General features: G+C 43.2%; 32 protein-coding genes (1 of these 32 cut by a window edge). 2 read left to right on the plus strand and 30 right to left on the minus strand.

The features are described 5' to 3' along the window. From E2R51_RS10650 to E2R51_RS10670, 5 genes are all read right to left on the minus strand, one after another. On the minus strand, positions 1–252 hold the beginning of the coding sequence (locus E2R51_RS10650; RefSeq protein WP_240733039.1) for a threonine/serine exporter family protein. 540 nt of this gene lie to the left of the window's left edge; only the first 252 of its 792 coding nucleotides appear in the window; the start codon lies at positions 250–252; its stop codon lies beyond the left edge, outside the window. A gap of 124 nt (positions 253–376) precedes the next feature. Continuing rightward, positions 377–907, minus strand: a complete 531-nt coding sequence (locus tag E2R51_RS10655) for an isoprenylcysteine carboxyl methyltransferase family protein (RefSeq protein ID WP_133377018.1) — start codon at positions 905–907, stop codon at positions 377–379. A 12-nt stretch (positions 908–919) separates the two neighbouring features. After that, entirely contained in the window at positions 920–1,999 is a 1,080-nt protein-coding gene (locus E2R51_RS10660) for a type III polyketide synthase (protein WP_133377019.1), read from the minus strand. 230 nt (positions 2,000–2,229) lie between these two features. Beyond that, positions 2,230–3,222 carry an NADPH:quinone oxidoreductase family protein gene (locus E2R51_RS10665; RefSeq protein ID WP_133377020.1) on the minus strand — a complete coding sequence of 331 codons (993 nt, stop codon included), beginning with the start codon at positions 3,220–3,222 and terminating at the stop codon, positions 2,230–2,232. Positions 3,223–3,241: 19 nt separating this feature from the next. Next, positions 3,242–3,853: a DNA-3-methyladenine glycosylase gene (locus E2R51_RS10670; protein WP_133377096.1), complete on the minus strand. Its 612-nt coding sequence runs from the start codon at positions 3,851–3,853 to the stop codon at positions 3,242–3,244. 194 nt (positions 3,854–4,047) lie between these two features. Here E2R51_RS10670 and E2R51_RS10675 point away from each other — a divergent pair, with 194 nt between their 5' ends. Continuing rightward, positions 4,048–4,770, plus strand: coding sequence for a DUF421 domain-containing protein (locus tag E2R51_RS10675; protein WP_133377021.1), 723 nt, complete (start codon positions 4,048–4,050; stop codon positions 4,768–4,770). 326 nt (positions 4,771–5,096) lie between these two features. Here E2R51_RS10675 and E2R51_RS10680 read toward each other — a convergent pair whose 3' ends face one another. The 25 genes from E2R51_RS10680 to E2R51_RS10800 all read right to left on the minus strand — a co-directional run bounded on the left by E2R51_RS10680 (position 5,097) and on the right by E2R51_RS10800 (position 37,764). Further along, on the minus strand, positions 5,097–5,297 hold the full coding sequence (locus tag E2R51_RS10680; RefSeq protein ID WP_041053681.1) for a cold-shock protein: 201 nt from the start codon (positions 5,295–5,297) through the stop codon (positions 5,097–5,099). Between the two features lie 513 nt (positions 5,298–5,810). Beyond that, positions 5,811–6,770, minus strand: coding sequence for an ABC transporter ATP-binding protein (locus E2R51_RS10685; RefSeq protein ID WP_133377022.1), 960 nt, complete (start codon positions 6,768–6,770; stop codon positions 5,811–5,813). Positions 6,771–6,814: 44 nt separating this feature from the next. Further along, positions 6,815–7,738 (minus strand): C40 family peptidase, encoded by a 924-nt coding sequence (locus E2R51_RS10690; protein ID WP_133377023.1) that lies wholly within the window; start codon positions 7,736–7,738, stop codon positions 6,815–6,817. 13 nt (positions 7,739–7,751) lie between these two features. Next, positions 7,752–8,837, minus strand: coding sequence for a mandelate racemase/muconate lactonizing enzyme family protein (locus E2R51_RS10695; RefSeq protein ID WP_133377024.1), 1,086 nt, complete (start codon positions 8,835–8,837; stop codon positions 7,752–7,754). Positions 8,838–8,858: 21 nt separating this feature from the next. Beyond that, entirely contained in the window at positions 8,859–9,779 is a 921-nt protein-coding gene (locus E2R51_RS10700; RefSeq protein WP_133377025.1) for a S66 peptidase family protein, read from the minus strand. A 121-nt stretch (positions 9,780–9,900) separates the two neighbouring features. Continuing rightward, positions 9,901–11,514, minus strand: a complete 1,614-nt coding sequence (locus tag E2R51_RS10705; RefSeq protein ID WP_133377026.1) for a peptide ABC transporter substrate-binding protein — start codon at positions 11,512–11,514, stop codon at positions 9,901–9,903. An 80-nt stretch (positions 11,515–11,594) separates the two neighbouring features. Continuing rightward, entirely contained in the window at positions 11,595–12,626 is a 1,032-nt protein-coding gene (locus E2R51_RS10710) for an ABC transporter ATP-binding protein (RefSeq protein ID WP_133377027.1), read from the minus strand. Positions 12,627–12,639: 13 nt separating this feature from the next. Then, positions 12,640–13,593: an ABC transporter permease gene (locus E2R51_RS10715; protein ID WP_133377028.1), complete on the minus strand. Its 954-nt coding sequence runs from the start codon at positions 13,591–13,593 to the stop codon at positions 12,640–12,642. Positions 13,594–13,595: 2 nt separating this feature from the next. After that, the gene (locus E2R51_RS10720) at positions 13,596–14,528 is read right to left on the minus strand and encodes an ABC transporter permease (protein ID WP_133377029.1); all 933 of its coding nucleotides are present in this window, start codon (positions 14,526–14,528) and stop codon (positions 13,596–13,598) included. Between the two features lie 12 nt (positions 14,529–14,540). Beyond that, positions 14,541–15,365 carry a M55 family metallopeptidase gene (locus E2R51_RS10725; protein ID WP_133377030.1) on the minus strand — a complete coding sequence of 275 codons (825 nt, stop codon included), beginning with the start codon at positions 15,363–15,365 and terminating at the stop codon, positions 14,541–14,543. A gap of 317 nt (positions 15,366–15,682) precedes the next feature. Further along, positions 15,683–18,100 (minus strand): alpha-amylase family protein, encoded by a 2,418-nt coding sequence (locus E2R51_RS10730; protein ID WP_133377031.1) that lies wholly within the window; start codon positions 18,098–18,100, stop codon positions 15,683–15,685. Further along, a complete protein-coding gene (locus E2R51_RS10735) occupies positions 18,097–19,335 on the minus strand; it encodes a glucoamylase family protein (RefSeq protein WP_133377032.1) in 1,239 nt (412 codons plus the stop codon). The genes E2R51_RS10730 and E2R51_RS10735 overlap by 4 nt, the downstream gene beginning before the upstream one ends. A gap of 19 nt (positions 19,336–19,354) precedes the next feature. Further along, positions 19,355–20,305: a carbohydrate ABC transporter permease gene (locus E2R51_RS10740; protein ID WP_240733040.1), complete on the minus strand. Its 951-nt coding sequence runs from the start codon at positions 20,303–20,305 to the stop codon at positions 19,355–19,357. 16 nt (positions 20,306–20,321) lie between these two features. Continuing rightward, a complete protein-coding gene (locus tag E2R51_RS10745) occupies positions 20,322–21,185 on the minus strand; it encodes a carbohydrate ABC transporter permease (protein WP_133377033.1) in 864 nt (287 codons plus the stop codon). Between the two features lie 6 nt (positions 21,186–21,191). Then, positions 21,192–23,447 carry a DUF5696 domain-containing protein gene (locus tag E2R51_RS10750; protein ID WP_133377034.1) on the minus strand — a complete coding sequence of 752 codons (2,256 nt, stop codon included), beginning with the start codon at positions 23,445–23,447 and terminating at the stop codon, positions 21,192–21,194. Continuing rightward, on the minus strand, positions 23,440–25,437 hold the full coding sequence (locus E2R51_RS10755; protein ID WP_133377035.1) for a YIP1 family protein: 1,998 nt from the start codon (positions 25,435–25,437) through the stop codon (positions 23,440–23,442). Before E2R51_RS10755 ends, E2R51_RS10750 begins: the two co-directional genes overlap by 8 nt. Positions 25,438–25,453: 16 nt before the next feature. Next, on the minus strand, positions 25,454–26,338 hold the full coding sequence (locus tag E2R51_RS10760) for a carbohydrate ABC transporter permease (RefSeq protein WP_133377036.1): 885 nt from the start codon (positions 26,336–26,338) through the stop codon (positions 25,454–25,456). Between the two features lie 3 nt (positions 26,339–26,341). After that, positions 26,342–27,247 carry a carbohydrate ABC transporter permease gene (locus E2R51_RS10765; protein WP_133377037.1) on the minus strand — a complete coding sequence of 302 codons (906 nt, stop codon included), beginning with the start codon at positions 27,245–27,247 and terminating at the stop codon, positions 26,342–26,344. Then, entirely contained in the window at positions 27,244–30,180 is a 2,937-nt protein-coding gene (locus E2R51_RS10770) for an extracellular solute-binding protein (protein WP_133377038.1), read from the minus strand. Before E2R51_RS10770 ends, E2R51_RS10765 begins: the two co-directional genes overlap by 4 nt. A 32-nt stretch (positions 30,181–30,212) precedes the next feature. Further along, a complete protein-coding gene (locus E2R51_RS10775; RefSeq protein WP_133377039.1) occupies positions 30,213–31,574 on the minus strand; it encodes an ABC transporter substrate-binding protein in 1,362 nt (453 codons plus the stop codon). Between the two features lie 778 nt (positions 31,575–32,352). Continuing rightward, positions 32,353–33,393, minus strand: coding sequence for a zinc-binding dehydrogenase (locus tag E2R51_RS10780; RefSeq protein ID WP_133377040.1), 1,041 nt, complete (start codon positions 33,391–33,393; stop codon positions 32,353–32,355). 446 nt (positions 33,394–33,839) lie between these two features. Continuing rightward, positions 33,840–34,835: a LacI family DNA-binding transcriptional regulator gene (locus E2R51_RS10785; protein WP_133377041.1), complete on the minus strand. Its 996-nt coding sequence runs from the start codon at positions 34,833–34,835 to the stop codon at positions 33,840–33,842. A 48-nt stretch (positions 34,836–34,883) separates the two neighbouring features. Then, positions 34,884–35,963, minus strand: coding sequence for a Gfo/Idh/MocA family protein (locus E2R51_RS10790; RefSeq protein ID WP_133377042.1), 1,080 nt, complete (start codon positions 35,961–35,963; stop codon positions 34,884–34,886). Between the two features lie 3 nt (positions 35,964–35,966). Next, on the minus strand, positions 35,967–36,719 hold the full coding sequence (locus tag E2R51_RS10795) for a sugar phosphate isomerase/epimerase family protein (protein WP_133377043.1): 753 nt from the start codon (positions 36,717–36,719) through the stop codon (positions 35,967–35,969). Positions 36,720–36,738: 19 nt separating this feature from the next. After that, on the minus strand, positions 36,739–37,764 hold the full coding sequence (locus E2R51_RS10800; protein ID WP_133377044.1) for a Gfo/Idh/MocA family protein: 1,026 nt from the start codon (positions 37,762–37,764) through the stop codon (positions 36,739–36,741). A gap of 260 nt (positions 37,765–38,024) precedes the next feature. Here E2R51_RS10800 and E2R51_RS10805 point away from each other — a divergent pair, with 260 nt between their 5' ends. Continuing rightward, positions 38,025–40,184, plus strand: a complete 2,160-nt coding sequence (locus E2R51_RS10805; RefSeq protein WP_133377045.1) for a beta-propeller domain-containing protein — start codon at positions 38,025–38,027, stop codon at positions 40,182–40,184. The last annotated feature ends 398 nt before the right edge of the window (positions 40,185–40,582 follow it).

The raw sequence follows: 40,582 nt of genomic DNA on the forward strand, positions 1-40,582 counted from the left end.
GATCCGCATAAGCTTCGTTTTCGTCGGTTCCTCTGTTTCAATGGAAAACATGATTCCTGTCGGGGTAACATAGCTGTGGGATTCCTTAATTCCATAGGAAGCAGCAATCCGCATCATGGTATCTTCCACTCGATAGGTTTCCGCTCCGCTTTCAAGCATGATTTTCCCCGCTAAGAGACTGACATCCATAATATCGTATTGTTCTTCTAAATACTGTTCAATGTCAATATCCATATAATTCGCTTCGAACATCTAGTCTCCCCACCCGCAACGCTTATAATGAGTGGCTATAGTGTATCATTATTTTGGCGGGTGTTCATTAAATGACTACTAAAATGGCTGCCATTCTCAGCACCTGTCAAAACAGCTATACTATTCACTGTTTTTGAAATGCTTCTGTGTAGTTTGTTAACCTTTTTAAAGCCTTTTCCTCAGCAGGAATTCGAACCGACAGCATGGCAGCATTTAAGAATGTGAAAACAACAGCTGTGACATAAGCTTGAAATAACAGAGGCAGCAGCAGAATTTCAATTGTCACAATCACATAGTTTGGATGCTTTATATATTTATAAGGGCCCCTTCTTACAACCTTTGCGCCTGGCAAGATCAAAATTTTCGTATTCCAATACCGTCCAAGTGACAACAAACACCATATGCGAACGATCTGAGTCAGCCCAAATAGCACAAGCAGAGGCGCCCAGAAAGCTGAAACAGGCCGGCCGGCGGCAAGTACTTCAAAAAGCAGGCTTATGAAAAAACCCGCATGCAGCGCAATCATAACGGGGTAATGAGAGGAACCTGCTTCATATGCACCTTTATTCTTTATCCATTTCTCATTTCTTTTTGCAGCCATTAATTCCACGAGCCGCTGAATAATGACGAATCCGAAGATAATCAAGAAAAGCATGGCAAGTCCTCCTCAATCCCATTTAAGCAATAGCAATTCCCCGCTGAAACCAGGTCCCAGCGCAGTCATCAATCCATAGTCCCCTTTCTTGCACGGTTGTTTCATGAATTCCTCCAGAACATACAAAACCGTCGGAGATGACATATTGCCGTTATTAATTAACACTTCTCTGGAATTATTTGTTTGATCCCGGCTGTAGCCCAACGCTTTTTCGTATGCATCCAGCACTTTTTTACCGCCGGGATGGGCGACGAAATGTGTAATTTCATCCGATTGAAGCTGATTTTGAGCTAAAAATTCGTGCACAAAGGGTCCCAGCCAGCCGCGGATAATCGTTGGAATGTCTTTAGAAAATACGACATGCAAACCATTATTTTTCACATCCCACCCCATTACATCCTCAGAGTCGGGCATCCACTTGGAAGCGGTGGATAAAATGGATGGCATTGGCTTTTTCGTTGTCGTCTTTACTTCATCCCCACATATAAGTGCGCAGGCTACCCCGTCTGCAAAAAGCGAGGCTCCAATCAGGTTGCTTTTGGACCGGTCGTCACGCTGAAAGGTCAGGCTGCAGAGCTCAACGCACACAACAAGCACCTTTGAATCCGGGTGGCCTAAACAGTAATCAAAAGCCCTGCTTACACCTGATGCTCCGCCGGCACAGCCAAGTCCCCATATCGGGATTCTTTTCGTACGATCTGAGAATGGAAGATGGTTCATAATTCTTGCATCGATGCTGGGAGTTGAAATGCCTGAACTGGAAACAAAAAAGATTGCATCAATGTCAGAGCATCCTGCTTCCTCCGTTAGAAACAGCTGATTTTGCAAGCATGCATTAATCGCCTCAACACCGTAACGAGTGGCGAGATCAATATATAGTTCATTACGCTCTTCAAAGCTATGAGGCTTTTCAAACCACTCCATTGGAACACAAAAATGCCTTGTATGGATTTCACCGTTTTGAAATACTCGCATTAATCTCTCAATTTCAGTAAAGCTGTCTTTGAATAATTCTTTAGTCAGCCGGGCAGTTTCTTCCTGCCTGATGGTATAAGGGGGTTTATAGGAACTTACAGAAAGAATTTTTGGCATGCAGCGTGCCCTCCAGAAATATATTATAGCTATCTTCCCCATTATCTCCTAAGTACTGCCATTTAAAACGGTGGTTAGCTGCATAAAAAGCAGATCAGAATAAAACAAGAATGCCTACATGAACGTATTCATGAAGGCATTCTTTATTTTGTACAGAATTATTTAGCTTTTTGATTGCTCTATAACGCTTAGGTCATTGAAGCGGATAAGTAAAGTAGCCAAAAATTTTCTTACACTCTCACCAGCACTCTTCCACGTATTTTACTCTGAAGAATATCACGCATTGCTGCCGGGGTGTCCTCCAGTGAAACCTCACGATCGACCAGTGCCTCTAACCCTTCTGGCTTAAGATCATCCGCAAGGCGGTTCCAGATCTTTTCACGAAGCGGCATTGGACAGTAGGCCGAATCAACACCAAGCAGGCTGACCCCTCTTAAAATAAAGGGGTGCACAGTTGTTGGTATATCGCTTCCACCAGTCAAACCGCTGACTGCCACAGCACCGCCTCTTTTTATACGGCTGAGGACAGCCGCTAAGCTTTTTCCGCCTACGGGATCTACAGCGGCCTGCCAGGTCCCTTTTTGCAGAGGCTTTAACTCTCCGTTATAGACATCCGATCTGGAAATAACAGAATCAGCACCAAGCTTTTTCATAAAGTCGTGCTCTTCTTCTTTCCCTGTACTCGCCACCACTTTATAGCCCCGCTTTGCCAGCATCGCAACTGCCATGCTGCCAACTCCGCCAGTTGAACCTGTGACCAGCACATCTCCCTGATCAGGTGTCAGTCCATTCGCCTCCAGACGATGAATCGATAAAGCAGCAGTGAAGCCCGCTGTCCCAATGATCATCGCTTCCTTCAGGGTCATATTTTTCGGAAGCGGCACGATCCACTCAGCGGGAATTTTCGCGTATTCACTATAGCCGCCATAATGGGAGACTCCAATCTCATAGCTAGTGGCTATGACTTCATCTCCTTCTTTAAAACGATTGTTTTTTGAAGAAACCACGGTGCCTGATAAGTCAATTCCGGGAACAAACGGATACGACTGAACAATGTTTCCATTAGGCAGCCCTGCCATTCCATCTTTAAAATTCACACTGGAATAAGCTACTTTTATTAAAACGTCACCTTGTGACAACTGATCTTTATCAATCGACTTCACCTGAACCGACACATCTTCTCCCATTTTATCTACAACAACTGCTTGAAAATTTGATGACATACTGTTTTCATCTCCCTTTTTAAATTAGTGGTGATCGAAATTTCGAAACATATGGACTGCTGGTTATCCAGAACCGCCAGGGGTAATCGCGTGCTTCACCTGTATTATCAATGCCAATGCGCGGTCCTGCTGATATTGTGAATTGTTCCTTTGGCCAGCCCCTGCAAATCATTAAGGGTGGCTTGGAGAAATGAAGACCGTAGTCAGCCATGGTAATCCCCATCGCTTTTGTGAGCTTCCCCGGCCCATTCGTCCATTCTTTTTTTGGCCGTCCAAGACGCCGGCTTTCCATAAGGTCCTGTCCTCCAAGCGGTTCAACCGCCCGAATTAAAATGGCTTCCGGCCGGCCTGTCTGCGCACTGACGACATTAACCAGTGTGTGCGTATGCATGGTGTACGTATAGACGGAGCCAGCCTGACCAAACATAATTTCTGTTCTTTTCGTACGCCGGTTTCCAAAGCTGTGAGCCGCACGATCATCCGGTCCCATATAGGCTTCTGTTTCAACTATGTATCCTGATGCTGTTCCCTCCTCTGTTTCTTTTACTAAAAGGCAGCCCAATAACTGCTTGGCAAGCTCCAGGGTTGGCTGATCATAAAAGCTTTGTTCTAACGGTTTAAAGGGTTCCATTCCATACGGCTCCAATCTATCTTTCATCTTTTGCTTACTTCTTCATTTCCCTGTCATTGTCCTGGTTAAAACGTTAAATTCCAAAAGAATCTTTTGATACAGAAAATGAAATCAGGGGAACAGTATTTTGAAAAATGATTATGGCGAAAATAAACATATGAATAATAATTGGTAAATTTATTGGAGGTCTTTCCATGTTTGAAACTGCAAATGAAATACCCCTTATTCTCGGTCGTGTAGTAACAATTTTACCTTTATTGCTGCTCGTCACAATCTTCATGGGAAAGCGGGCAATTGGGGAACTGCCCATATTTGATTTTCTGGTTATCCTTACGCTTGGTTCTGTGGTAGGAGCGGAACTTGCTAATCCGGAGGTCCATCAGCTGCCGACTGCAGCTGCCATTATACTCATCGCTCTATTGCAGCGACTGGTTGCAAAATGGAAATTATCCAGCAGGTTATTTGGCCGATACATAACATTCGAACCAACAGTGGTTGTCCAGAATGGGAAATTACTAAATCAAAATATGAAAAAAATCGGTTACTCCATTGATAATATTCTTCAAATGCTTAGAGAAAAGGATGTATTTGATCTTCTGGATGTAGAAACGGCTATTATTGAATCCAGCGGATCTTTGAGTGTATTAAAAAAACCACAGAAAAGCGGTATTACTGCAGAGGATTTACAAATTGTAAAAAGCTCCTCATTAGCGATTCCGGTTATTTTGGAGGGGACGATTTCAGAAGAGGTACTGGAGCAATTTAATTTGAATGAGGAATGGATCGATGAACAGCTGAGATCTCAAGGTATTTCTGACAGAAGCTATGTATTTTTTGCTTCACTGAATAAAGATCATCAGCTCCATATTTCCTTAAAGAATGAAGAAAATCTTATTATTCCGAAGATCAAGCATTAGGTTTCAAAAGGGACCAGTTTACCTAAGCTTAATTAGTTTCTGCTCAAAGTTTGAAGTCTAAAAGAATGAGGCTGGAACCGGTTCACTGCGCTTCAGGCGGCGCTTTCCGCAGGGACTTCGCTTGAGCCTCCTCAGGCTTCGCCTTGCGGGGTCTCAGCTTGCCGTCAATTCCTGCAGGAGTCGCCACCTTCCGCTCCGTTCACCTCATCGTTGCAATTAAAATAACCTCAAATAATATAATTTTTGGGCTTTGCACCAGCCCTTTTACTGGCTGAAACAGAAAAAAACGACTGACACAGATGTGTCAGTCGTTTCTATTTGTAAAATTATAATTTTACAACGTTAGCAGCTTGGTCTCCACGGTTACCTTGAGTGATATCAAAGCTAACTTTTTGACCTTCTTCAAGTGATTTGAAACCTTCGCCAGTGATAGCTGAGAAATGTACGAATACATCTTCGCCGCCTTCAACCTCGATGAAGCCAAATCCTTTTTCTGCATTAAACCATTTTACTGTACCTTCGTTCATGGTAAAACCTCCAACATTTTGTTAAATTTTACTTAATAACGATGTAAAAATAAGCAATTCACATGTTACCACAGACTACATGTCGGAAGATATATAATCCCTGCTAACATGTGAATTAAAAGATTGTTACTTATTAAGCATAGACTAATATTAGCATGGATTAATTTAAATAGCAACCCCTTGAGAAATAACTTATTTTTATTGTAGTGTCAATGGGTTTTGCAGAGGATTTTCTGAACATTATTTGAAAATAGCAAATTCCATTATTTCCTATCAGCAAAGGCTTTCTGTGCCCTAATGATCGTTTTTTCATATAAAAAAAGGCTCGTCCAATTACGAGCCTTTTTGAAATTAATATTTTTTGGCTTTGCGTTTATTTATAAATTTTCGGATAATCGGATAAATAATTGGTCCATATTTTATTGCTCTTCGAATCAATTTTCCCATAGAAGTAATCCCTCCCGTTTTTAAGAATATTCCCCATAGGAGAGACCCACAAACATGGAAATATTATTAAACTAAGTGGCAGGCGACAAAATGCCCCTTCTCCGCTTCACGCCATGCCGGCTTTTCCAGGGCACAACGCTCTTCTGCTAAAGGACACCGGGTCCTGAATACACAGCCGCTTGGCGGGTCAATTGGACTTGGCAGTTCACCTTTCAGTAAAATGCGCTCTCTTTTTTCCTCCACAACGGGATCAGGAATCGGGATCGCCGAAAGAAGTGCCTGTGTGTAGGGATGAAGAGGGTTCTCATAAAGTTTTTCACTGGATGTTAACTCCACCATATGACCAAGATACATGACACCTATTCTGTCTGAAATATGCTTAACCATTGATAAATCATGTGCGATAAATAAATAAGTCAGGCCTTTCTCTATTTGAAGAGCTTTAAGTAAATTTACGACCTGTGCCTGTACAGAAACGTCGAGTGCAGAGATGGGCTCGTCTGCAATAATAAAGTCCGGATCTAATGCAAGGGCCCGGGCGATCCCGATTCGCTGCCTCTGCCCTCCGCTGAATTCATGCGGGTATCGGTTTGCATGATCCCGGTTTAGTCCAACATCCTCCAGAAGCTGATACACCTTTTTTTTCATTTCATTTTTATTTTTATATAAGCCGTGAATATCCATCGGTTCTGAAATGATTTCAAGTACCGTTGACCTGGGGTTCAGTGAGGCGTAAGGATCCTGAAAAATCATCTGCATATTGCGAAGGAAAGAAAAGCGGTCTTTTTCATTCATGCTGTGAACATCTTTTCCATTATAAAATACGTTTCCTTCTGTATTCTTATACATACCCATAACTGTGCGTCCGGTTGTGGATTTCCCGCAGCCGGACTCTCCCACTAAACCCAGCGTTTCTCCTTTATGAACTTCAAAGCTTACACCGTCAACAGCTTTTAATAATTGATTTTTACCTAAATCAAAATGCTTCTTCAGTTCTTTAACCTCTAGTAATGCTCTGTTTGCCATGCCCGTATGCCCCCATTGTTGATTCAATCTTTATCTGCATCTCATTACTCCTGCCAATAACGCCTTGTTTCACACCATTCTTTTTCATAAAAGCTTCCTTCAATTGTTTGAATCAGTATTTTTTTTCCTGGTGTCGGAGAATGTATCATTTTTCCTTCTCCATAATAAATGCCGACATGGTGGAGCCGCCCTTTGCCTTCCTCATAGGCAAAAAAGAGCAGGTCTCCCGGTTGAACGTCTTTCTTATCGATCCACTTGCCTTTTTTCGCCTGGTCTCCTGCATCTCTTGGAATGATATAGCCGCAGGCTTTTAAGATCGTATAGGTAAAGCCTGAGCAGTCATAGCCATAATCGCTTAATCCTCCCCACAAATAGTCGAGATTCAGAAAGCGTTCAGCTTTATGGATAATCGATTCTCCATTTTTTTTCGCAATGGCTTCAACGGATTCATATGTAAGCACATCAGTTTTTTTCACATAAGCAGGACCATGAGGCGTTAACACTTCAAACGCTTCTCCCGCTTCCGTTAGTACAGGCAGAACCGTATTGAAGCTTAACGGAATGATCTCTTTCCCATCCTGATTTACTAAGCTGGTGTGTTTCGTTATTACAGCGATCGGCATCTCAAGAAGTGACTCCGCATCTTCCTGTTCAAGCTTCGTCAGCTGCACAAGCGGAATCCAGCCCGGATAACCGCGTTCATCTTTTTTCGTGGATTGGTTAGGGATGACTACTTTTGCCCAGCTGTCTTTTTCCTCTATTATGTAAACCAGCTCGTTATATAAAATTTGTGACTGGATTCTATTTTCATCTAAAAGAGCTTTTCGTTCCTCACCGGATAACCCGTCCAGCCATTTTTGCAGGTTAACGGGATGCTGAATCGCCGCTTCGTCAATGGAGCGGGGCGATGAGGCTTCTGTCCATAGGGTTGCGGCTGTTACATTTATTTGTGCTGCACAGATTTCCATTCCATTCCCTCCTTTAACTGACTCCTTCAATACCAGTGATGCCAAGCCCCGGTGTTTGAGGAAGTGTCATCCTTTCACCCGCATACTCCACACCGCCTGCTGCGATATCTCTCGCCAGCAAAAGCGGCGCATCAAAGTCAAAACGGGTGATGTTTCGCTGGCTTGCGGCAAAATGGGCTGCGGCGGTGATGCCAACCTTGGTTTCGATCATGCTGCCCACCATACAGGGAACCCCGAATGCTTCAGCCAGCTTATTGATTGCGATCGCCTGATGGATTCCGCCCGCTTTCATTAATTTTATATTGATTAAATCAGCACTTCTTGTCTGCAGAACATTGATAGCATCCTGCGTGGTAAAGACACTTTCATCTGCCATAATCGGCGTAAACGTATGATCCGTTACCTGTTTAAGACCGCGGATATCATGGGCCTGAACCGGCTGCTCCACCAGTTCTATATCAAAGCCCGCGTCCTCCATTTTGCTGATCGCATAAATGGCCTCTTTAGGCGTCCAGCCCTGATTGGCATCTAAACGAAGCTTGCAGCCTGGTCCTGCTTTTTCCCGGATCGCCTTAATTCGCTCCAAGTCGAGCTGAATAGAACCAGTCCCCACTTTTATTTTCAGTGTATGAAAACCATCCTGAACGAATTGACTGGCGTCTTCTGCCATTTCTGCAGGGTCATTCACACTGACTGTATAATCCGTTGTGAATTCCGATTGATATCCCCCTAAGAATTGAAAAAGAGGCATACCTGCGTGCTGAGCCAGCAAGTCGTGAATGGCACAATCCACAGCTGCTTTCGCGCTTGAGTTTCTCACCATTGATCTGTCTACAGCATGCAGGAGTCCTTCCCTCTCCAGGATGGACTGGTTAAGAATAAGCGGGGCAATCACGTCGTTTACAGCCGTTTCAATACCCGCTAATGAATCGCCTGTTATGACGTGAGTAGGAGGTGCTTCCCCATATCCCGTTTTGCCGTCCTCTGACGTGATCTTCACCATAATCGATTGGGCAACAGCCAGCGTTCTCAGCGCTGTTTTAAATGGTTTCTTTAAAGGTACGGATACCCGAAATGTTTCAACTGCGTGTATTTTCATACCAAGACTCCTTTATTCCATTCATTGAACACCGGGCATAATGGTGAGCGATTTCGTTTTAGATGAAAGTCTTGCTTTTACGCCAAAAGGTATAGCAAAATGCGGCTCGCAATGTCCGATTTTAAACCCTTTAATAACCGGTGTCTCAAGATCCTTTAAGTAATGATTCAGTACTTCATCCAGCGTTTGGGAGGGCTTATTGTTGGTCGGAACCGCGTTTTTAAAATCTCCTACGACAATACCTGCTGCAGTTTCAAGCTTGCCTGCCAGTAATAGCTGATTTAGCATTCCATCAATGCGGTAAGGCTCCTCATCGATATCTTCGATAAACAGTATTTTTCCTTTCGTGTTCAACTCAAACGGAGTGCCAATCGAGCTGAGGATTAAGGAGAGATTTCCACCCACAAGCTCTCCTACACGCTCTCCTTCTGAAATGATCTCAAGCGGAGATACATCTTCTGTGTAATGAAGCTCCTTCGGCTCAAATAACTGCCAGAACATTTTTTTGGACAGATCCTGAAACTCTTCTTTCCCTACATCTGAAGCAAGCATTGGTCCATGAAAGGTAACCAGCCCTGTTTCCTGACGAATGGCTGTATGCAGGAAAGTAATATCACTGTAGCCCCAGAAGATTTTCGGGTTTTGTTTGATTAGTTCATAATCTATTTTGGAGGCGATCCTTGCCGTACCATAGCCCCCTCCGGCGCAGATGATGCCGTCAACAGATGGATCCTCAAACATGGCATGCAGATCCTCTAACCGTTCTTCATCACTTCCTGCCAAATAGCCATTCACTTTATGCACGTAATTTCCAAGGCGCACTTTCAGACCCAGCTGAGTTAAAAATGAATAGGATTTCTCTAAATTTTGAATGTTAGGAGGACTGGCCGGTGCAATGACACCGACTGTATCTCCTCTTTTTAAACGTTTCGGTATAAGCATCTTCATTCTCCTTTCTTTGCTCTGAAAAAGCTGCGAAACCTCACAGCCTTTTCACATCAAAGAATGTAAGCCTTCATATAGAAGGAAACGCGAATCACGTTTCCTTCTGAAGGCATACCCATTATTCCGTTTTATCCGCCCATTTCAATTCCACATAACCAACTGGGTGACGGACGATGTTTTGTACATCATCAGCATACAGGTAAACCTGGTTATAGAAATAAAGCGGGAAAATCGGCATTTCATCCATTAGAATCTTTTCTGCTTCGTACAAGAGGTCAAAACGGGCTTTTTCATCCGCTTCCTCTTTCGCTTGTGCAATCAGCTGATCGTATTCTGCATTGGACCAGCCTGTTCGATTCATCGTTGAATCCGTTGTGAAGCTTTCAAGAGCATTAATTGGATCAGCATAGTCATGCAGGAATGAGCTGGTGGAGAATTGATGCTTCAGTCCGCGCTGCTCATCCAGGAACACAGTCGCTTCAACACTTGACAGCTTAATATCAATATCCAGTGATTGATTAATCATTTGCTGAATACTTTCTGCTCTTACACGATTTGATTCTGTGTTGCTGTAAGACAGCGTGATTTCAGGAAGCTCATCGTACCCTTCCTCTTCCATTCCTTCTTCAAGAAGCTTTTTGGCTTCTTCAGGATTATATTCAATCAAATCGCCATTCGTTTCACGGAAATCATTGCCTTCTGCATCTTCAAATCCCGGAGCGACAAAACCATAAGCAGGCTTTTCTTCCATTTTAGTTACAAATTCAACAATTTCCTGCTGATTGACAGACATTGCTATAGCTTTTCTTATTTTTTGATTTTGGAAGGGTTCCTCGTTCACATTAAAGCGGTAGAATGCGAGTCCTGCCTGATCATCAATGTTCACATTGTCTCCATCAATTAATTCTTCAGCTGATTCTGCAGGAATTTCAGAAATGTCCATATCCCCGCTTTCAAACATCTGGTACTCAGTACTTATATTACTGACCATCGCCCAGTGAACTTTGTCCAATTTAACCGTGTCTTTATCCCAGTACTCTTCATTTTTGGCCATTACAAGCTCGCTGTCATGCTTCCACGATTCAAGCATAAACGGACCATTGGAAACAAACGAATCGGCTTCTGCAAACCATGAAGGGTTTTCCTCCGCCACTTTTGCATTCACCGGGAAAAATGATGGATTAGAAATGATATTTAGGAAAGATCCAGTTGGTGCATTTAACGTTACTTCAAATGTCTTTTCGTCCACAGCATTAAGACCTAGAGATTCCGCATCACCAGAACCGCTATTAAAATCTTCGGCGCCTTCAATGAAGTAGCCTAAAAAGGCTGCAGATGAAGCGGTATCCGGATCAAGCATATAAGTCCAGCCATACACAAAGTCTTCGGCTGTAACCGGGTCCCCATTCGACCAGTTCGCGTCTTCTCTAATATGGAATGTATATGTCAATCCATCTTCTGAGATGTCCCATGACTCCGCGATTGCCTCTTTCGGCTGGTGGTCTTCACCAAGGCGTGTTAATCCTTCCATCAAATTATTAAGTATATTCCAGGATGGTGCGTCAAAACCAATGGATGGATCCAAAGAGGTTGGTTCTGTTCCATTATTCATGCGCAGAACTTTTTCACCCCCGGAATCACCTTCTGATTCATTCCCTGCTTCTTCATTTGCTGTGCAGGCTGCCAAAACGAGCATCAACATAGCCAGCAGCAGCATTCCCCACTTTTTCATTCTGTTTCCCCCTTTTTATGTAACTATGTCCCGGCTTAAAAGCTGTCCATTCTGTGGCGCGTCCCTTTTAAGCCAAGACCTTACTTCTTTGCTCTTTCATCAAGCAGCCAGCAGTCTGCATCATGTGTTTCTGTCAGCCTTGTGGTTTCCGGCATGATTTTTTCGCAGACAGTCATCGCATGCGGGCATCTGGCTGTAAAGGGACATCCGGCTGGAGGTGCAAATAAATCCGGTGGTGTGCCCTCAATCGGTTCAAGCGGTTTACCCTTTAAATCAAGCCGCGGAACCGAATGCAGCAGTCCCTTTGTGTACGGATGATTTGGCTGATAGAAAATCTCACGCTTTGTTCCCACTTCAATAATTTTCCCGGCGTACATAACAGCGATTCGATTGGCGATTTTCGCTACCACACCTAAATCATGTGTGATTAAGATAATGGATACACCCGTTTTTTGCTGAATTTCCTCAAACAGCTCCAGTATCTGCGCTTGAATCGTTACGTCAAGTGCTGTGGTCGGTTCATCTGCGATCAGAAGCTCCGGTTCGCACATCAGCGCAATCGCGATGACAATCCGCTGCCTCATCCCTCCGCTGAATTGATGCGGATATTGCTTTAAGCGTTCCGTCGGGTTTGGGATGCCAACAAGCTTCATCATTTCAACCGCTTTTTTTGTGGCATCCTCTGACGAAATGGATGTATGCTGTCTAATTCCTTCAGTCAGCTGTTCACCTATCTTTAATGTTGGATTGAGCGCGGTCATCGGATCCTGAAAGATCATAGAAATGTCTGCGCCTCGTATTTCTCTTAATTGGTTCTTTGAAAGGGACGTTAACTCTTTTCCCTTAAAAAGGACCCGGCCATTTGTTATTTCGCCAGGCGGTGAAGGAATCAGACCCATAATTGCGCTGGATGTTACGCTTTTGCCGCAGCCTGATTCACCGACAATCGCCAGCGTTTCACCTTTAAAGACATCAAAGCTGACGCCGCGAACAGCCTGGACCGTTCCTCCATACGTTTTGAATGTTACTTCCAGATCCTTTACATGAAGAACCGGTTCTTCCTGCTTTACCGAATTCTTTACTTCCGTTTTTTCGTAGTTTGCCAGCTTCATATTCTCTCTCCTATCACTTTCGCAGCTTCGGATCCAGGGCATCCTGCAGTCCGTCTCCCAGTACATTAAAGGCAAACATGGTCAAGGAAATAAAAAGTGCCGGGAAAAATAATCTCCACCAATGACCGGATATGATCGTGCCCAATGCATCATTTGCCATTACTCCCCAGCTTGCATGCGGAGCCTGAATTCCAAGACCCAAAAAGCTTAAAAATGCTTCAGCAAATATAGCTGTCGGAACGGTTAAGGTCATTTGGACAATAATTGGACCCATTGTATTCGGCAGTAAATTTTTCCGGATGATGCGGGAGGTTTTTGCTCCAAATGATTGGGAGGCAGAAACAAATTCATAGTTTTTAATTTGCAGCACCTGCCCCCTGACGATCCTTGCCATGCCAATCCAGCCAGTAACAGTCAGCGCGACAATAATTGTTGTCAGACTTGGACCCATTACCACAAGCAGCAAAATGACAACAAGCAAATAAGGAAGACCGTAGAGGATCTCCACAATTCGCATCATGACCGTATCCGTGCGGCCCCCTTTATAGCCGGCTACTCCGCCATAAATAATGCCAATAAAAAAATCAATTAGCGCTGCCATTAACCCTACAAAAAGGGAGATTCGTGCTCCGTACCAAGTCCGTGTAAAAACATCGCGCCCGAGATTATCCGTACCGAATAAATGTGTCATGCTTGGCGCTTGGTTTTGATTGGGCAGATTTTGAAAGGTAGCGGAATGCGGTGAAAAAACAGGACCGAAAATCGCCATTAATGCTAATAAAATTAAAAAGATAAAACCGCTCATTGCGAGCTTGTTTGTCAGTAGTCTTCTCCACGCATCCTGCCAATAGGATAAAGAAGGCCTTACCACCTCTTCTGCTTTTTTTCGATTTTTCTCAACCGGTTTGAACCAATCCTGCGGTATCTCATGATTGGCCGGCGAAAGCTCTTCATGCGGCTTTTTCATTTTTACTCTCCCCCTTTTGCATTCAGTTTGATGCGAGGGTCCAGTAAACTGTAGGCAACATCAACCAGGAACAGCATGAACACGAGAATCGAACTGTAGAAGACGGTTGTGCCCATGATGACGGGATAGTCTCTTCCATTTATGCTTTCAACAAAATATTTGCCCATGCCCGGGATCGCAAATATTTTTTCGATGACAAATGTGCCCGTTAAAATGGCTGCAACCAGCGTTCCGAGAATGGTGACCACCGGCATCATGGCATTCTTCAAGGCATGCTTAAGAATAATTTTCATTGGGGTCAGGCCCTTTGCTCTTGCCATCTTTATGTAATCCTGCGTCAGGACTTCTAGCATACTGGAGCGTGTCAGCCTTGCAATAATTGCCATTGGCCCCGTGGCGAGCGCCAATGTTGGCAGCACCATATGAGCGGAACTTGACCAGGTTGCGGCCGGCAAAATGCTCCAGTTTACCGCAAACTGTTGAATAACCAGTGTGGCAAGGACAAAGTTTGGTACGGAAATACCCAGCACAGCAAATGTCATTGCCAGATAATCAATGACTCCATTGTGGCGAAGCGCGGCGATGATCCCAAGCGTCACACCGGATATTAGCGCCACCAGAATCGTGATGATTCCGAGTTCAAAGGAGATGGGAAACCCTCTTGATAATAAGTCGTTGACGGTTTGATTCGGATTTTTAATAGAAGGGCCAAAATCGAAAGTAACGATACTTTTTAAATACATTCCGTATTGAACATATAAAGGCTCATCCAGCCCGTAAAAAGCTTCCAGATTTGCCTGCACCGCTTCACTTGTCCCGCGCTCCTGATTAAATGGGGAGCCCGGGATTGAATGCATAAGGAAAAACGTCAGTGTGGCAATAACAAGAACAGTAATAATCATGATGAAAAATCGTTTAACGATATATCTGGCCAAGCAGCTTTCCCCCTAACAAAATGTTGTACGCATTGCCAGCTCTGTCATGACCAGCATGGCCTGGTATGCTTCTAAGATGTCTTTTGCCTGATAGGCGACAATGCAGGTCCCTGGAATAATCGATGTACCCGGCATTAAATTTGCCCATTCGGCTTGTCCATAGTTCGTAAATTCAACCTTTAATACAGGCTGATCGGGCGGCGCAAGCGGGGCAATGTTTTCTATGTCCTGCAGAGCAATCGCTGTTTTCTGCTTTAATAGCGTCCCTGCCCGAGCCGGAGTAAGACTTTTCACGGATGATCTTGAGATGGTTTTTTTCACTGCAACTGTATGTACCCCTTGAATCAGTGCAGCTGCTTCTTCAGATACACAGTCGTCCCCCGCCACCATCACGACCGGTACACCATAATAGCCTGCAACATAAGAATTAAATCCCAGCTCGCCGATCGGTGTATCATTTATGTACATATTTCTAGCACCCCAGGTCATGGAATGGGCCATTACCCCTCTTTGACCGGCCCTCGCATGATAGCCCAGCAGGATAACTGCATCCATATTTCCATCCAGCCCCTGTACCATTGAATACGGCTTAACGTCTCCAGTAATAAGAGAAGCGTCCGGATGCAGTTCTTCAATCATTAAATTGTTCATTTTTGAATGAGAATCATTTACTACTACTTCCGTTGCTCCCTGCTGAAACGCAGCCTCAATGACAACATTTGCTTCCTGTGTCATAATCCTTCTTCCGCGTTCATAATTTTTTTCGTTTGAGCTTACATATGTATAATCTCCTAAACCCGTAATGCCTTCCATATCCACTGATATGTAAACCTTCATAAGCAGCATGACCCCTTTTCTCTCTCTTAATCTCTAATAATACTAAAATATTTCAATTTTCACACTATTATATCAAAATATGATAAATGCTTCAAATGCAGGAAAGACTGTTTTATGGTGGAATAAATGGGTAAAAGGGTGATCCAATGGATTGGAAACCCATATCTTAAGCATTTTCAAGGGGTAAACATAACTCCATTACAAGGTGAATTTTTTTTCACCTTCCTTCTGCTTCGTTTATTAAAGAAGAAAAGCATCATTCAAATTGAACGATGCCTGGTCAATATAGAGACGTATTATTTGGTTACAATAATGTTTTATCTAAAAAAAACGGTAACGTCTTCCCCTCTGCAATCATACATGTTCATGGTGATTGTATAGGTGGAGCCATTCTTTCTTACCGAAACGTTTGATGGTTCACAATGAATTTCATTCGCTGTTTGAATTACTGCCACCTGTTCCTCTGCATGCAGAGCAAATGTCACCAGGTCCTTTTCCTTGTGTTTAATTTCTGCAGTAGCATAAGAAATGACCGCTTTTTCAAGCTCGACATTCACCGGCAGCATAAGCCCTCTTCTGGAAGAAAGTGTTACCTTATGTGACCCAAATAATTTTTTGCCGTCCTGAAAAATCGTAAAGTTTTTATCCAAGCCATCAAGATTCAAAACATGAACAAAACGTTCCTCATCAACGTTTGCCACAGAGGTCATAAAAATTCCATGATGCGGGTAATCATGATAAAGAGATGGCGTTACATCAAGCCTCATGAACAGTTCATTAAAAAAAGTGAGGTCACAGCTGTAATGAGTGAAAATACCAAGCAGTTTTCCTTTTCCTACAGGAGAATCAAACCCGCACACCTCTTTGGTATCATAGGTATTTAATAGCGGAGTCACCTTTTCTTCCGCTGTGACTGTGTGAGCTATATGCGTTCTGACTTCAGGGTAGCGTTTGCTGAGATTAGAGGATTCAAGTGATAAAAAATATTCCCCTGAATCGCGATAAGAGTTCTTATAAGAGACACCTGCCGCCTCTGCAAGAATTGTGCACGGGCTGCCTTCCAGATCATATTGCGGAAGATCTCCGTACAGGAGAACATTCCCTCCCTCATTCATATAGGCCACAAGCTTTTCCTGAATCTGTTTATGCATATATCTGGCAGAGGGAACCACGATTGTTTTAATGGCTACCAGATCAATTTTTTGATGCTGAATATCAATTGAACCAAATCTCAGTCCTTGCAGAAGCATTGCCCGTGCAACAACTTCCCAGGAGCTTCCCCCGCGGTTTTGTTCAATGTTTTGAATGATCTCCTTCATTTTTTCACTCTTTGGATAGCTGTATTCTGTCATATAATAGTCAGGGATAAACGCAAACGCTACCTTGTCTTTTTCTTCGTTCATCGCTGCTAACTTATCAGAAACCGCCATAACACGATGGATGGATTCCGTCATTCTCGGGAAAGTAAAATTCAATTCGCCTTCCGGGCTGATGGGAGCTGCAAAACCATGGCGCTCTCCCGTGAAAGCGATGCGGTCATTGCCGTCATTCAGCGTTTGATCCATGCGGTAATTGTAGCCGCCTGTCATGAGATAATAGTTAATCAGCCGGTTCCCCTGTGCAATGCACATACGCATTTTCAGATCTGTCGAGGAAGGATCTTTTCTGCCGCCAAACGTGCTTCCAAAGTTTCCATCACCGCAATTAAATTCCACGGATGTTAACGGCTGGTCAGGCAAATGCACAGCATCCATAAACCCATTGATCAGGTACAGATCCTGAAACATATCCATATTAAAATCACCGAAATAAATATCCGATCCAGATAAGTATCCATCATCCTGCGTGTAGCTTTCATAAAGCTGACTGATGCCGATTGGAAACGTGAATCCCCGCCCGCTGCTTGTTCCGTGAATATTGACGACAAACGGGATGTCCTTAATGCCCTCTTCTTCACAGTATTCTCTTAAGGTACTAATATAGCGCGCAAAGCGGCTGCGCATATAATAGCCCAGATCCTTTAGCAGCAAGGGTGCAATCTCTTCTGAAGGAGAACGCAGCAGCTGGTTTCGTTCGTTTTCCTCCAACATAAACATATGCGGATAACGGCTGCCCAAAGCAGAACCGTACTGCTTTTCTGTCCAGGCGGCAAAGTCATTTAGTACAAGGTCTGTCATATCAGGCGTGTTGCTAACCCAGGACAACATCCCCACTTCATTGTCGAGCTGAATGGCAATGATTTTTCCGCCATTTGTATGCAGACGCTTTTCAATAGGAGGCAGAATGATGCTGTACCACTGACGGACCGCCTTTAAAAACCCAGGATGAAGGTAATCAAGCGTTTTCGTGCCCGCTTCATTTCCGTCCCATCCAACCGGAATCGCCTCAGGGTGTTCAGTATAAACCCAATGAGGGATACCTTCGTTTTTCATTTCCGCCATCACAAATGGACCGGGGCGGACAAATATGTACAAATCATTTTCCTGGCACAGGTCTAAAAATCCGACAATATCCAGCTGGGGTTTTGTTTCCCCTGTAAGATCAATGACGTCTTTTTCAGGCTGATGACACAGCCACGGAATATAAGTCGCTACCGCATTGCAGCCGGAAAGCTTTAATTGATCAATTCTTGACTGCCAATCCTTGCGTTCAAGTCTGTAGTAATGCACTTCTCCACACATAACCAAAACCGGTTTGCCGTCGATGACAATCTGCTTTTCCTTTATTTCAATCAATTATTTTCCCTCCTTCTGCTTCTGCTGTGCTTTTTTGTAAAGCCCAATTTCTCTGCCGCATGCTGAATTTGTTCATTTTTAAGATACAGGTTCCAGATAAGTCCGGAATGATCGTTTTCAATCATAAGGAGTGTGACACCTTTATTAATGCCAATGACTTTATCTGAATACCAGGGTTCTGCTTTTTCAAGATTATAGCTGTCCTGCAATCCATATGGTCCCCACAGTTCATCAACTGTCGCAAAATATTCAAGTGACTCCATCACTTCATCTTTTGCAAATACAACAGATCCTGCAGGTCCGCTCGGAGATACAGTTCCGTCATTTTGGACTGTAACAGCAGGATAATAAGGGGGTGCTCCGGCAAGTGTGTAGCCGGTAGGGCCGTCGCAGGCTGTTAATCCCCATGACTCACTGCTGTATGTTTTAAAATCGTTCTGGTGGTCGATGCAGTACTGACGGTTAACCAGTGTAGCTTTTACGGAATTTTCAAACCAGTCAATGCCATCAGGATCCAGCCAGTTTTCAAAATCAAACCAGGCATGGCTGTACTGATGGGTAAAAAGCTGTCCGCCAGGAGAAGGGTAAAATGTAAAATCGCCATACGTACCTTCGAATCGTTCAAAATCGCGATACAAATCAGGAGAAACCGGGTAGGTGCGGGAACCGGCTGCCAGAAAATAAAGCATCAACTGTTCAGCATACATATCCCAGGCCCCAAACCCTTTTCCATCGTCATCTAATCCCATGTAAAATTGATTGGTGTCTTCATTAACATAGACATGCCAATTTACACGGTCATAGATGCTGTCAGCCAGTTCTGCAATTTCTCCGCCAAAATATTCACGGGCAACAATCGCCCCATTGAGTAAAATTGCCGTATCGATAATGGATGGACAGTCATAAAAACCTTCATTTTTTTGCGCAGTTTCCATGTTCAAAAAGTGGTAAAAGAAGCCGTCGCGGTGCTCAACTTGATGATAAAAGGTTTTTAAGGTTCCAAGCGTCCGTTCTTTTCCTTCTTCATACGTGATCCATCCCCGCTCAATTCCGATCGGGATGGCAGAAAGACCAAATCCATTGGAAGCGATGCTCGCTACATGTTCTCCGCCCTTCCCTGAATGGTCACGAATCAGCCCATATCCATCGCTTGCCGGATCATCATTTACTTCTTTCCAGAAAAAATCAAATGAGCCTTTGGCTTCTCTTTCCAGCAGTTTCTGTCCCTTTGTCATTCGTTCCACATCCCCTTTTTTATTCGCCTGTAATTCCTGAACGATCGACGCCTTCAACAAACCATTTTTGAGTGATAAAATAAACCAGCAATAACGGCAGGATACTCAATACCGTGCCTGCCAAACGAATGCCTTCATTCAGCTTACTTGCTGATTCATCCATCCCTGCAGGAAACATCTTCTGATAACTGGCTGCGAATTTCTGCAGCTCCAATGGCAGCGTAGTCAGCTGATCACCAAAGAATATAGCTGCAAGATACGTTTCGTTCCAATACCATACAAACGAGAATAGGAACGAAATAATAATTGCTGGAACGGCCATGGGGATAGCAATTGTGAAAAAGATACGCAGATGCCCCGCACCATCAAGCAGCGCCGCTTCTTCCAGCGCTTTAGGAATCGCACGGAAAAATTGATAGAAAATCAAGATAAAAATAGCACTGTTCAGCCCTTGTCCAAATGTTGCGGGAAGAAGAAACGCCTGAATATTACCCAGCAAATTCAATTCGCTATACACCAGGTAACGGGGTATTAACGTTACTTGAGGCGGAATAATGAATGTCATCATGACCAGGATAAACAAAAAGTTTTTTAAGCGGAATGTAAATCGGGCAAATCCATATCCAACAAACGCCGCTACCGCAGTCTGAGCAAGCGCGGGGAGTATCGTTACATACAGGGTTTCAAGCAGGGTAGGAAAAAAATTCAGCACCTGATAGGCCTGTTTAAAGTTCTCCATATATAAGGTGCTTGGTATCCAGTTCACCAGCGGATTTAATAAGTCTTCCAGGCTTTTAAAGCTGAATGAGGCCATAAAGATCACCGGATAGATATAAACAAAGCCAATTCCAATTAACAAACTGTAAATAAGCGTTCGGATGAGAATCCCGTCATTCCCCTTTACACCAACCAGCCATCTTTTCAACTTGATGTTGGCATTCTTTCCCCTTTTCACCATTGAATGATTCACTTTTACCACCTCCTCTTTACGCATAACGTCTTTTACTTTGACTGTTCATTATCACAAAAACCAGGACTAAAATAAGGGCAATAATCACAAAGTAGATCCAGCTGAGCGCTGAAGCGTAGCCGAATCCCGTCTCCAATTCAAACATCTGAATCTTTATATGCTCAATAATCGGATTTAACGAGAAGATGGAGTAAGCCACAATCGTGTAGATCGTGTTTACCACAATCATAGGAAAAATACTTGGCAATGTAACCTTCCAAAAAATCTCCCAGGTGGAGGCTCCATCAATCATCGCCGCCTCATAAATCTGGCGATCTATCTTTTGGAGAGCTGCCAGAAAGATTAAAATTTGCACCCCTGAGTACCAAAGAATCATGATGATATTATCTAGTACGTACAGGAGAATGCCCGATAAAAATTGATCTGCATTGCGGCTTGCCAAATTATAAATGAAGACCTCTTCGATCGAGGGAATCGTTGTGACGCCCATGTCCTGAAGTTCCTTTAATACCGGACCGCTTGCAATAATGACGGGCAAAAAGAAGATCGTCCGGAACAATCCCCGAAACCTTATCTTCTGGTTAAGCAGCAAAGCGATAATCAGTGAAAAAACAATAATAATCGGAACCGAGAGCAATAATTCCCTGAAAAAGACGGTGAGATAACCGATAAACACACCATCAACCGTGAAAGCGTATTGAAAATTTTCCAATGACACAAAGCTTGTACGAATTCCTTCCGTCGTTAAGCTCACTTGATGAAAACTTAAGTAAAAGGAATAGACCAAGGGAAAGGCAGTAAATGCTAAAAAGCCGATGATCCAGGGAGCAAGAAAGAAATAGGCAAAGGATGGCTTCATCTTAAATTGACGTTTTTTCATGCTTCCCTACGCTCCTTCCCATTGATCGAAAATCTCAAATTCCATTGGTTCGACCTGTGCATTTTCATCCTCATATTTCTCCATCGTATAATTAACAATGATCGTCTTGCCATTCGAATACGTAACTGCGGCAACGCCTGGCGACACGACTTCATGCTGTTCGATTGTTTCGTTTTCAACCTGCTTCAGCACTTCTGACAATCGGTTGTTTTTAGAAAGGATGTCTTCTTTCCAAACACTGAACTGCGTTGTAAACAAATCGTATGACGCAGTATCGGCAAGGACTTCCGGTGATTCCCCAGTAACGTAATAGGATGGATATACTCCGTATTCAGCCAAACGTAGCAAATCCTGCTGCTGATTAGACTGGAAATTAATGTAGCCGGAATAGTACGGTATAAATCCTTTTAATACGATTTGGAGAAATGGAACCGTATCAGTTGTCATCATGTAATTAGAAGAATACATTGGAATGTTCAGATAATGATAGGTGCCTGACCATGCATAGGGATTCGGATTATAAACAGCAGGCGCATCGGTATTTTCCCCGAGTGAGGCAAACAGTTCTTTATATTCTGCCTCTGCCTCTTCCCTGGTGCTTTCCTTGTCTTTTTCAAAATCCGAATACAGCAGATAGCCTGTGGAATCCACAGCCATTCGGCTAAGGCCCCGCTTTGAAAACTCCTCTGCCGAATCAGCTGCATGCTCCTTTGAAACACCGGGCTTCAGGAAATACATTTCATTAAAATATTTGGTTTCATTCCATAAAATAAGCTGAGAGTTCGCTTTTCGGGCAACATCTTTACTTCCGTCATACCCTTTTGCCCCTTTATTGGCAGAAGTAAAATCGCTGTATAAGTAGAGAGGAATGCCATCATCCTTTAACTCATCATGAAGATCTGTCAGCGCTTTCTCTCCGCCTATATCCTTTTCAACAGGGAATGTGGCAGGAAGTGTATTGGATTGTCCTCCTTTGGTCCAGCCCCTGTAAACCAGGAACAGATCACTTAGGCCGCTTGCTTGAAGCTCATCAACATGAGACTTTACCTGATCAGCAGTTGTGACCGGCACGACGGAATTCCACAGCAGGCCCGATTTCATCTCTGACCCAAGATATTCAAGACGGACTTTATATTGATCCTCACGATCGATCAAATCTCCATCAGCCAGCAGCTTTTCCCGATAGGTTTTAGCCATTCCTGTGTAGTCAGCCATCTCGTTTTCCAATACGTGAACCTGCATGTTAATGTCAAATTCATTGCGTTTATCCTGATAAACGTTCACTCCGCTCATATCTCTGCTTGTTGGCTGAAAATAGTTATAGCGATAATGAAATTTAGGTGTGATCCAATAGAAATCAGTGGAAACCCCAGGGGTATAGGCACTGAGATCAGCATAATGCTCTCCGCTTTCGATTACGGTTAACAGGCCATTTTGGTTGGTGCCGTGCACGACCCCATAAACCGGCAGCGAAACCGGCTGATTCATTGATCCTGAAGGGTTAGAAAAGCTTAAATCCCTGCCATACATTGAAGCGCTGAAAGGGGCATCAGCAAATTGGCTTTTTTCCCCATACCGGATTAAGGCACCCGATCCATCAGGAATCATCATGTACCCTTCCTGCCCTGTTTTAAAGGAAGCACCAAGAAATGGATACAGCTGAATGGAGGTAAGCAAATTGCGTTTTCCTTCATCTATTTTTTCGTTTGGAATATGAAAGCTGAGCCCTTCTTCAGTCAGGTCAACCTCCAGTGTCATTTCAATATTTGAACCGATAAACAGGATGAAAGCACGAAAGCCGGTTTCTGTTGGCGTAACCATCGTTTGCGAGCTGTTCGTCTGAATGCTCTCTGTCTTGCTATTCCCGCGCTGGTCAATATAATCAATCGTCACGGCAGACTGCACAAATTGCTGCCAGGTATTATTAAGACGGTAATCATCGATATTGTCCAAACCCGAATTCCAAACATATCCCGTTTTTTTATTAAGCGTCTTAATGGCGAGGGTCTTCGGATCAGCATATAAAGCCAGGCGGTCATTCTCTGCCATTAATTCATAGGGCTCTCCAATCTTCTCTTGATCTGCCTGCTCGGTTTGATCTGGTGTCGTTTGCGTGAATTGATTTGATTCATAAAAAATTGACTGAGGGACCTCTGCAATGATTTCTTCAACCGCCTGCTCCTTCGTCCCTTCTGTTGCCCCTGCCACAGAACTGGACAGGACAAGCGGAATCATTAAAAGTAAGCACCACTTTTTATACACGAACCATCACCTCGCTTATCAATGAGAATAAGAAGTCTATTACCTGGTTTAATAGAATGTAGAGAATAAATCCGACTAATACGAGCATAATCATGCCAAAGATTGTTAGCAAAATGTTTCGCACTGTCTCTGAAATCATATAGTTGTGAATTTCCTTGACCATAAAATACAGGATCATCAGACACCAGCCGTAAATTAATACCACGGAATATTGATAAAGGAAGGCTTCATTAAGCGTAATAACATTTGAAAGCAGCGTGATCGGAACCATGAAGATCAGATAGGGGGCCAAGGCATAAATCGTTCCAATATAAATATCTTTAAAGCGGCCCTGTCCGTCATTGATTGTACTGACCAAATAATTCGAGATGATGAAAAGCACAACAGGCCCCAGGACAATCAGCAGCTCTCTGCTCAATACAAAATCTGACCCGCCTGCTCCTGAAAAGATAAAGCCCGTCTGTAGTCTGGAATAAAAATAAATGATCACCAGCAGGAGATATAAAATACTTGCGGATAAGACAGAACCGCGCTGCTGCTTTCGTATGTAGTAAAACCCGTCAACCGGGTGTTTTATAAAGTATCCGACGAAAGCAAGGTCCTTTAGTAAACGCGGAACCGGCACCTTCTTTCTCACCCCCGCGACAATGCCTGTTTTTCGATTTGCATATTTCAAAGAAGACCAGGCAATCAGCAGGCCAATCAGAATTAAAAGAGAAAGTCCCAAGTAGTTTTGCAGCCACGCGTGGCGTCTTTCCCAAAACGCTTCTGAGTAACCGGAGCGATCATTCGCTAATGTAAACTGTTCAAGCGCTTCCTCGTAGCGCTGCTCCTTAAAGTACGCACGGCCCATCGCGGTATGCGCCAGTCCAAATGAGGTATTAAGATCCAATACATTTTCCCAATACTCTCTGCTTTCTACATATAAACCTTCTTTAAATAAAGCAATGCCAGCATGCACTTCATTCATAAAAGCAGTTGGACCAAAACGCTGAATGAGCCCTCTTTCACGATCTGCAACATACAAGAAACCGTTTGAATCGACCGCTATACTGCTTGCCTGCTGGGACAGCCCCCATTGATTGTATCCTTCGTCAGGTCCTGAAAACAGAAACAGCAGATTTCCAAAACTGTCAAACTCATGAATGATTCCATCTGTGTCAATGACGAACATATTTCCATGCTTGTCTACCGTAATATCAACGTATGAAATATCGCTGGCAATATCTAATGGCAGCATATTATCTCCCGCGACATTTAGTTTTTTAATGAGCTCGATTTCTGCTCCCTGTGTAATCGAATACAGAAGCCCCTGTTCATCGATGGCGATGTTTTGCGGAGCAGGAGGATTTTTAGAAAACAGATTTGTATCAAGCGAAAGCATTTCCTGAATAACAGAACTAAAAGCATTTTGCGTTCGATTTACTCCATAAAAACCTAAAAACTCTCCGTCTTCGCTCAGCTGAATAATGCCATTCGTTGATCCTTCACTGATGACATACAGGTTCCCCCTTCGGTCAATGACAACATTTGTCGGCTTAAAGTTCGAGCGTGATCCAAACAGCGGAGAATCAGGTTTCTCAAATTCTTTTACAATTTCATTCTTCTGATTAAATTGTACGATCTTGGATGCGCCATAGTCTGCGACAAAAAGATCTCCTTCTTCAGTTACATACAGCCCTGTTGGCTGCTGAAGAACACCAGCCCCGAATTCCTTGATTTTTTCTCCGGACGGACTGTATTGAATAACGGACTTCGTGCCAGAATCCACAACATACACCTGGTCTTCCGCATCAATAAACAGATCCTCCGGATTGATCAAACTATTATCCTTTTGAAATTGTCCTAAAGGCAGAAAAGTTGTTTGTGTCTGCGTCTCTGTGCCATCATCTTCATACGTTACTGTGGGGTATGGAATGGATGATGCATAGGTTTCTACTGCCGGCGCGACCAAGGTCAGCACCATAATAACGAATAAGAGCTTTTTCATAACCTCCCTCCTTTTTCTATTTGATTCCTGAATGTGCCATCGTGTTCATTACCTGACGCTGCAGGAAAATAAAGATAATCAGGTTTGGCAAAAACATGATAAGTGCGGCTGCAGCTGCCATGCCCTGACCGGCAACAGTATTTCCTTCCACCTGCGATGCGAGAGTGGACATATAAAACGCAAAGGTTTTTAGTCCCTCGTCGTTTACATACAGAGTAGAGGTTTCAATATTGTTCCAGACAAGCTGAAACGATAAAATAGCGATTGTTGCGATGGCCGGTTTTACAAGCGGCACGATAATTTTTAAGAAAATATAATAATCGTTTGCTCCATCCAACCGTGCTGCCTCCAATAATTCATTTGGAATTTGATCGATGAACTGCTTAACTAAAAACAGCCCGATCGGCATTGCCAGTAAAGGAAAGATATGAACAAAAAATGAATCGATCAGTCCTACATTTTCAATCAGCAGGTAACGTGGAATCCCTACTGCTGCCGGTACAAACATCAGGGCTACAGTATTGATTTCAAAGATATATTTTTTGCTCCGGAATTTCTTTTTTGACAGCGCGTAGCCTGCCATCGTGCTGATCAGCACTGTAAACAGCATAACGACGACGGTGGTAATGATACTGTTGAAAAGGTAACGCGCCATGGGCACACCTGTTTCAGAAGATGCAGAGAATAGATCCGAAAAATTCTGCATGGTCGGTTTTTCAACAAAGAACCTCGGAGGAAAAGCAAACAGCTCATCAATTGGTTTAAATGCATGAAAAAGAATGTACACGATAGGCAGCGCCATAAAGATGGCAAGCGGAATCAAAAACAGGTAGAACTTCATCTGACTCCAATGGAATTTGGAAGGGTTTATCTTAGTGCCATGAAAGGATGATTTCGCCATGCATTACGCCTCCTCTTTATCGCCAAATAATTTCCATGCAACTTTTGAAAATAAATACACCACAAGCAATAAAATGACAGATACAGCAGCTGCGTAGCCCATTTCATATCGGATAAAACCATAATCCTCTAAATGGTTGACCATAAGTTGTCCCGCATATTGAGGGGTTGGATTTGACCCTGACAGCGCGACGCCAATCGCACCAGCCTGAAATGTTCCAACGACAGCCATTACAGCGCCAAACAGCATTTGCGGGCGCATCGAGGGAATGGTGATATAAATAATTTCCTGAAAACGATTTCGGATGCCATCAATATAACCGGCTTCGTAAATCTCACTATCGATATTTAAAACACCAGAAAGCATCGCCAGGAAGCCCACCCCCATGCTTCCCCAGAGTGTCACGACGATCATGATCGTCATTAAATACTCCGGAGACTGGAGGAATTGAATTGGTTCAAAAATCATTCCAAATGTGATGAGCAAACTGTTTAAGTAGCCAGTTTCATCTCCGCTGAAAATAATGGTCCACACCACTGACATGGCAATTCCCGCTGTCATGGATGGAGAATAGATAATCAGAGCCAGCACGGTTCTTGGTCCCTTTGAAATCTGGGCAAGCGTCCATGCAAGAATGAAAGACAGGATATAACCCCCCGGTCCCACAATAAGCGCAAAGGTTAAAGTGTTCGGTAGGACATACTGCATAAACACCTCATCCTGCGTCAGCAGTCCAATGTAGTTTGAAAACCCAATGAAACTTGGAAATTCAATTGCATTGAAATAAGTGAATGATAGAACAATGGCTGCTAAAAATGGCACCACGATAAATAAAGTAAATAAAATAATATACGGGCTCAGGAAAACCCATGTGCTGCTGTCATGATTTCTGGTACGTTTTTTTATCATTCTTCATCGCCCCAGCTTTCTACCATTTCAATCGTTGGAACCCGATACGGTTTGACAGTTTTGCCGTTTTCCACGTATCCAAACTCCTCCATTTTGCGTGTGATTTCACGGTCAATGGCAATGATTGAATCGTCGATCGCTGAACGCGGATTTTCTCCGTCAAACACGATCCGATTCCAAATATTGCTTAACTCTCTTTCAACCAAATAGGCACCTGGAATTTTAGGCACTTCCTTTAAATACTTCCATTGCTCCAGGATCACATCTTTATGTTCTTCCGGCCATGGCAGTGCAATAAAGGCATCCAGATTCGCTGTATTCCACATATATTCGGGCCCGTAGAGAACCTGCAGTGTGCTGGCAAATTCCGTTTGCGTCTCAGTCGACATCCACCATTTCATCAATTCCCACGATTCATCCGGCTGATCTGTTCCTTTGAAGATCATGTCGGACTGACCTGAACCAGTCGTCCATCTTTCAACCTCACCCTCATCATTTTCAATCCCAGGATGCAGTGCGATATCCCACCAGCCCGCAATTTCTGGCGCAGCTGAAGTTAATTGAACATAGGTGGTAAAAGAAGAAATACCGATAGGCAAAGTTGAATACCTGAAATGATTATAAAAATTGGGCACCTGAAGCGGCATGCTGTATATCGTGTTTAAATTTGTCATAAATGTCATCGCATTCAACGCCTGCTCATCATCAATGGCAGTTGACATGCCATCTTCTGCGTACATATCTCCCTGAAACTGATAAATGTAGGGAGCAGTTGTCTGGAAAGGCTTAAATCCAATTGCCCCCGCAATAGGCGTGTAGTAATTCATTCCATAGCGTTGAAGCTCAGGAAGTATTTCAACTACGTCGTCCCACGTATCAGGAACGGGTGTATTCAATTCATTTAAGATATCCTTCCTGTAAAACTGAACAAAGAAATCCTGGGTTTCCGGAAGACCGTAAACGCCATCATCGATCATCATAGGAAGAAAAGCACCAGGTGAAAACTGCTTTGAGTACTCGGTAAAATCATCAAACTGCCGAAGATCTTCCACAGCTCCGCGTATCGCCATTTCATAAGGAAGCCAGTTGCTTACCCCTAATGCAAGATCCGGCTGGGTGCCGGCAGAGCTTGCGAGTATGAGTTTTTGCTCATCCGGCATTAGCGACAGTTTTACTTTGATGCCGGTTTCTTCTGTAAATGTTTCATCAACCATGGTTTGCATTAATTCCACATATTGACGCGGGCGGTTCACCCAAACGGTTAAGGTTTCTTCGTCTGTTTCGGAAGTAGAAAGCGTTTCCTGGGTAAACGAGGCGAAGAAACTTTTTATCCCTTCACGCGCAGAGCCCCACCAGTTAAGGGCAGCGGATGGAAGCGGTTCTGTTTCGTCATGTACATATAATCGGTCTATGGATAAAGGCGTTGCTGTCATATCAATGATCAAATTGGCTAACAATTGTGAAACAGAATTGGACCCTTCAGACAGCTCCGTCATTCGAACCGGTATCTCATTTGGCTTCTCAGCCAGCCCTCTTAATTTTTCTTCAGATAAAGCGATCGAGACAAATTCTTTGGACTCTGACTGTTCACCTGTCATGGATTGAACTTCCTTGCCAAGTTGATTCAGCCGATCAGCCCAATCTGTTAATTTCGTTTCTATTTCAGGTATATACTCTGTAATCTCCCAGGAACGCGAACGATCCTGTTGATTTCCAGTTAATTTTCGTATTGATAGTGCAAGCTCATCAATTTCAGACATAATTGAAGAGATTTCATCGACTGCCGCCTGGTATGGCGCTGCACTCGCTTCTAAAGAAAGTTCATTGCTGCCTTCTTTTAAGTAGAAAAGATAAGGCTCGTCCTTCCCAGCTCCAAACGTTACATTTTGCCAGCTTGAAGAGTGGGGAATTAAATAGGATTGCACTTCTTTAAAAGGTACTTCGCCATTTATTTTCACCGTTCTAAAAACAGGACCGCCTGTTCCTTTGTTTTGTTTTACTTTCATTGAAATTGCGTATAGACCATCCTTTGGCGCTTGTACTTCCCACGTCATTTCCTGACCGCTTTCAGACCAGGAATCTGCATTAATGACATTTAACAGCCTTTTGCCATTTTCATACGGCACAACATCGGGATCATTCAAGGCTTCCGGGCGAATATAGGAACTGTTCAGATGGATGAATTTCTCGGCTTCCGTTGTGACAAGCCCTTCTCCCGCAGCTGTTTCGTTTAAATCAGCTGTATATTGTTCATATGAGGGCAGCTTTTCAGGTGATTCCAGCGTCACATCGCCAAACAGCACCTCTCCTCTCAGTCCTTCAAGAGTAATAGTATTACTGCCTTCCTCCAGCCAATACACAAGCGGATCATCCTGCAGATGGCTGGCATCTTCTGCATAAAGAGAAGACCATTCCGGGATCGACGCCTTAGCCGGTATTCGTTCATTTCCATTTTCATCCGGACCTTTATAATCAGGATCATTTTTCCATTTCGACACAAATGATATTCTTCTACTCTCGTAATATGGATATTCATTATTAATTTGCACCGCTATTTCCACAGGTAAAATAGGGTCACTTTTTATGTAATAATCAAAATTAATTTGGTAATAGCCGCTGGTTTCCACTTCAACCACAGTTTCCATCTGCTGTTCACGCATCAAACGAACCGTTTGGCCTTCATATCCGTGGCTGTCACCTTCTTCTGTCAGCTCTGCTCCTTGCAGCGTCCAGTCGGATGGAAGAAGAGGAATAGACTCCCCCTCCTGACCCGGCTGCTTTTCATTTTTCCATTTAAGGAGGACATCATGATAGGAATCTTCAATTAACTGATCGGCTAATGCTTCCTCTTGACCTTCCTCTCCACTTGCGACAGCTGAATGACTGATCAAAAGCAAAAGAATCGTTAACCCAGCAATCCAATTTCTTTTCATGGCTGTACCCCTCCCCCAGTTCTTAGCTTGTTTTACTCTAATTTACTAACTGCATCCTCATACGATTGTTCTGCTAATGCATCCAATTGCTGAGAGTAGTCTTCGAGCTTTAATTTCCCTCTGGTAAATGCATCGATTAACTCATTGATTGTGGCATTTGGCTTATCATCGACCGCAACACCCGTTGGAGCTTCCCATCTTGATTGAGCAAACCCAGGCACGATTTTAACGGGCTCTGTAATGGCATTATCCAGGTTTTCGTAAGCCAGACGTACTCCTGGTACCTCCAGTACATCAAAATACAAATCGAGCATTGCTTCATTTGTCGTTACTGGAAGTGAATTCAACGCTTTTCCTTCAGCCTCTGCAAGTTCTACGCGTTTTGTAAAGCCTTCTTCACCAAACGACATAAATTTAATAAACTCATAGGCAGCTTCAGCATTTTCAGATGATTTGGAGATTCCCATGTAGTCGTTTACGATAACTGTTCTTCCTCCAGGAATGCCGACGAAGTCCCATTCAAAATCAAGTCTTTCCAGCATATCTGCAGTTCCCCAGGTGCCATCCCATTTCAGCGCGACTCCGCCCTGCTGCCAGACCTGCTCAGGATCTTCTCCCTGGAAATTCGCTTTTTCCTCATCCGTCAGTGTTTCATAGCCATATTTATTTGAGATAATGTCACTTGATAAAGCAACAGCATCTCTGAACTCCTGTCCGTCTAATTGATAAGTTCCTTCGTTAAATGTGTACCAGCCAAGCTCATTATTGACCGCTGATGGATACCAGTCCGGAATAGAAAATGGATGATTCGTTCCTGCAATTCCGTTTGGTGTATCAGATACATCCTTAATTGCATTTTTAAATGTCTCAATATCAGTTCCATACTGAGGTACATCCAGATTAGCTTCATTGAATAAATTTTTATTCACGAAATAACCCAGGAAATGCTGGGCTACAGGCAGCGCCACCACCTGGTCTTTGTGCATAACCGTCTCTTTTACTACTTCAGGAATATGGGCGAAATCTTCGTCATCAGCTGTAAGCTCAGTTAAGTCCATCAGCCAGTCGTTTGATAAAGCCGTTGGAACTTGCGGAATCATGAAGACATCAGGCATTGCACCGCTGGAAGCTGCAGCTGACAGAGTTCCATTCCAATCATCGTTTGAGATGGTCTCGTCCAGCTCAACTTTAATATCCGGATGCTCCTTTTCAAACTCCTCCAGCATCAAACGCTCCAGATTCATTTCTTCCTCTGTGCCAAATGTCCAGCTTGCTACTTTAATTGTTACAGCATCCTCTGAGCTGTTTTCTGCGGAATCACCGCTATCGTCTGAACAAGCAATTAAAGAAAGAGAAAGTGTGCCTACCCCCAAAATTGACCAAAACTTTTTCATTGTGTTGCCTCCCTTTGTCCATTTTTTATTAAAGCGCTTACAAATTAGCGCCAAAATACCTTTGCTACAATCCTCTGAAACCGTATAACCGGAAAATCTTTCGGTTAACGCCCTGCGTGGAGGCGCTTACATTTCCATTCGATTTCCAGCCTCTAACGCACTATCCCCTTCTTAATTTATTCAATCCAATTCATTGAAACGTTTCAATAAGATCCTAAAAAAAGGGAAACCAGTAGAGGAATCCTTATTGAAACGTTTCAATAATTAAAGTATACGAAATGAGATTAAGTTATTCAATAGTTATTTTCCTTTTCTGAAAATTACATGCGCTCCTTCACAGCTCAATATGCATTTGTTTCCTTTGGCTGTTTTCCGCCCGATATATCTGGAAATTTGTACGATAAACATGTAAAAATATGCGATAAAAATGAGTGTTAAGTTCCAGATCGATAAAAACTCGAAATTGACCGATACATAAATGAAGATGACCCATAAAATTGTCAATTCAGGTGTTTTTTTGCACCTGTTTTAAGCGTTTTTTGCACATCCCAACTCTAAAAACCCAGCTACCTTCACAAAAGAAGATTAGATGGGTTTTTTAATTATTTACTTACAATTAAAGAATTAACCTGATAGGTTTAGTGAAAAGTGACTGCTCATTGTTCAGCAATCAACCCCGATTGTTGAAAACTCTAAATTGAGAAAAAGACGAATGTCGTCAGACAGCGGAGGACTACCGGTTTTTTGACGTTGGGGTTACAAAATTAAACGAATTTAATTATTCTTCAGGTAGTAATAAGATTTTGCCTAATTTACCTTTATTCTTAAAATATACTTGAGCTTCTTTAGCTTTTTCCAAAGGAAAGCTTTTATCTATAACTGGCTTTATTTTTCCTTCAGATATCTCCTTAAGCATATCTTTAAACTCTGACCTAGTCCCCAACACGGATCCATACATTGAAATATGTTTTAGATACAATGTTCTAAAATCAAGATTTGTCATTTGACCGCCAGCAGACCCTGAAATACAGAATTTTCCACCTTTTTTCAATACGTGAAGAGATGTGGGAAACAAAGCATCCCCTACAACGTCTAAAACGGTGTCGATCGGTCCTCCATTTACCTCTAAAATCTCTTCTCTAAGATTATCGGATTTATATGATAATACATGTGTGGCTCCTAATTCCTTCATTACTTCCTCAGCATGTAAATCACCAATTATCGCAATAACTTTAGCACCAAACACTTTAGAGGCAATTTGCACATTCAATGATCCAACTCCTCCATTTGCCCCTGTTACCATAACAGTCTCTCCAGGTTGAACCTGAACTTGTTTGACCATATGCCAAGCCGTTAACCCGCTAACTGAAAAAACGGCACTTTTTGAATAAGTGGCAAGGGGCATATCAAAACATAGGTCAGCAGGCCACACCACATATTCAGCATAACCCCCATCGTATTCCGATCCAATAAAGGACATATCCTCAGAGATATGTTCGCTTCCTTCTTCTCCACTAGAAGTAAAAGGAAATAAAACTACATTTTTACCTTCCATTCCTTTATCTACCTGACCACCAACTTTAACGACTTTTCCAGCTATATCTGATCCAGGTATACGTGGAAATTTCACCCCTTCTGGTCGCCAACCAGACTTAGAACCAGTACCATAGGCACCTTCTCTCATCCAGATTTCCGTATTATTAATGGCACAAGCCTTTACTTTCACAAGGACTTCATTTTCTTTTGGTTCAGGTATCGAAATGTCGACTACTTTTAACTTATCTACATCCCCATATCCTGTTACTTGTACTGCTTTCATAAATTATCACCTTTTCCTAATTTTAGAAAACGTATTATTTTAACCATAGATTTCACTCGATTTAAAAAGAATATAATGCACCATTTATTATTCTTCTTTTTTTAGATAATCAATTCTTCTGTTTTACGTGGCAGTTTTCATACCCACACCCTTTTATAAAGTTAGCTCCAGTTTCAATGCCTTTCATTATTCTGTCCTTTTATGGACAAAATGAACAATCTAAAATCCTTTTCACTCCTGAATATCGCCCGATTGTGGAACAAAATTAATAAGGGTTATTTATTAAAAATATAACATGTCGAAATTTCTTAAAACCAATTATTTGTTTCAAACCTCTCCCTTTTCTGAACAAACGACTTGATTAAAAACTGGCTGTTTCTAGAAAGATCATGCATCTAAACAAAAAAAAACGAACCATTTAAGGTTCGCTGCTAAAAATACTACATCTAAAGAAGCGGCCTGGTCGATTCCCGCTGGATCAATTCTGTAGGCAGCTCCGTTTGTTTATTAGGTTCATCACCTTGTAAATGCTGAATAATTAAATGTGCTGCCGTAGCACCCATTTCAAATTTTGGCTGCATGATGGTCGTTAGCGACGGCCGGATATATTTGGCCAGTTCAATGTCATCGAACCCCACAATCTGAATGGTCTGCGGAACCTCAATTCCTGCTTCAGAAAAAGCCTCCAGAGCACCAATCGCCATTTGGTCATTTGATACAAAGACGCCTGTGGGCAGGGTTTTCTGCTGAATGAGTAACTTAGCAGCCTGATATCCCCCTTGTTGAGAATAATCCCCTTTAATATGCCATATGGAAGGTACCGGCTTATGTTGATACTTTGCCAGACATTGGTTAAAACCCTCTGTTCTCAGCTGGCTGTCACGGTTATTGGATGGACCCGAGATATAGCCGATCGCTGTATGCCCCATCTTAATAAGATGTTCTGCAGCCTGATAGCCCCCTTGATGGTTATGCACAACAACAGAATAAAGGTTGGGATGGGAAAGCTCCCGGTCCAGCACAACGATAGGGAACTTTTCCCTGCTGACTTCACACAGCATTTCGTCCTTAATATCCGAGGAAAAAACAATTACTCCGTCCACCCGCCTTTCCCTCAAAAAACGTTCCGCTGTTCCAAGGTTTTCTCCGAGCGTACTGCATGCAATCAATCCATATCCGTAGGAGTGAAGCGTCTGTTCAATCCCCTTAATAATAGGAGCATAAAAGGAACCAGACAGATCATGAAGAACCAGACCAATCATTTGGGTCTTTTTCATTTTCAAATCTCTTGCCCAGCCATTTTTCTGGTAATGAAGCTCTGCTGCTGCCCGCAATACCTTTTGAGCGGTTTCTTTCGATACACGATCGCTGTGATTAATCGCTAAGGAAGCAGTTGAAACTGCTACCCCGGCTCTTTTTGCTACATCTTTAATCGTTGTCATAGCCTTGCCTCTTTCATATTGTTCGATTGATTGATGCCAGAACTGACATCAAACCTTTTCTCGCTGATTCCGCATGGCAAAATTCGTTTCTATCGGCTTGAACGTTCGCTCAACCGATGATTCCAACAGCTTTTCCATTACCTCGAGCACATGTAAGCCCAGCTCTCCGTGACAATAATGCTGTTCATTGGAATAGATCGAAGCAATCATATCGGACAGCCCCAGCCCCCGTTCATTTCCAATATAATCGGAAACAAGCTCGGCATCCTGCCAGCCATCCTCCCCTTCAGCTAAATACGTTACAGGACCGCCAAAGAAGTTTGGATCCGGGACGTGAATGGTTCCTTTTGATCCGTACACCTCAATAAAAGGCAGCTTGGACTGGTGAATATCAAAAGTAGCAGTGATGGAAGCAGTAACATTGCTTTTAAAATGCATAAGCCCCTCGACATGAGTCGGTGTGGTCACCGGAAATGTTTCACCTGCCCGTTCCAGACTTTTTATCGTCCGTTCACGGTATGTCGTTTGGGCAATCCCTGTCACACAATCCACCGGCCCAAGCAGCACCAGTAAAGAGGATAAATAGTATGGACCCATATCAAATAAGGGACCTGCACCGGTTTCATAAAAAAATGCAGGATTGGGATGCCAGCCTTCCGGACCACTGCCCATCATAAACGCTTTAGCACCAACAATCTTTCCGATTTTATCATTATTCACCAGCTGCAAAGCTGTTTGAACTCCCGCTCCCAGAATGGTGTCTGGCGCAACTCCCACCCGCAGGTTTAAGGCTTTGGCCTTTTCAATGATCTTTTTTCCGTCTTCATAACGGGTAGCTAAGGGCTTTTCTGAATAAACGTGCTTTCCGTGATCAAGTGCGGCAAGATTTATTTCTGCATGGGCACTTGGAATCGTTAAATTAACGATCACTTCTATGGATGGGTCTTCCATCAATGCAGCCGGCGTTTCATAAAATTGAATGTTAAATAGATCCGCTTTCTCCTTTGCTTTATGAGAAAGAAGATCTGCAATTCCCGCCAGTTCAATATTTTTGAACTTTGATGGTGCAGCCAAGTAAATATCACTTATGTTGCCGGCTCCGATGATCCCTACACGCATTTTGTTCATGACTTACGCTCCTGTCCATTTTTTTACGATCGCAGCACTTGGTCCAACCTCTTTTAGGGGTGCTTCGTCAAAATGTTCCTGTTCCACGACAAGCCAGTCTGTTGAAACTTGTTCGATCATTGCTTGTAAATTAAGGGTTCCGCTGCCAACAGGACCGCTTTTTCTTTCCCCGTCTTCGCTGATCATATCTTTAATATGAACAGAGAATACCCGGTCTTTTAAACGGTCAAACAGAGCAATAGTATCGACACCTGAAAACTCAGTCCAATACACATCGATTTCAAAATAAACCGGATAAGAGCTTGTCAGACGTTCAAGAATCCCCCAGCCTGTTTCCCCGTTTTCCAACTGGGCAAACTCAAAATCATGATGGTGATAACCCAGAGCCAAGCCCGCAGCCTGCACTTTTTCACTTGCCTGGTTTAGAAGCCCGGCAAGCTCCTCGTACTTTTCTTTTGATCTCCACTGCTCATCCACATATGGCACGATCAGTTTTTTGTTTCCGACGATTTTGCTGAATTCAATCCATTCGTCCAATACAGCATCATCACTCAGCATTTCCAAACCAACGTGCATGCCGCATGCTTCCAGCCCATACTCATCCAGCATTGATTTCCACTGATTTGCATCTTTGTCATACGTGCCAGCCAGCTGCACTCCCTGGTACCCGTCTTCACTGATGGTTTTTAATGTACCTGCTACATCCTTATCCATTGCATCCCGTACTGAATATAATTGAAGTCCTACTTTTTTCATTTGTATCCCTCCATACCATTTAAATGCTGATAATTCGTTTTGTTTTGCTCGATTCCAAGGCTGCGAGTACGATGTGAAGTGCTTTTTTTCCTTCTTCGCCTGTGACAAGAGGAGCTCGGTCTTCAATCAGACTTTCCACAAATTCATCAATGACACCAGAAGAGGTTTGGCCGCCTTCTTCATTAGTCTGGATTTTGCCCAGATCCTTTTTTTCAGGGATGCCTTCTACAGGGTAGAAAATGAAGGAATAATCCTCATCATCTTCTAAACGAAGAACCCCTTTTTCACCATAAATGACAGTTGCATTATCTCCAAACTCATTGTGTGACCAGCTGGCCGTCAGGGTTCCCATTGTACCGTCCATCAGTTTTACAATACAGACAGCGTTATCATCCACACTTGCATCTTCTTTAGCTAATGTATCTACAAATCCGCCAACTTCCTTCACGTCCTGATCAAATATGTAGCGGATCAAATCACTTTTGTGGACACCCAAATCGCCCATCGCTCCGATAAAAGCCTGGTCTTTTTCAAAGAACCAGCTGTCGCGTCCGTCTGCGCTCCATCCTTCAGGACCGCCATGTCCAAATGCCGTTCTGAAGCTGTATACTCTGCCCAATTTGCCTTCTTTAATATAATTTCTTGCCAGTTCATGTGACGCAACAAAGCGCTGATTATGGCCGATCATTAATGTTTTGCCTTCCTGCTCTGCTGTTTGGATCATCTCATTGGCCTCTTCAATAGATGTTGCCATCGGTTTTTCACACAGAACATGCTTACCTGCTTTTAACGCCTGAATCGAAACAGGTGCATGCAAGGCGTTCGGCAGGTTAACGCTAACCGCATCAATTGAAGAATCGCTCAGCAATTCCTGGTAAGAGGTATAGACTTTTGCTCCCGCTTTTTCTGCATATCCTTTTGCGCGATCTTCATTAAGGTCACAAACTGCAACGATTTCAGCCTGTGAATGTGCCATATATTCTGGAAAATGGCGATGCTTTGTTATGCTTCCGCAGCCGATAATGCCTACTCTGATTTTTCTCATATCTTCATCTCCAATTCAATACTAAAATCGAAACGTTATGATTAGAATAAATGCTATTATATGAATATATATCTTCTTTTCTTTTAGAATATCGATACGTTTCGATTCATATTCTATCACTCTATGCTTAAAATGAAAACCCTTACTTTTAAAATACAAATGGTAATGCTTTCTTTGGAAATATTTAATAATTCCTGTAACCTCAGTCCCCATTGTCCGTCTACTTGAGTAAAACCAGCTTATTAAGGGAGGAACGGACCGTGAACAAAAAAAACTGGATCACAGCTGCTGTACTGGTCGTACTGGCCACGGGATTAGGCCTGATTATTTTTTACATGCAGCCTGAAGTTAAGGGGGCCGCAAGTGGGCAAAGCCCTAATTATGTTTTCACAGATAAGGAATGGAAGCTCCAGTTTACAAAACCGCTGAACAAAGAGACGATCAATGAAAAGTCGGTATATGTTCTAAATAAAGAAAATGAACGGGTTGCAGTTCAGGTTGCCGTTAACCAATCAGGAACAACCCTTTCCATTACCTCCCCGGAAAACGGCTATCAAAGCCTGCAGGAGTACACGCTTCACCTCTCAGATCAAATTAAATCACGAATGGGGCTTGGCATCAGAGGAAATCAGGCGATCCCCTTTCAAGTAATTAACGAACTTCCTGCTGTAGAATCTGTTGACTTTCTAAAGGATTACTTCACGTCCATATTGAAAAGCCAAAAATCACAGGATCGAAACTTCTTTTCTACCCAAACAGAAACGAGCGAGGATAGCGCAGGGGCTGGAGAAACGGCGGATTCGGTCAGCGGAGGCGGAGAAGGAGACTATTCTCAAACCAATAATCAGGTAGAAGGCGTTAATGAAGCTGACATCGTCCAAACAGATGGCGAGTTTATTTTTCATATTAATAATGATCAGGATATCGAAATTGTGAAGGCAGAACCCGAGAAATCTCTTGACCCTGCTGCGACCATTGATTCTGAAGAAAACTTCTACCCATCTCAGCTGTTTTTATCAGATCAAAAACTGATCGTGATCGGAGAAAAGGTCATTCCTCATTCCGATAAAAGAACCAGCAGAGAAGAGTATGTAATGGACAAAAGCGTTACTGCAGCAAGAATTTACGACGTCAGCAACCAGCTCTCCCCTAAGCTCGAACGGGAGGTTGGAACTGAGGGCTATTTTAACAACGCACGCATGATTGATTCCACCCTCTACTTTATTACTGTTTTCACCCCTAATATCTGGTTAATGGAGGATTTCCCGGATATTGAGCTGCGTCCGCAGACAATGGACAGCAGCAATGGGGATAATTACCAACCGGTTAACGTGGAGGATATCAGTATCATCCCAGACGTGAAGCAAAGTCAGTATTCCATTGTTACCGCGGTTGATGTAAGCGACCCTGACTCAGAAGTCACCACAGAAACCTATCTTGGGGGAGGCGGTCAGGTATACATGTCGGATAAAAGCTTATACTTAGCTGCATCGAATCAGGAATACTCCATAATGCCAATGGATATTATGCCAGTTGAATCAGACCAAGAAACGACTATTTACAAATTCGATATCGATGGAGTAAATGTCGGTTTCGCAGCTAAAGGAACCGTAAGAGGCTCTGTACTGAACCAATTTTCAATGGATGAACATGACGGGCATTTGCGGGTTGCAACAACCGAAGGAAATACATTTGGAAACGATCGAAGCTCCACCAACAACCTGTTTATATTAAACGAAAAGATGGAACAAACAGGCTCAGTAGAAGGTCTTGCTAAGGGCGAGCGGATCTATTCTGCCCGATTTATGGGAGACAAGGCGTATATGGTTACATTCAGAGAAACCGATCCTCTATTTGTCATCGATGTAGCCAGCCCCGAAAAACCTGAGGTATTGGGCGAACTTAAAATACCAGGCTTTAGCACCTATCTCCATCCGCTGGATGAGAACCATTTAATCGGCTTCGGCCTGGAAACCGAAGTAAAGAAAAGCGATGCAGCTGGCGATCCCCCTATCGTTACCCAGGCGGGAATGAAAATATCATTATTTGATATCACTGATTTCGCCAATCCAAAGGAAAAAGACGTTGAAGTGATAGGAGGACCCGGAACCTTCTCCCCTCTCATGAACGACCATAAGGCGCTGTTTCACCATAAAGATCGCAGCTTATTCGGCTTTCCGATTGTGGTTTATGACCAGCAGGGCCAAACCGGCGATATGAATTTCATCAACCAGGGTGCCCTGATATACACCATCACAGCAGAAAACGGAATCCAGCTGGCAAGTGAACTATATGATGAAAAACAAAAAAACCAGCAATATGAAGATTGGGATTCTGAAATTAAGCGGATGATCTACATCGGCGAGACCGTTTATACTGTTCGAGGGAACGGAGTACAGGCACATAATTTACCCGAATGATAATTGAACGCCATGCTGCAGCATGGCGTTTTTCTATTTCTCCGGGGGCCGTCTACTGGCACCCCGGCGTTTTATCGACCACTCTTGTGGGTTTATCGATCATTTCTGCGTTTATATCGATCATCTTCGTTGGTATATCGATCAGATCCTGAAGTTTATCGGTCAGCATCCTAATTTCCACCCTTATATCGGTCAGATTTTCGTTTTATCGCACATCTTTGCGCGTTTATCGATCATCTTTTAGCTTTTATCAGACAAACCAGCTTTTCTCACCTTAGCGTCAAAGCCTTTTTCATTGTGAGAAGCCAGACCGTGGGCCGTCCACTCGCCAGGAGGCATTTTATCGATCACTTTTGTGAGTTTATCGATCACTTCTGCCTTTATATCGATCATCTTCG

The organism is Jeotgalibacillus sp. S-D1, assembly GCF_004358665.1.
Lineage (GTDB): Bacteria > Bacillota > Bacilli > Bacillales > Jeotgalibacillaceae > Jeotgalibacillus.

Excerpts from the sequence above, each read along its gene's own strand:
- E2R51_RS10655 (WP_133377018.1), bottom strand. The coding sequence starts at position 907 with ATGCTTTTCTTGATTATCTTCGGATTCGTCATTATTCAGCGGCTCGTG.
- E2R51_RS10660 (WP_133377019.1), bottom strand. The coding sequence starts at position 1,999 with ATGCCAAAAATTCTTTCTGTAAGTTCCTATAAACCCCCTTATACCATC.
- E2R51_RS10665 (WP_133377020.1), bottom strand. The coding sequence starts at position 3,222 with ATGTCATCAAATTTTCAAGCAGTTGTTGTAGATAAAATGGGAGAAGAT.
- E2R51_RS10670 (WP_133377096.1), bottom strand. The coding sequence starts at position 3,853 with ATGGAACCCTTTAAACCGTTAGAACAAAGCTTTTATGATCAGCCAACC.
- E2R51_RS10675 (WP_133377021.1), top strand. The coding sequence starts at position 4,048 with ATGTTTGAAACTGCAAATGAAATACCCCTTATTCTCGGTCGTGTAGTA.
- E2R51_RS10680 (WP_041053681.1), bottom strand. The coding sequence starts at position 5,297 with ATGAACGAAGGTACAGTAAAATGGTTTAATGCAGAAAAAGGATTTGGC.
- E2R51_RS10685 (WP_133377022.1), bottom strand. The coding sequence starts at position 6,770 with ATGGCAAACAGAGCATTACTAGAGGTTAAAGAACTGAAGAAGCATTTT.
- E2R51_RS10690 (WP_133377023.1), bottom strand. The coding sequence starts at position 7,738 with ATGGAAATCTGTGCAGCACAAATAAATGTAACAGCCGCAACCCTATGG.
- E2R51_RS10695 (WP_133377024.1), bottom strand. The coding sequence starts at position 8,837 with ATGAAAATACACGCAGTTGAAACATTTCGGGTATCCGTACCTTTAAAG.
- E2R51_RS10700 (WP_133377025.1), bottom strand. The coding sequence starts at position 9,779 with ATGCTTATACCGAAACGTTTAAAAAGAGGAGATACAGTCGGTGTCATT.
- E2R51_RS10705 (WP_133377026.1), bottom strand. The coding sequence starts at position 11,514 with ATGAAAAAGTGGGGAATGCTGCTGCTGGCTATGTTGATGCTCGTTTTG.
- E2R51_RS10710 (WP_133377027.1), bottom strand. The coding sequence starts at position 12,626 with ATGAAGCTGGCAAACTACGAAAAAACGGAAGTAAAGAATTCGGTAAAG.
- E2R51_RS10715 (WP_133377028.1), bottom strand. The coding sequence starts at position 13,593 with ATGAAAAAGCCGCATGAAGAGCTTTCGCCGGCCAATCATGAGATACCG.
- E2R51_RS10725 (WP_133377030.1), bottom strand. The coding sequence starts at position 15,365 with ATGAAGGTTTACATATCAGTGGATATGGAAGGCATTACGGGTTTAGGA.
- E2R51_RS10735 (WP_133377032.1), bottom strand. The coding sequence starts at position 19,335 with ATGACAAAGGGACAGAAACTGCTGGAAAGAGAAGCCAAAGGCTCATTT.
- E2R51_RS10745 (WP_133377033.1), bottom strand. The coding sequence starts at position 21,185 with ATGAAAAAACGTCAATTTAAGATGAAGCCATCCTTTGCCTATTTCTTT.
- E2R51_RS10755 (WP_133377035.1), bottom strand. The coding sequence starts at position 25,437 with ATGAAAAAGCTCTTATTCGTTATTATGGTGCTGACCTTGGTCGCGCCG.
- E2R51_RS10760 (WP_133377036.1), bottom strand. The coding sequence starts at position 26,338 with ATGGCGAAATCATCCTTTCATGGCACTAAGATAAACCCTTCCAAATTC.
- E2R51_RS10765 (WP_133377037.1), bottom strand. The coding sequence starts at position 27,247 with ATGATAAAAAAACGTACCAGAAATCATGACAGCAGCACATGGGTTTTC.
- E2R51_RS10770 (WP_133377038.1), bottom strand. The coding sequence starts at position 30,180 with ATGAAAAGAAATTGGATTGCTGGGTTAACGATTCTTTTGCTTTTGATC.
- E2R51_RS10775 (WP_133377039.1), bottom strand. The coding sequence starts at position 31,574 with ATGAAAAAGTTTTGGTCAATTTTGGGGGTAGGCACACTTTCTCTTTCT.
- E2R51_RS10780 (WP_133377040.1), bottom strand. The coding sequence starts at position 33,393 with ATGAAAGCAGTACAAGTAACAGGATATGGGGATGTAGATAAGTTAAAA.
- E2R51_RS10785 (WP_133377041.1), bottom strand. The coding sequence starts at position 34,835 with ATGACAACGATTAAAGATGTAGCAAAAAGAGCCGGGGTAGCAGTTTCA.
- E2R51_RS10790 (WP_133377042.1), bottom strand. The coding sequence starts at position 35,963 with ATGAACAAAATGCGTGTAGGGATCATCGGAGCCGGCAACATAAGTGAT.
- E2R51_RS10795 (WP_133377043.1), bottom strand. The coding sequence starts at position 36,719 with ATGAAAAAAGTAGGACTTCAATTATATTCAGTACGGGATGCAATGGAT.
- E2R51_RS10800 (WP_133377044.1), bottom strand. The coding sequence starts at position 37,764 with ATGAGAAAAATCAGAGTAGGCATTATCGGCTGCGGAAGCATAACAAAG.